At 51.8% G+C, this 57,671-nt stretch carries 41 protein-coding genes (2 of these 41 running past the window's edge); 21 read left to right on the top strand and 20 right to left on the bottom strand.

Going from position 1 to position 57,671, the window contains the following annotated elements:
- The 5 genes from DEV76_RS10495 to DEV76_RS10475 all read right to left on the bottom strand — a co-directional run.
- Positions 1 to 1,597 carry the 5' portion of a SusC/RagA family TonB-linked outer membrane protein gene (locus tag DEV76_RS10495; protein ID WP_232826924.1) on the bottom strand. The gene continues 1,427 nt to the left of window position 1, outside the view, so 1,597 of the gene's 3,024 nt are visible here — the first part of the coding sequence; it begins with the start codon at positions 1,595 to 1,597; its stop codon lies off the left edge, out of view.
- A 480-nt stretch (positions 1,598 to 2,077) separates the two neighbouring features.
- Positions 2,078 to 4,063: a tetratricopeptide repeat-containing sensor histidine kinase gene (locus DEV76_RS10490; RefSeq protein WP_109697858.1), complete on the bottom strand. Its 1,986-nt coding sequence runs from the start codon at positions 4,061 to 4,063 to the stop codon at positions 2,078 to 2,080.
- Between the two features lie 6 nt (positions 4,064 to 4,069).
- A complete protein-coding gene (locus DEV76_RS10485) occupies positions 4,070 to 6,082 on the bottom strand; it encodes an ATP-binding protein (RefSeq protein ID WP_109697857.1) in 2,013 nt (670 codons plus the stop codon).
- A 38-nt stretch (positions 6,083 to 6,120) separates the two neighbouring features.
- Positions 6,121 to 8,106: a tetratricopeptide repeat-containing sensor histidine kinase gene (locus DEV76_RS10480; protein WP_109697856.1), complete on the bottom strand. Its 1,986-nt coding sequence runs from the start codon at positions 8,104 to 8,106 to the stop codon at positions 6,121 to 6,123.
- 263 nt (positions 8,107 to 8,369) lie between these two features.
- The gene (locus tag DEV76_RS10475; protein ID WP_109697855.1) at positions 8,370 to 9,134 is read right to left on the bottom strand and encodes a DeoR/GlpR family DNA-binding transcription regulator; all 765 of its coding nucleotides are present in this window, start codon (positions 9,132 to 9,134) and stop codon (positions 8,370 to 8,372) included.
- A gap of 227 nt (positions 9,135 to 9,361) precedes the next feature.
- Here DEV76_RS10475 and DEV76_RS10470 point away from each other — a divergent pair, with 227 nt between their 5' ends.
- From DEV76_RS10470 to DEV76_RS10440, 7 genes are all read left to right on the top strand, one after another.
- Entirely contained in the window at positions 9,362 to 10,618 is a 1,257-nt protein-coding gene (locus DEV76_RS10470) for an MFS transporter (protein ID WP_109697854.1), read from the top strand.
- Position 10,619: 1 nt separating this feature from the next.
- Positions 10,620 to 11,627, top strand: coding sequence for an NAD(P)-dependent oxidoreductase (locus DEV76_RS10465; protein ID WP_109697853.1), 1,008 nt, complete (start codon positions 10,620 to 10,622; stop codon positions 11,625 to 11,627).
- Positions 11,620 to 13,065 carry an FGGY-family carbohydrate kinase gene (locus tag DEV76_RS10460; protein WP_109697852.1) on the top strand — a complete coding sequence of 482 codons (1,446 nt, stop codon included), beginning with the start codon at positions 11,620 to 11,622 and terminating at the stop codon, positions 13,063 to 13,065. The genes DEV76_RS10465 and DEV76_RS10460 overlap by 8 nt, the downstream gene beginning before the upstream one ends.
- A 25-nt stretch (positions 13,066 to 13,090) precedes the next feature.
- Complete coding sequence (locus DEV76_RS10455) at positions 13,091 to 14,506, top strand: FGGY-family carbohydrate kinase (RefSeq protein WP_109697851.1); 1,416 nt, start codon at positions 13,091 to 13,093, stop codon at positions 14,504 to 14,506.
- The gene (locus DEV76_RS10450) at positions 14,499 to 15,095 is read left to right on the top strand and encodes a histidine phosphatase family protein (RefSeq protein WP_109697850.1); all 597 of its coding nucleotides are present in this window, start codon (positions 14,499 to 14,501) and stop codon (positions 15,093 to 15,095) included. The genes DEV76_RS10455 and DEV76_RS10450 overlap by 8 nt, the downstream gene beginning before the upstream one ends.
- A 4-nt stretch (positions 15,096 to 15,099) precedes the next feature.
- The gene (locus tag DEV76_RS10445) at positions 15,100 to 16,023 is read left to right on the top strand and encodes a glycerophosphodiester phosphodiesterase family protein (RefSeq protein ID WP_109697849.1); all 924 of its coding nucleotides are present in this window, start codon (positions 15,100 to 15,102) and stop codon (positions 16,021 to 16,023) included.
- Between the two features lie 83 nt (positions 16,024 to 16,106).
- A complete protein-coding gene (locus tag DEV76_RS10440) occupies positions 16,107 to 16,469 on the top strand; it encodes a DUF1304 domain-containing protein (protein ID WP_109697848.1) in 363 nt (120 codons plus the stop codon).
- On the opposite strand, the gene DEV76_RS10435 is transcribed toward DEV76_RS10440, so the two are convergent.
- The 3 genes from DEV76_RS10435 to DEV76_RS10425 all read right to left on the bottom strand — a co-directional run bounded on the left by DEV76_RS10435 (position 16,449) and on the right by DEV76_RS10425 (position 21,279).
- A complete protein-coding gene (locus tag DEV76_RS10435; protein ID WP_232826923.1) occupies positions 16,449 to 17,726 on the bottom strand; it encodes a DUF5690 family protein in 1,278 nt (425 codons plus the stop codon). The genes DEV76_RS10440 and DEV76_RS10435 overlap by 21 nt on opposite strands.
- Positions 17,727 to 17,816: 90 nt before the next feature.
- Positions 17,817 to 20,153 carry a family 10 glycosylhydrolase gene (locus DEV76_RS10430; protein WP_198652022.1) on the bottom strand — a complete coding sequence of 779 codons (2,337 nt, stop codon included), beginning with the start codon at positions 20,151 to 20,153 and terminating at the stop codon, positions 17,817 to 17,819.
- Between the two features lie 457 nt (positions 20,154 to 20,610).
- Positions 20,611 to 21,279, bottom strand: coding sequence for a hypothetical protein (locus tag DEV76_RS10425; RefSeq protein WP_109697846.1), 669 nt, complete (start codon positions 21,277 to 21,279; stop codon positions 20,611 to 20,613).
- A 175-nt stretch (positions 21,280 to 21,454) separates the two neighbouring features.
- Here DEV76_RS10425 and DEV76_RS10420 point away from each other — a divergent pair, with 175 nt between their 5' ends.
- The 3 genes from DEV76_RS10420 to DEV76_RS10410 all read left to right on the top strand — a co-directional run bounded on the left by DEV76_RS10420 (position 21,455) and on the right by DEV76_RS10410 (position 23,695).
- Positions 21,455 to 21,808, top strand: coding sequence for a hypothetical protein (locus DEV76_RS10420; RefSeq protein WP_109697845.1), 354 nt, complete (start codon positions 21,455 to 21,457; stop codon positions 21,806 to 21,808).
- A gap of 11 nt (positions 21,809 to 21,819) precedes the next feature.
- Positions 21,820 to 22,227, top strand: coding sequence for a hypothetical protein (locus tag DEV76_RS10415; RefSeq protein ID WP_109697844.1), 408 nt, complete (start codon positions 21,820 to 21,822; stop codon positions 22,225 to 22,227).
- Positions 22,228 to 22,393: 166 nt separating this feature from the next.
- Positions 22,394 to 23,695, top strand: coding sequence for a DEAD/DEAH box helicase (locus DEV76_RS10410; protein WP_109697843.1), 1,302 nt, complete (start codon positions 22,394 to 22,396; stop codon positions 23,693 to 23,695).
- Between the two features lie 47 nt (positions 23,696 to 23,742).
- Here DEV76_RS10410 and DEV76_RS10405 read toward each other — a convergent pair whose 3' ends face one another.
- From DEV76_RS10405 to DEV76_RS10370, 8 genes are read right to left on the bottom strand one after another with little or no spacing between them, the layout of a single operon-like run.
- Positions 23,743 to 25,353: an IPT/TIG domain-containing protein gene (locus DEV76_RS10405; protein WP_198652021.1), complete on the bottom strand. Its 1,611-nt coding sequence runs from the start codon at positions 25,351 to 25,353 to the stop codon at positions 23,743 to 23,745.
- A gap of 10 nt (positions 25,354 to 25,363) precedes the next feature.
- Positions 25,364 to 26,068: a hypothetical protein gene (locus tag DEV76_RS10400; protein ID WP_157962822.1), complete on the bottom strand. Its 705-nt coding sequence runs from the start codon at positions 26,066 to 26,068 to the stop codon at positions 25,364 to 25,366.
- Positions 26,069 to 26,087: 19 nt separating this feature from the next.
- Complete coding sequence (locus DEV76_RS10395; RefSeq protein WP_109697840.1) at positions 26,088 to 27,584, bottom strand: RagB/SusD family nutrient uptake outer membrane protein; 1,497 nt, start codon at positions 27,582 to 27,584, stop codon at positions 26,088 to 26,090.
- A gap of 18 nt (positions 27,585 to 27,602) precedes the next feature.
- A complete protein-coding gene (locus DEV76_RS10390) occupies positions 27,603 to 30,836 on the bottom strand; it encodes a SusC/RagA family TonB-linked outer membrane protein (RefSeq protein ID WP_109697839.1) in 3,234 nt (1,077 codons plus the stop codon).
- A 32-nt stretch (positions 30,837 to 30,868) separates the two neighbouring features.
- Positions 30,869 to 31,930: a DUF5007 domain-containing protein gene (locus DEV76_RS10385; protein ID WP_109697838.1), complete on the bottom strand. Its 1,062-nt coding sequence runs from the start codon at positions 31,928 to 31,930 to the stop codon at positions 30,869 to 30,871.
- An 11-nt stretch (positions 31,931 to 31,941) separates the two neighbouring features.
- Entirely contained in the window at positions 31,942 to 33,564 is a 1,623-nt protein-coding gene (locus DEV76_RS10380; RefSeq protein WP_109697837.1) for a carbohydrate-binding protein, read from the bottom strand.
- An 11-nt stretch (positions 33,565 to 33,575) separates the two neighbouring features.
- Positions 33,576 to 35,060, bottom strand: a complete 1,485-nt coding sequence (locus tag DEV76_RS10375; protein ID WP_198652020.1) for a RagB/SusD family nutrient uptake outer membrane protein — start codon at positions 35,058 to 35,060, stop codon at positions 33,576 to 33,578.
- Between the two features lie 17 nt (positions 35,061 to 35,077).
- Positions 35,078 to 38,050 carry a SusC/RagA family TonB-linked outer membrane protein gene (locus tag DEV76_RS10370; protein WP_109697835.1) on the bottom strand — a complete coding sequence of 991 codons (2,973 nt, stop codon included), beginning with the start codon at positions 38,048 to 38,050 and terminating at the stop codon, positions 35,078 to 35,080.
- A gap of 1,773 nt (positions 38,051 to 39,823) precedes the next feature.
- Here DEV76_RS10370 and DEV76_RS10365 point away from each other — a divergent pair.
- The 9 genes from DEV76_RS10365 to DEV76_RS10325 all read left to right on the top strand — a co-directional run bounded on the left by DEV76_RS10365 (position 39,824) and on the right by DEV76_RS10325 (position 53,082).
- Positions 39,824 to 40,168 (top strand): YciI family protein, encoded by a 345-nt coding sequence (locus DEV76_RS10365; RefSeq protein ID WP_157962821.1) that lies wholly within the window; start codon positions 39,824 to 39,826, stop codon positions 40,166 to 40,168.
- Positions 40,169 to 40,178: 10 nt separating this feature from the next.
- Positions 40,179 to 41,393 (top strand): RNA polymerase sigma factor, encoded by a 1,215-nt coding sequence (locus DEV76_RS10360; RefSeq protein WP_157962820.1) that lies wholly within the window; start codon positions 40,179 to 40,181, stop codon positions 41,391 to 41,393.
- Positions 41,394 to 41,455: 62 nt separating this feature from the next.
- Positions 41,456 to 41,770: a DUF6660 family protein gene (locus tag DEV76_RS25910; protein WP_157962819.1), complete on the top strand. Its 315-nt coding sequence runs from the start codon at positions 41,456 to 41,458 to the stop codon at positions 41,768 to 41,770.
- Between the two features lie 87 nt (positions 41,771 to 41,857).
- Entirely contained in the window at positions 41,858 to 46,219 is a 4,362-nt protein-coding gene (locus DEV76_RS10350; protein WP_109697831.1) for a CusA/CzcA family heavy metal efflux RND transporter, read from the top strand.
- 7 nt (positions 46,220 to 46,226) lie between these two features.
- A complete protein-coding gene (locus tag DEV76_RS10345; RefSeq protein ID WP_109697830.1) occupies positions 46,227 to 47,390 on the top strand; it encodes an efflux RND transporter periplasmic adaptor subunit in 1,164 nt (387 codons plus the stop codon).
- Positions 47,391 to 47,708: 318 nt separating this feature from the next.
- Positions 47,709 to 48,512 carry an SDR family oxidoreductase gene (locus DEV76_RS10340; RefSeq protein WP_109697829.1) on the top strand — a complete coding sequence of 268 codons (804 nt, stop codon included), beginning with the start codon at positions 47,709 to 47,711 and terminating at the stop codon, positions 48,510 to 48,512.
- 122 nt (positions 48,513 to 48,634) lie between these two features.
- Positions 48,635 to 49,459 carry an SAM hydrolase/SAM-dependent halogenase family protein gene (locus DEV76_RS10335; RefSeq protein ID WP_109697828.1) on the top strand — a complete coding sequence of 275 codons (825 nt, stop codon included), beginning with the start codon at positions 48,635 to 48,637 and terminating at the stop codon, positions 49,457 to 49,459.
- The gene (locus tag DEV76_RS10330; RefSeq protein WP_109697827.1) at positions 49,456 to 49,755 is read left to right on the top strand and encodes a putative quinol monooxygenase; all 300 of its coding nucleotides are present in this window, start codon (positions 49,456 to 49,458) and stop codon (positions 49,753 to 49,755) included. Before DEV76_RS10335 ends, DEV76_RS10330 begins: the two co-directional genes overlap by 4 nt.
- Positions 49,756 to 49,851: 96 nt before the next feature.
- Complete coding sequence (locus DEV76_RS10325) at positions 49,852 to 53,082, top strand: glycosyltransferase family 117 protein (protein WP_109697826.1); 3,231 nt, start codon at positions 49,852 to 49,854, stop codon at positions 53,080 to 53,082.
- Positions 53,083 to 53,147: 65 nt separating this feature from the next.
- Here the strand turns inward: DEV76_RS10325 and DEV76_RS25905 are convergent, their stop codons facing one another.
- The 4 genes from DEV76_RS25905 to DEV76_RS10305 all read right to left on the bottom strand — a co-directional run bounded on the left by DEV76_RS25905 (position 53,148) and on the right by DEV76_RS10305 (position 55,811).
- Complete coding sequence (locus DEV76_RS25905; RefSeq protein ID WP_198652019.1) at positions 53,148 to 53,390, bottom strand: hypothetical protein; 243 nt, start codon at positions 53,388 to 53,390, stop codon at positions 53,148 to 53,150.
- A 329-nt stretch (positions 53,391 to 53,719) separates the two neighbouring features.
- Positions 53,720 to 54,265 carry a hypothetical protein gene (locus DEV76_RS10315; protein ID WP_109697824.1) on the bottom strand — a complete coding sequence of 182 codons (546 nt, stop codon included), beginning with the start codon at positions 54,263 to 54,265 and terminating at the stop codon, positions 53,720 to 53,722.
- 132 nt (positions 54,266 to 54,397) lie between these two features.
- Positions 54,398 to 54,907, bottom strand: coding sequence for a hypothetical protein (locus DEV76_RS10310; RefSeq protein WP_109697823.1), 510 nt, complete (start codon positions 54,905 to 54,907; stop codon positions 54,398 to 54,400).
- A gap of 61 nt (positions 54,908 to 54,968) precedes the next feature.
- Positions 54,969 to 55,811, bottom strand: coding sequence for a sugar phosphate isomerase/epimerase family protein (locus tag DEV76_RS10305; RefSeq protein ID WP_109697822.1), 843 nt, complete (start codon positions 55,809 to 55,811; stop codon positions 54,969 to 54,971).
- A gap of 155 nt (positions 55,812 to 55,966) precedes the next feature.
- Here DEV76_RS10305 and DEV76_RS10300 point away from each other — a divergent pair, with 155 nt between their 5' ends.
- Entirely contained in the window at positions 55,967 to 57,061 is a 1,095-nt protein-coding gene (locus tag DEV76_RS10300) for a vWA domain-containing protein (RefSeq protein ID WP_109697821.1), read from the top strand.
- 4 nt (positions 57,062 to 57,065) lie between these two features.
- Positions 57,066 to 57,671 carry the 5' portion of a MoxR family ATPase gene (locus DEV76_RS10295; protein ID WP_109697820.1) on the top strand. 897 nt of this gene lie beyond the right edge of the window, so 606 of the gene's 1,503 nt are visible here — the first part of the coding sequence; its start codon is at positions 57,066 to 57,068; its stop codon lies off the right edge, out of view.

The following is a 57,671-nucleotide window of genomic DNA, read 5'->3' as shown; positions in this document are numbered from 1 at the left end:
GGTTGGCGAAGTTGCTGGCATTGGCATTGGTTTGTTCGTAGTTACGCTTTTCATAACCGTATACAAACGTGGCGTTGATGCCATGGTCGCCGAACTCATTGCGGTAGCTGAAGATGTTATCCAGCGTCTGGTTATACTCGGAAGAGTTCATTTTGCTGCCGCTGCCGGTGAAGTTGGCGCCGTACAGGTTGAAGTTGAACTGCTGCTCCGTGATATAGTTGTTGCCGAAATTGATGCGGTAATTCAATCCTTTGATCCAGGGGATGGTAACATCTGCATACAACAGGCCGAAGAGGTTACGGCGCTTGTCGAAGTTTTTCTGTTCCGTTTCGAGGAGCGGGTTGAGGATAGAGCCATCGGGCAGGCGCACGGGCTTGCCGGTAGAATCGTAGGCCGGAAGGTAGGGAGTGAAACGCATGATATTGTTCAGCGTGGGCGACACGCCTGAATAATCGCTGATACCATAGCTTGCCTGCACACCTGCTTTCAGCCAGCTGGTAACCTTGTTCTCGAGGTTCACACGGAAGCTGTACCGCTTATAGTTATCGTTCACCACCACGTTTTCCTGGTTGGTGTAGCCGAGGGAGAAGAAGTAGGAAGTAGTTTCTGAGCGCCCGGCGATGCTGATATCGTGGTTCTGCATAAGGGGGTTGCTGTTGGTGAGCAGATCCCACCAGTTGGTAACCCTGCCGGCCTGGTAGCCTTTGGCAGATTCTGCGGAGAGCCTGCTCAGCACATCCCAGTTGGGATTGGGCGTGGTGAGATCGGTACCGGTACGGCTTTCGCTGATCCAGCGGTCGGCCACAAACTGCAGAAATCCGTCTTTATTCATGGGCAGCATATCCTTGTTGGATACCTGCGAGAGGGTGAGTGCACCATTGTAGGAGACAGTGGGCTTTTTGCCTGCACGGCCTGTTTTGGTGGTCATGAGCAGTACCCCGTTGGAAGCCTGGGAGCCGTAGATGGCTGTAGCACTGGCGTCTTTGAGTACATCTACCGAGGCAATATCTGCCGGATTGATATCGTTGAGGTTACCGCGGAAAATGATCCCGTCGAGCACAATGAGCGGGTTGGCGGTGCCGCTGATGGAAGTGCGGCCGCGGATGGTTACCGAAGGACTGGTACCTGCCCTGGTTACGGCGCCTACGTTCAGTCCGGGTACGGAACCCTGCAGCGACTGGAGGATATTGACGTTGGGGGATTCTTTGAAAGCTGCGAGGTTAGCGCGGGCGGTGGTGCCGGTCACGTCTTTTTTGCGGGCCGTGCCGTAGCCTATTACCACCACGTCGGTAACGAGCGTTTCCGCCTGCCGTTCCATGATGATCTGTAAAGGACTGCCGTTGTAAGTGATTTCCTGCGGTTTGAAGCCGATGTAACTCAGTTTCAGGACGGTTCCGGCAGCTACTGCGAGAGTGAACTCGCCTTTTTCATTGGTTTGTGTGGCTTTAGCGCCATCGCTGCTGCGAACTGAAACGCCTGCCAGCGGGGCGTTCCCTACATCCGTAACGCGGCCTGTTACTGACTGGGCGCTTGCTGCGGCATACATGCAGGTGGCCACCATGGCCAGCAGGCATCTTTTTAGCAAGCGGTCTAGCATCTTAACATTCATTTGATCAGTTATTAAAATGTGGAAGGAAAAATGGTAGAAATACAAGGCATATAGCTTTCCCGCACAGCTTTTTTAAAGCCATGCAAAGCAAAGATTCAATCGATTGTAATTGGGTTTTTAAAAAAAGTTACCTGTTGGTAACGGAAACTGACTGCGATTCAAAGTGGCTTTAATAATCAGACAATAGAAATGCTGCCGGGCTGCTGCGGCGGCAGGTAAAAGTGGTAGTACCTGTTGCTCGATTTTGAATGATAATTGTATCAGATCATACGTGTAACGCTTTTTCTAATCGTGGCTGTGGTGAATGACAAGGCTGGGTTCGTGGTCTGGTGCTGCGTTGTCAATCCCCATGTGTTAACAATAATATAAAAAATTATGAACCGGACAATGCAGGATGGTTTTCAAACCGGGGATATGCTAAAAAACGGTCAGACAAAAGCAAAATTCAACCAAGGCAGGCAGCATCAATTATCCCGTAATGAGTAAGTGTACCGGGAACACGAGGCTTACGGTGGTGCCTTCATCAGAAGTCTGTACATCCGTATATCCCTGAAATGCATCCACACGGGTTTTGATACTGTATAATCCTATCCCTGCGGCTTCTTTCTCCCTGCTCATACCATTCCCATCGTCTTCCACCATCAGGGTAAAGAGATCAGGCCGGCATTCGAGCTGAACGATTACGTGGGTTGCCGCGGCGTGTTTAATCACATTCCCCAGCAGCTCCTGCAGCATACGGTAGATCATCAGTTCATAAGGCCGATGGAAACGCACATGTTCGCCCAGTGAATAATAAGCGATCTTCAATGCATTATTACGGCCCATCTTTTCGCAATAAGCCCTGGCGGCGGCATCCAGTCCTTCTTCATACAGGAGCCTTGGCATGAGGTTGTGCGATGTATCCCGGATCTCTGCCACCGCATCGTTGAGCAATCCCAGCGTATCGCGGTAGGATGTGGAACCGGAAAGGTCCCTGTATTGCATTTCGAGGGAAGACAGGTACAGTTTCACACCCGACAAGGTAGCTCCCGCACCATCGTGCAGGCTCCGGGATATGCGGGCGCGTTCCTTCTCCTCCCCTTCCATGGTTGCCTTCGTCATAGCCAGTTCCGATTCCTTATGCAACAAATGCAGCTGCTGCTGTTGTAACTGCTGTTTCTGCCGGTAATGGAGGTACAATCCGCCGGTGAGGGCCATCAGCAGTATAAGTCCTGCTGCAAGGGCCGTTATCAGCAGGCCTGTTTTGCGGATCTCCAGGTCTTTCTTCGTGATCGACAGCTGCTGCTCTGCCAGCGATTTATCTTTTTCCAGCGTACGGTATTTCGTTTCCAGTTCATTTACTTTCGTGGCCACATCGGTTTTCTGGAGGCTGTCGCGGTACATCACATAAGCCGCCAGTGCTTCCAGCGATGCTGGTCTTTTACCCAGCTGTATGTAAATGTTCGTCAAAAGCAGGAAGTTCTCCATCAGTGCAGACACTTGCCCGGAACGCCGGGTATACACCAGTGCTTCGTTGCCATAATGTTCCGCCATGGAAAAATCGCCCGCAGTGTAATACACTTTGCCCAGTGCCATGTAGAGCGTGCTTTGGTGCAGGGGCACTATCTGTATTGTTTGGGATATTTTTTCCGCCGCTTTCAGGTAGGCAAGGGCGGAATCCTTCTTTGCAGGATTGGCGGAAAGTATTTCTCCGATCCCCACACGGCTGATGTACCGGTTGAGGGCATCGCCTTTAAGGTCGCTCAGCTGCATGGCTTCGTGATAGGCTGTCAGGGCATCCGGCAGGCGGTTGATATCCTCCATGAGATCGCCCCGGTTGATGATCATCCTGATCCAGTTACCGGTATCCTTGCGGAGGGCATACATCCGCCCGCTTTCCCGGTTGTAATACAAACCTTTCTCATGCTGACCCATGTTAAAGAACGCGAGGGATAGCCCGTTATAGGGATGGGCTTTTACCAGTGAATCCTCATAAGGCACCATTTTAATGGCTGCGAGGAAATGTTCCGCAGCGGAATCCGATTTCCCGGACTCAATATAATTATATCCAAAGCCTGTCAGCACCCGCGCGATGTTGGCACTGTCATTGATCTGCCGGTAAGCATCCAGCGCACGCCCAAAGGCCCTTCTGCTGGAATCATACAGGCCAGCGAAAAGACTCAGCTGCCCGATCATCTGGTTAGCCCGTGCAATGCCATACACATATCCGGCCTTCTGACTAAGCGCCAGTGCTTCGTGCGTAACTGCATAACCGGAATCGGGCAACACATCGAACAGGGCGATGGAGTATTTGATAAGCCGGTTTACCCGGGCCGTGTCACTCGCAGCTTCCGCAATCCTTTTACGGTGCGTTTCCTGCAATTCCCTGACAGACTGCGCATGCAGCGGTATTGCCTGCAGGAAGATAACTGCTGTCAGGCAGTAGCGGAATATGGTATGAAGCAGATTTGACATGGCTGATTAGTTGCTGCCGGCGGCCGGGCCGGTATGCGGTATGATGGGAAACTCCAGGTAGATGGATGTACCATCCGGTGAAGTATCTATTTCCATCGTTCCGCGGAATGCCGCTGCACGGGCTTTCAGGCTGTACAGTCCGATCCCTGTCCCTTCCTTCGGCTCACCTATCCCCTTTCCATTATCTTCCACCGTCATGGAAAATGCATCCGGACTAAAATTCAGCTGCACCATTACATGCGAAGCTTCCGCGTGTTTAATCACATTCCCCAGCAGCTCCTGCAGCATGCGGTAAGCCATCAGCTCAAAATGACTGTTGAATCGCATGGGCTCACCGTAAGACTGATATTCAAATTCCAAAGCATTATTGCGGCCCAGTTTATCACAATAAGCATGGGCAGCAGCATCCAGTCCGTCTTCAAACAACAGCTTCGGCATCAGGTTATGTGATGTATCCCGAATCTCGGTAACCGCTTCATTGAGCAGCCCCAGGGTATTGCGGTACGATGCTGAGCCGGTAAGTTCACTGTACTGCGTTTCCAGCGAGGATAAATACAATTTCACGCCAGACAGGATGGAGCCTGCACCATCGTGGAGGTTCCTTGCAATACGGGCCCGCTCTTTCTCTTCCCCTTCCATAGTGGCTTTCGCCATGGCCAGTTCGGATTCCTTTTGCATTAAGCGCATCTCCTGTAACTGCAGCTGCTGCTTCTGCCGGAAATGGATGAAAAGTCCGGCTGCGAGTGCCAACACCAATAGTAGTCCACCGGCCAGTCCGGTCATCATCATGCCTTTATTCCGGATCTCCAGATCTTTCTTTGTAATGGCCAGCTGCTGGTCTGCAAGCGACTTATCCTTTTCCAGCATGCGGTATTTCGTTTCCAGTTCATTTACTTTTCCGGTCACATCCGTTTTCTGGACACTATCGCGGTACATGATATAGTTGCCTAATGCTGACAGGGATTCATTCTTTAGTCCCAGTTTCATATTCACTTTGGTAAGCAGCAAAAAATGCTGCATCAGTGTCTGAACATGCCCTACTTCGCGAAGAGCAGGTTCTGCACGCAGCAGGTATTCCCGTGCAATGGAATACTGCCCCGCTTCGAAATGGGCCAAACCAAACGTTACCTGCATGGAACTGATGTATAGAGAAGGGATGTTCACAGACTTAGCAATTTCTTCTGCCTGCCGGAGGAATAACAGTGCAGAGTCTAAATGCGTTTTGTTATTGGCGAACAGTTCCCCTACGGCTACGCGGCTGTAGAAACGACCAAACTGAAACCGGGAAAGGTCACTGATGCGGATGGCTTCCCGGAATGAAACTGCTGCTTCTGCAGGGCGGCCAAGGCGGCCGTATTTATCCCCCATATTGATCAGCATTTTCACATGGTTCATGGAATCTTTCTTGTTCATGTATAATGAATCGGCCTGCTTGAGATACCCCAGGCTTTTTTCCAACTGCCCCATCTGGCTGAATGCAATGGAAAGCCCATTGTATCCGTCCGCCAGCCGGAAAGTATCCTTTGCCTTGCGATAGTAATCCAGTCCGTTCAGAAATGCATGCGCTGCGGAATCGATCCTGCCTGTCTGTAGCTCAACATTGCCGATGCCGGTCCATGAAATGCCGGCATAGGTATGGTTCCCGTCTTCAATCATGTATCCGAGCGCTATCCTGTAATACACCCGTGAGGAATCAAACTGCCCGAGATTGATGAAGCTGGTAGCCCGGGCGCAATTGATCATCCCCAGCTGACCATCGTATTTCAGTTTGTGGCTTATGGCAAGGGCTTTGTCCAGCACAATCATGGCCGTATCATCATCGACCTCCTGTAGATCAATGGCATAGTCTACCAGTAATTTCACGAGGGCCGTATCTTCCTTATGATGTTCGATCTTAGTGAGGTTTCTCCGGTGAATTTCCGGAAGCGTTTGCGCATTTGACAGGAGCGGCAGCAGGCACAATAGTGCGGCGGCAAGCCTCTTTAGTAATGTCAGGTTTTGGAATGGGCGTTTTTGCATGGTAATGAAGAGAGTAAAATGAAGTAACACAATATGTCTTAAGTCAATATGTTTGCCGGAACCGGAAACTCGAGGCTGACGGATGTACCATCCGGTGAGGAATCCACATCCATCGTTCCTTTGTAAGCAGCCACCCGTGAGCGGATGCCAAACATCCCGATACCGTCCGATATCTCCTGCGTACTGATCCCCTTCCCGTTGTCTTCCACCGTCATGGAAAAGGCGCCGGAGCGGAATGTTAGTTGTACCAGTACATGCGTGGCATCGGCATGCTTGATCACATTGCTGATCAGCTCCTGGAAGGTGCGGAAGGCCATGAGTTCGAAGTCATGGTTATACCGTACCGGGGAACCATACGACTGGAATTCGAGTTCAAAGCGTTCGTTTCTTTCCAGTTTGCTGCAATAGTCGCGGATGGCGGTATGAAGTCCGTCGAGGTGAAGGATTTTAGGCAGGAGGTTGTGGGATGTTTCCCTGATTTCCGTAACTGCTTCATTGAGCAGTCCTAATGTATCGCGGTAGGCATTGGAGCCAGCCAGTTCTCTGTATTGATTTTCGAGGGAAGAGAGATAGAGTTTAACGCCGGAGAGAATGGAACCAGCGCCATCATGGAGGTTACGGGCAATGCGGGCACGTTCTTTTTCTTCTGCTTCCATGGCTGCCTGTGCTTTTTCCAGTTCTGCTTCACGTGCCAGGGTAAGTATCTTCTGCGCGGCCAGTTGTTGTTTCTGCCGGGCATGCATCAGGTAAGCGCCGCCACCGGAAAGCAGCAACAATAATATACCGGTGAGTATATACAGCCCTGTGTTGCGGTTACGGATATCCAGCTGCTGGCGGGCGAGGTCAAGCTCCTTACGGGCCAGTTCCACATCCTTTTCCGCGGTACGGTATTTCGTTTCCATTTCGTTCACCGAAGCCGATACCTGTTTATCCTGCATACTGTCGCGGTATTCGGTATAGAGGTCGTAGGTTTTAAGGCTTTCCTCCTTCAATCCCAGCAGTATGTTCACTTTGGTGAACACGCGGTATTGCTTGATCATCATTTCGAGGTTGCCCAGCTGCCCTGAGATCTCCACGGCCTTGGCGAAGTAAGCCCGCGATGGGGCATATACTTTCTGCATGTAATACACCCGGCCCATGGTGGCATAGAGGATGCTCATGTATTGCTTGGCAACTGTGTTTTCCGCCACTACCTTTTCTGCCGCCCGCAGGTAGATGAGTGCAGAATCATATTTAAACTGCGTAGTGTAATAATCCCCCATGGCAAGCCGCCCGTAAAACCTCCCCAGCACAAACCCGGACTGGTCGCTGAGCGCTACTGCACGCAGATACATGGGTACTGATTCTTCATAACGGTACAGATAGTTCAGTTGCGTAGCCTGGTTGATCATGCTGCGGATGATGTTGGGCGTATCCCTGGCGGTGCGGAAAAGCTGCTCCGCTTTCCCGGAATATTCCAGACATTTCTCCCGTTGCCCCAGCTGGCTGAAAGCCGTACTCAGTCCGCTGTATGTTTGTGCGCGGCTATCAGGCTTGTTAGCTTTGGCGAATAAGTCCAGCGCCTGCATATATGCCTTTACGGCAGAATCCGGCGGACCGGTCTGCAGAAAGGTATTACCGATCCCTGTAGCGGCTTTAGCGGCATCTTCCAGGCTGTCTGTTGCCAGCAGTGATTCCAGCGCACTGGCATACAATTCCCTGCCGGGCAGGTAACCGCTGGTATCGAAGAGTAACTGCGCTTTATAATAGCGGCTCATACCTGTGCTCCAGGTATCGTTGGAAGCAATGCTTAACTGATGGACGGAATCCAGCAGTGCCATGGCAACACCGGGTGTTGAATCGGGAATGCTTTGAGCGGAACGAAGGAGAGCGCGTACAGGAGCAGTATCGCTTTTTATGAGTTGCTGATGTGCAGTAGCAGCACGGCGGGCGTTTTGCTGCCCGCATCCGGAAAAGCACACGATGGTTATTACAGCGGCCGGAATAAGCGGCCGCAGGCTGAATGAAGAGAGGATACGGAACATACCTGGTCCTTAATAAAATGACATAATACCTGCAGGCAGGGTGCATTTCAGTTTCATGACCAGGACAAGCCTGCCACATCGGGCACAGCAATATTGCCCCGGGAATGGATCCGGAATGCGCCCGACTGCTCTTAATAATACCAGGAATATGCTGCTAATATGCGCTGATGGCTGTTAACCGTTGGCAAAACTGTCCAATAAGTAAACTGCGCACAAACGAAAGTGCGTAAATATACTCAATTTCCGTATTTAATATTGGGAATTCAGGAAGCGAGGATCACTTTCACGCCACGGTCCTGCAGCATCTGCACCGTAGCGGAATCTACCTGGTTATCGGTAACGATGTAATCTACCTGCTCCAGGCTGCAGATGCGGCCTATGCCACGGCGGTCGAATTTAGAGCTGTCTGCCACTACAACAACTGTTTGCGCCAGTCCGATCATTTTCATATTCAGGCTTGCTTCTGCGAGGTTGGTGATGGAAAGTCCAAACTCCGGATCTATGCCGTCTACCCCTACAAACAATACCCCACAGGAAATATCGTTCAGTAATCTTTCCGCAAAGGAGCCTGCGGCGGCAGAGGAGCTTTGGTGGATGAGGCCTCCTATCTGCAGCACGTCTATATTCGGACGGTTACAGAGTTCGAGGGCTACTTTCAGTGCCGGGGTGATAACGGTGATATGTTTGGAGGGATGGAGGATGCGGGCGAGTTCGAATACGGTGGTACCGGAGCCGATAATAATGGAATCGTTGTGGCCGATGAGTTCCATAGCAGCACGGGCGATCTTCTTCTTTTCTTCCATGCGGATAAATTCCTTCTCATTGATCGGGCGCTCTATGGCGTAGGGGTTCTGGGTAGATCCGCCGCCTTTGGTGCGGAAGAGGAGCTTCTTTTCCTCCAGCAGCTTGAGGTCTTTCCGGATGGTGACGCCGGATACCTGGAGCATATCGCTCAGTTCCTGAATGTCTACTTTCCCTTTTTCCTGTAATTCCTGCAGAATCAGCTGGTGCCTTTCCGTGATGTTCATATGCGTGGCGGCTTTCTTAATGTTAAATTATCTTTCACCAAATGTACATTTTTTGGATTACAAACGGCAATAGCATCCTTTATATTAATGTTAACCATTGATTTGCAAGGCACATTAAGATACCCGACTAACTTTATTTCAATTAATATTTGTTTAATTAAGTTTAATTTCTACTTTTAGGAAGTTTCAATTCCATTACGTTTTATTTCCACGAACAACTGATAACAATGACCACTTTAGAAAAAGCAGGCATTCCACGCCAACTCATCTGGGGCTACCTCGGTGTAATGATCTTCATGATGGGAGACGGTATTGAGCAGGGCTGGCTAAGCCCATACCTGATCGATCACGGCATGACCATTCAGCAATCCGCCACCCTGTTTACCGTTTATGGCATCACCATCGCCATTTCCGCATGGTTCTCCGGCGTAATGGCCGAAGGATTTGGCGTGCGCCGCACCATGGCCCTCGGCTTATTATTGTATTGCCTCGGTACCGTAGGCTTTGTAGGCCTGGGCATGCCGGAGCTGAATGTACCCGTAATGCTGTTTACCTACGCCCTCCGCGGCTTCGGGTACCCGCTTTTCGCATATTCCTTCCTGGTATGGATTGCGTATAGCAGTCCACAGCAGCAGCTCGGCCGTGCAGTAGGCTGGTTCTGGTTCGTATTCACAGGCGGCCTCAATGTACTGGGTGCTTACTATTCCAGCTGGGCCATCACCAAGTTCGGGCATCTCAATACCCTGTGGACCTCCCTCTTCTGGGCACTCCTCGGTGCAGTACTCGCCCTCCTGCTCAACCGCAGCAAACCTGCGCGGCAGTCAGACGGTGGTTCCAAAGTACAGGAACTCATTAAAGGGCTTACCATCGTGAAAGAAGAGCCCAAAGTATTGCTTGGCGGTATCGTTCGCATTATCAATACCACCGCTCAATTCGCCTTCCCCGTTTTCCTGCCCATGTACATGGCAAGGCATGGATTCGATACCACGGAGTGGCTCACCATCTGGGGCACCATCTTCACCTCCAATATCATTTTCAACCTCATTTTCGGCTTCGTGGGCGACCATTTCGGCTGGCGCAACACCATCATGTGGTTTGGCGGCGTAGGCTGCGCACTCAGCACATTACTTTTCTATTACGCCCCGCAGATCTGGGAAGGCAGCTACTGGGCAGTGATGCTGGCAGGTATACTCTGGGGTGCACTGCTGGCGGGATATGTTCCCCTCACCGCACTTGTACCCTCGCTGGTGAAGAAAGACAAAGGCGCCGCCATGGCCATTCTTAACCTTGGGGCAGGACTTCCGGTGTTTGTAGGACCCGCCATTGTAGGGCTCTTTATCGGCAGTGCCGGTGAAGAAGGTGTGATCTGGATCCTGGCAGGACTATACATCATCAGTGCCATCATCACCCGTTTCATCACCCTTCCCAACAACGCAAAAACCATTCACTATACACAACCCGCAGAAGCAATTCAATCTATATAGCATGCGCATTTTAATCACAGCACCTTACCATCAGCAAGGCATTCAGGAAGTAGAGCAACTTTTCGGAGAAACCGTGTACCGTCCATGGAAACCTCATGGCCGCGCCTGGAACGAAAGTGAACTGATTCAACTGCTGGCAGAATCCAAAGCTGATGCGCTCATCACGGAACACGACCATGTTACTGCCAAAGTGATAGAAGCATTCCCGAAACTGCAGTTCATAGGCGTATGCCGCGGTACCCCCAGCAATGTGGCCGTTGCCAAAGCAACATCCCTCGGCATCCCGGTACTCTTTACCCCTGCACGTAACGCACAGGCGGTAGCAGAAATGTTCATCTCCAACGTAATCATGCTGCTGCGCAATACCATCCCGGGGATCGACTGGCTGAAAGGCCGCAACTGGCAGGCCGGTGCACACGATTCTTATCTGCACTTCAAAGGCAATGAACTGGCAGGCAGAACCGTGGGTATGGTGGGCTTTGGTGCTATCGGACAGCTCATTGCAGGCATGATCCGGAATTACCCCTGTAATATCCAGTTCTTCGACCCATACGTAACGGAATACGACCCTGCTTATACTAAACTCAGCCTTGAAGAACTCTTCGCTACCAGCGATGTGGTATCAATTCATCTGCCTGTTACCGAAGAAACGAAGAACATGATCAACAGCAGCGTATTGACATTGATGAAAAAAGACGCCATTTTTGTGAATACCGCCCGTGCGGCTGTGGTGAAAAGAGAAGATCTCCTCGCGGTACTGGAAACCAGGGCTATCCGCGGCGCCGTACTGGATGTGTTCGACAACGAACCGCCGGATGAGACCGATTACCGCATCATCGACCAGCCGCATGTAATTGCCACACCGCATATTGCAGGGGCAACGTTTGAAGTAGAAGATCATCACGTAGCCATCATGAACAAGGCCCTTACGCAGTGGTTCGCCAACGGAAACCGGCAGATACGCGAACTGGCTAACAGACAAATCCTTCCAACTCCCGTCAATGGTTAAACAAGACGCATACATCATAGCAGACATCGGCACAGGCAACGTGCGCGTAGCCATCGCCACTCCCGGTGGACAGGTACTCGGTGTATCCCGTGAAGACATCCGGTACGAAAAGGACCCGCTTTATCCAGACGCATTGCACTTTGATCCTGATGCCCTCTGGCAGCAGATTCTCCGCCTTGCAAAGCAGACCCTCGCTACAGCGCCCCATGCGGAGATTCGCGCTATTACCGCAACCAGTCAACGCGAAGGCATCGTACTCCTCGATGCAAAAGGCAAGGCCCTCACAGGCCTTCCCAACATCGACCACCGCGGCCGGGAATGGGAACCCATCCTCAGTGATAAAAGCCGCGTATATCAGCTCACCGGCCGCTACCCTACTTCACTGTTCTCCGCTTTCAAACTGGTGGGCATCCGTGAAAGGAAACCCGCCATCTGGGAGCAGACCGCTACTTTCCTCAGTATTTCAGACTGGGTGGAATACCAATTCTCCGGCATCGCCAAATACGAACACTCCCAGGCTTCAGAAACCCTCCTGTTCGATGTGGCACAACAGCAATGGAGCGATGAGCTCTGCGCAATGTTCGGCCTGCAGGCTTCCCTCCTGCCGTCGTTACGCACTTCCGCTTCCATATTGGGACCTGTAAGGCCCGAAGTGGCAGGCGATCTGGGAATAGCTCCTGCAGCCATCGTAATCGTTGGCGGCGGAGACACGCAGCTGGCCATAAAAAGCACGCGGCCGGCGGTAGATGACATGGTCATCGTTTCCGGCACCACCACTCCCATCGTTAAACTCACCGGGGAATATACCCTCGATACCGAAGAGCGCACCTGGACCAGCAGAGACATTGTGCAGGAACGCTTTGTATTTGAAGCAAATGCAGGCGTTACCGGCCTCAACTACCAGCGCCTGAAAGAAATCTTTTATCCCAACGAAGGATATGATGTGATCGAAAAGGAACTGGCAGACAACCGGCATACCTTCTGCATGGCCAGTCTGGGTTCCCTGCTGGCCGATGAAGAAGTATCCCTCACGAGGGGCGGCTTCATCTTCCCCGCACCCGTGTCTCACCTGCTTACGCGCGGCTCTTTTGTATGGGCCACGATGGTAGACATTGCCTGCTCTATCGTGAAGAACTACAAGATCCTCGCGGAAGTAGCAGGCCACCAGCCCGATTACATCTGGGGTTGCGGAGGCGGACTGCAAAGTCTCACCCTCCGGCAGCTGATCGCCAACCTCACCGGCAAAAAGGTACAGATGCGTACCGGTTTCCAGCAATCCTCCGCAGTAGGCGGTGCCCTCATCTGTAACGAGGCACTGGGTATAGACGGACAGATGGATGCCGCCATTGAAACTGTGCATCCGCAGGAAGAAGCGCATTATGCCGCTATTTATGCGGAATGGGAAAAAACGCGGGATTACTTCAGGAATATGAACTAATCCGCCACAATAACAGCAATCATTCATGGAACATACTTTTATCGGACTGGACGTGGGCACTCAGGGCGCCCGGGCCATTCTCACGGATGAACATGGCCATATGCTGGCATCGCATAGTGAGCACTTTCCGTTAAGCGGGGCCTCACGGGAGGAGCAATCGCCTGATGAATGGTGGGCTGCCTGTGAAAGACTGCTTACCAGGCTCCTGCAGCAGCCCGCTGCCGCGAAGCTCCGTGCTATAGGGGTAACCAGCACTTCCGGCACCATCATTCCTATTGATGCAAACGGTCAGCCCCTCCACCCAGCTATCATGTACAGCGACGGGCGGCAGGCAGAAGAAGGGAAGCGCTGTAAAGCCCTTGCGGAAAAATACCACCCGGAAGGCTACACGGCTTTCAACACCACGAGCGGCTTACCTAAAATGGTATGGTTCGCGGAACAGTTCCCGGAAAAGGCTGCACGGTTATATAAATTCATTCACGCTGCAGATTTCATTACCGGTAAACTGACAGGCAACTTCAACGTCACCGACTTTACCAATGTGTTAAAATCCGGGTACGACGTAGCAAACGAACGGTGGCCGGAATATATTTGGGGCCATTTACCACTTAAAAGCGAATGGCTGCAGCAGGTTATACCCTCGGGAGCACCCATCGGAGAAGTAACCGTAAAGCTGCCCGGAATGCCCGATAACGTAATTGTTACGGCAGGGATGACAGACGGCTGTGCTTCGCAGATTGCTTCCGGTGCGGTTACACCCGGCGCCTGGAACACTACCATCGGCACAACGCTCGTAGTGAAAGGGGTAACGGAAAAGCCTGTACACGACCCGCTTGGCAGGTTATACAACCACCGCCACCCGCAGGGGTACTGGATGCCGGGCGGCGCCAGCAATACCGGGGCAGACTGGATACCGAAGCATTTCGGAATCAACCTGGAAGAACTTAACCAGCAGGCCGCAGCACTCATTCCCACAGGGAAATTGTATTGGCCCCTGGAGCAGGCAGGTGAGCGTTTCCCGTTCATAGCACCGCAGGCAAAAGCATTTGCCGCAGCAGACCTGGAAGGCCCGGAGAAATTCGCGGCTGGTATGGAAGGTGTGGCTTACATCGAGAAGATGGCATATGAGATGATCGAATCGCTTTCCGGGGAAACCGTGAAAGCAGTTTACACAGCAGGTGGCGCCAGCAACAGCAGTCTCTGGCTCAGGATAAGGGCATCTGTACTGGGAGTGCCCGTTCATAAGATGCAGGAAGTAAGCGGTGCCGCAGGGGCGGCTATCCTTGCCGCCTCACAAACGCATTATAGCAGCATCATTGAAGCCGCAGCAGCCATGGCACACATCGAAAAAACCATTCTGCCGGAATCAGGCCTCACCGAAGCTTATAAAGAAGGTTACCAGTTATTCAGGGAAAAATTGAAAGACAAAGGATATGCTTAACGTTTACCTCCTCCGCCACGGACAAACCGCCTGGAACGCAGACAATAACCGCTATTGCGGACGTACCGATATTCCGCTTACCGCCAAAGGTATCTCGCAGGCAGAGGCTGTTCGCGATCAGTTGAAAGACATCGCTTTCGACGGGGTGTACTCCTCCCCGCTGGAACGTGCTTTCATGACGGCTAATATCGCATCGGGTGCTTATGTCAGCAAAGATGAAAGGTTGATTGAAGCCGACTTTGGCGCATGGGAACATAAAACCAAAGAGGAATTCATTGCAGAAGCGCCTGAACACTGGCACAGGTGGATGGAAGATCCCTACCGCTTCCGCGCTGGCGGTACCGGCGAAAACGGGAAAGAGATCGTGGAGCGGGTAGATGCCTTCTTCCTCGATATACACCGCAAACATCCCACAGGTAATATTCTCGTAGCCGCACACAATGGCGTCAACAGACTATACCTGTCTTATAAACTGGGCATGCCCCTTCGTAATTACCGGATGCTGGTACAGGAGAACGCTTCTGTCACCATGTTCACCCTCGATACGGATGGCGCCTTCACCTTACAACACCTCAATGCCAAATTCTGACAGCATGAAAAGAATCCTCTTCTGCAGCGCAATACTTTGCTGCGCATTCGGCTCCTTTGCCCAATCCGGCCTGCATGTGCTGAAGATAAAAAACGCGAAAGAGCTCCGCTCCTTCTTCAAATACACCGGCAACGATATTCCTTTCGTAAGCGGCCATCGCGGCGGCATCAACAAAGGCTTTCCGGAAAACAGTATTGAAGCACTGGAAAACACCCTTAAATACACACCTGCCACTTTCGAGATAGACCCGCGCCTGACGAAAGACAGCGTGATCGTTCTCATGCACGATGCCACCCTCAACCGCACCACAAATGGTACCGGTAAAGTAGGTGATTATACCCTTGCCGAACTGAAACAGCTCCGCCTGAAAGATGTAGAAGGTAACCTCACTGATTTCCGGATTCCCACACTGGAAGAGGCTATCAAATGGGCACGCGGCAAAACCGTGCTCATCCTCGATAAAAAGGATGTTCCTTTCCAGATGACGGCCGATATCATCCGTAGAAACAAAGCGGAAGGCCATGTAATGGTAACTGTTCATTCCGCTAAAGAAGCAAAATGGTATCACGAGCGCAATAAGGAGATCGTATTCGAAGCCTTCGTAAAAACACAGAAAGCGCTGGAAGAGTATGAACAGGAAAACATCCCCTGGTCGCATATCATGGCCTATGTTGGCCCGGATAATAAACCTGAGCTGAAGCCGCTGTATGCCAACCTTAACAAACGGGGCGTTATGTGCATGATATCTGCTGCCCCTACTTACGACAAGCTTCCGGATGCAGCAGAACGTGCCAAAGCTTACCGCGCGGTGATAGAAGGCGGCGCCAGTCTTATTGAGGCCGACCGTTCACTGGAAGCCGGAGAAGCCATTAAAACGCTCGTTCCCGCCAAAAGCCCGAAAAAGAAATTCTTTATCATAACGAAATAAAGGGGGGACCGGCTTTTTTATTCCCGGGACTGAACAATCCGGCATTAAATTGGGTAAATTGAAGGAAACAAGCACCACCCCCTATGGCAATCATCATTCTTATTCTGATTACCCTGATCGCAATCGAGCATTTGTACATTCTCTGGCTCGAAATGTTTGCCTGGACCACCAAGGCGCCCAAAGTATTTAAACAGATCCCCAAAGAAATGTTCGAACCTACCAAAGCGCTGGCGGCCAATCAGGGGCTGTATAATGGCTTTCTGGCAGCCGGCCTCATCTGGAGCGTATGGATCCACGATCCTGCCTGGCAGCAGCATGTGGCGGTATTCTTCCTGTTGTGTGTGGCCGTAGCAGGTATTTACGGAGCTGTCACCGCTACAAAACGCATCTTCTTCGTGCAGGCGCTTCCTGCATTAATTACCCTTTTACTGATTTGGGTGCTGTAACTGCGCAACGCTCTCACGGTACTTCTTCCGGAACCAGTACATGGCCAGTGCGGTACCCAGCAAACCAATCACTCCTGCTATCTTCACCAGTCCGGTATAGAAATCCAGCCAGTTGACTTCCAGCCGGAACACGGTTTTGGTGAGCATTACGGCTACGCTGCCAAGGTACCCGAAGGAGTCTGCGATATAGATGAGGAAACCTACGTTCCCCGTAAATCGGAACGCGGCAATGAAGCGGTCGAACAACAAACTGTTGAAAGGAATATACACCATGTAGAGGCCCAGTCCCGCTATGAGCATCCAGGCATACATACCCAGCTGTCCGGCGGAGAAGAGCATAGCCCCGCAAAGCGTGAGTGCAAAGCCTGCCAGCATGATCCACTGGGTAACAAAGAAAGCACGGAAATTATGCTGCAGCCAGCTCATGGCAGCGATCATAATGAGGATAACGATGGAAATTAGGCTTTCTGTACCTGCGAATACACCCGGCTGAAAGGGTTCTCCTGAAGAGCGCCACATATCTGCCATGAAACTGTCGCGCACTTCGCGCAGGATGGTAACAAGGATATAAACGATCACCAGCAGCGTAATCCCCGGCCAGAAGCGCTTTAATAACGCCCTGCGGTCTGCAGCAGGCATTGGCAACCTTTCCATCCGTTGTGCTTTATCATCTTCCCCCGGAGGCGGAATCTTCTCCAGCAGCAATACAAATACAATGAGTGCCGGCATAAAAATACAACCTACCACGAAGGGCATTCCGTATTCACTTATCCCCCATCCTTCCATTACCCATTGGGCCACACTCTTGGCAAGGCCCGATGCAAATATGAAGCTCACGGCCAGTGCGGCACTGATCATATCCGTTGTACGGCGCCCCTCGATGTAAGAAAATACCACACCCCACAACATCCCCAGCGGAAAACCATTCAGGAAAAGGCACCACCAGTTATAAGGCGGCGGCACAATGGCAAAGAGTGCCCATGCCATCCAGGCTGCTCCTGTAAGCCCCAGTATCAGCCAATGCCGGTTCTTCCGTTGTAATCCGGCAATAAAACGGATGCCGTAAAACTTACTGAGCATATAGCCAAATACCTGCGATACTACCAACACCGTTTTGTAATCCATACCCCAAAGCGTATGCCCCGCAAAAGCCCCTACGTTAAAGGCTTTCCGGAAAGAAAAGATGGCGGTATAAGCGCAGAAGGCGGTAATGGCAGCGAAGGCCGCAACGCCCAGTTCCCGACGGGTAAATTGCATGTACGGAATATACGGCGATTAAGTGGAAATGAAAACAGGGCCGCCTTATGGACAGCCCTGCTTTGTTCTACATTTCCGGATAGAGACACCTTATTGCCCCAGCTTCACCACTTTAATGACCTGGCGCACGTTAAACTGAATGATTTCGATGTAGTAAAGTCCCGGCTGGTAATTGCTTCCCAGCGTTACGGTGCTGTTAGGTGCAAGTCCCTGACGGGCTTCCACCTGCTGACCTGCACTGTTGTACACACGGATATTGATGGGTTGCTGCGATTTGCTTACCAGCACCAGCACAAACTGATGGAAGGAAGGATTCGGCAACACGGTAGCGGCAAGTCCATTACCATGCGTCCACGGTTTGTTGGACGGCACCAGTACATAACTGGTCTGAACGCTGGAACGTCCTGCAGTATCGGTTGCAGTAACCGTAATCGTATACACCCTTCCGTTGCCAAGCGGGTTACGCTGCGCGCGGAGCTTCACAGTGTTTTCATTCACCACTTCCCAATCCGGGCTGCCGGAATCAGGCTCGTTGCTGGTAATAGTCACCGTACGTTGCACAGGACTGCAATCCGTCACCGTATAATCCAGGCCTACGGTAATCATTTTATTGTTAGGCGTTTGCAGCAATGCAGGTGAAGGAGTGATTTCGCTCAACTGCGGCGGCAGGGTATCTTTCAGCTGAACGAACATCGAAGCAGTATCAGACTTCCCGCCAAGGTTGGTAGCGATAAAGTGTACCGGATCATTGTGCCTTACGAGGCTGCCCGGAACAGGATACTGCTCAATGGTTACCCCTTCAGGATTATCCACCATAACGGAATCGCGGTAATCGGGTATGGGGGCACTGCAGTCTGCATCTCCAAAGAGCCACTGGTTACCCGGGCCCTGAATAGTGGGCGCAAGGTTAGCTGCCAGCGCGGAGCGGCTGCTTTCATTGTGATAACGGTCGAGCGCCGTTACAGCATAATAGTAGGTAGTGCCGGGTAAAGCGGAAGTATCCGTATACCCGATGGAATCAACCGGCGTTATAGCCAGCAGCTGGTCTACCGAGTTGGTATCTATTTGTGGTGATGTGGAACGATAGATGGCGAACTGACGCGCGCGGTTCTGCTGATCCTGCGGATCTCCGTTATGCCACCAGAAGAGGCGCACATCATCACCTGTTTGTTCTGCAAATAATCCGAAAGGTGCAGCGGGAGCGATACTGTCGCGCCACTTCATAGCTGGCAGCAATGCAGGTTTCGCATACATAAACAGGCGCAGGGAGTCGCGGAAGCCTTTGCGGGTATTAACACGCATGCTGGTAGTGTTGTAAACAGACTGGCCATATACATTGGCATGACTGCGGTTCATCCTGATCTGGCGGGGTATCTGGGTGGAGTCTGTCCATCCTGCACCGGCAGCCGCATCACCCATTTTGTATCCGGCGAGGCCGATGTAAATATGGCGGCCTGCTGCCTGATTATTCCACCAGGGTACGATTACACCATAGTTGGCACCCGGTTGCCCGATCCACCAATATACCTGTGGCATGATGTAATCTACCCAGCCTTCCTGCAGCCAGCGTTTGGTATCTGCATAAAGGGTGGTGTAGTGTTCCAGTCCTGCAGTAGGTGACCCGATTTCAGGATTGGTGCTGTTGCGGTAAATACCCGAAGGACTCACACCGAATTTCACCCAGGGCTTGATGGTTTTAACGCTGTCATATACCCGTTGAATGAGGAGGTTCACGTTATCTCTCCGCCAGTCATTTTTCACGGTAAACCCACGCGGATAATCCGCAAAGGTGGCAGAGTCGTTATAAGGCGCGGTGCCTGCGGGTGCGTTAGGGGGATAGAAGTAATCATCGAAGTGGATACCGTCCACATCATAGCGGCGCAGGATATCGGTGATCACTGCGGAGATGTGATCACGAACGGGTGGCAGTCCGGGATCCAGTACGCGGAGGGTACCCTGGCTGAGGAGCCATTCCGGATGCGCTTTAGCTACGTGGGTAGCTGCGAAGCCGGGCAGGTTGTTGGAGTTACCTACGGCGCGGTAGGGATTGATCCAGGCGTGGAACTCCATGCCGCGCTTATGGCATTCTTCGATGGCGAAAGCCATGGGGTCCCAGAAGGTGGAAGGCGGGGCGCCCTGAGTACCGGTAAGGTCGGCAGACCAGGGTTCCAGTTCACTGGGGTACATGGCATCGCACTGACTGCGCACCTGTATGTACAGGGCATTGAGGCCTGTGGCACGGTGATGATCGGCAATGGCAATGAATGCAGCCCTTTGCTGGGCAGGTGTTTGTGTCTTATTGGGCCAGTCGATATTCAGGTAGGTAGCCACCCAGGCGCCGCGTAGTTCCCTTTTGGGAGGCGACTGCGCAAGGGTAACGGCCGGTAAAAGGCTGCAAAGCAGCAGGACGCGTAAAATTCCAGGCATAGCAGGGGTTTTGGTTGATGTAAAAGAATAGGTTTCCTTATAAGAGCAATTCATCAACCTCAACCGTTACTCCTTTCTAAAAAAAGTGGCGGTATTAAAACCGTCATTCAATTCACTTAATAATAAAGCCAAAACACGTTAATATAATATCAGAAACGCGCATTTAAGCACACATATGAACTTTATTCAATTAACTGATAATCAACTCACTGTACTATCATCTTTTAGTCAAAGTTCGGCTGGGGGTGGTTTGAACTGAGGGTTGACTGAAGGATGACCGAAGGATGACCGAAGGATGAGCGAAGGATGAATATTGGCAAAAAGGGCTGATTCTGGTAGGATATTAACTGCATGGATAAGCCTTGCGGAATGTAAAAGGCCGCTCCGGGAAGGGAACGGCCGCTGCGGCAAAAACCGGCAGTTATCGTGCTCAGTTCTTTTGATTTTTCACACGGCATCAGGGCAGCCGGGCAATCTTTCCTGCCAGGGCCGCATTCAGGATATGGCCATTTGTAACCTCCCATATGGCATCCTGGGCAACGGCAAGACTATGCACATCGGCCAGGGATTTGCTCTCCAGCGTCATTAAAAGCGCCTGAAGATCGTAGTTCCCGGATACAGGACCGAAACGGTAAGGACCTTCCGGCCCAGGTGTGGGGATAGACTCGTTCAGCCCGAACAGGTCGAGGTGATAAGCAACCACAGCTCCCGCAGGTACCGTAAGTACAACCGGCCGCGCCAGTAAAGCATCGTTGGAACGGTCGTACTTATTCAGGAATACCAGTCCGGCAGGCAGCGTCACTTTCACATCTGCTGCGGTATGATTGCGGAGGCTGAAGCGAAGGCGTACTAAGCAGCCATCGCCATAACGCTGAACCTGGTGTGCCGTTTCACAGGAGCAGTCCAGAGCGTCGTGCCCTTTCATGGTACGCTCTACAAGTGAGATACCTGCAGGCAGGCGGAATACCTTCCCTTCGATATGAAAAGGCCTGGTGGCCGTAGTAGTCTCTTTTACGGGAGCCTGCACTGCAGCGGGATGTTTCATCCGGCTGGAACGCTTGCCTGCAGCGGTTGCGAGCAGGATCAAGGGAACGATTGTAAGGAATAGCAGGGTTAACTTTTTCATGATGTTGTTTTTGTCGCCGCAAAGATAGCACCCCTCCCCATCCCGCTGGTACGGGAAACGGATCAAAAACTACGGGAAACGGATTCATGCTATACCACCTCAATATATTTTTCTTTCAATACATTTTGAAAGTTCAATATCATCATATACCTTTGATCTGTCAAACAACAAAACTATGAATACGCTGGCTTACCTCGTTTATGGCTGCATCACAGGTTTTGTCACCATTTGGGTGGGCTGGATCTTTTACCGCAACGGGCGTGCCTTCATCCTCCACCTTTTGCAGAATAATGTATCATTAACGGATGCCATCAACCGCCTCCTGCTCACCGGGTACTACCTCCTTAACCTGGGGTATGCTGCAGTAATGATCAGTACCTGGGAACGGGTGGAGAACTGGACGGGGCTGCTGACGAGCGTAACGGTGATGACGGGCCGCATCATCCTCACACTGGCATTCATTCATTACTGCAACATGGCGGCCATTTACTACATCGGCAAAAAACAACAAACAATACCTCATTCCTAAATCCACTTACCATGACGACCAATTATCACTTCCTCGCCTATCTCGTATACCTGCCGGCGGTTATATTCCTCACCTGGTTTGTAGCGCGCACGCTTTTCAAAAACAGTAAAGTGTTTATGCTGGATATTTTCAACGGCAAGGCAGAGATCGCCCTGTCTACCAACAAACTGTTCGAAACAGGCTTCTACCTCCTGAATCTGGGATGTGCTTTTTACATCATGACCATCGGGCGGGAAGTGGCTACACAGCAAACGATGCTGGAAGTACTGAGCACCAAACTGGGCGGCTTCTGCATCTACCTGGGCGTTATGCTGTTCTTCAACCTGTACCTCTTTTTCCGCGGCCGCCGTATCAGCAAACAACGGGCACAGCATACGCAGGTACTGGCTGCCATGCAGCAAATACCGCCCGCACCCTGACCCGTCCTTTCATCCCTATACCCTGCCGGAAGCGCTGCCATAGCAGCTTCCGGCTTTATCATGCTGGCAAAACCGTATTTGTGGCGGATTTAATGATGAATCGTGCCCGCAGTGCCGGATTTATGCTTATCTTTACTTTTTACCTATATTAAAAAGCATATATACATTGTATTTTCACGAATTTGATTTTGACGATGATCTGTTGGATGGTATAGATGCGATGGGCTACAAAACCGCTACACCGGTTCAGGAACAAGTTATCCCCGTCATTTTATCCGGCCGGGACCTGATCGCCTCGGCACAGACCGGCACCGGTAAAACGGCCGCTTTTCTGCTTCCCACCATTCAGAATCTTCTCACACATACGCACGACGACCATCAGATCAATTCCATGATCATCGTTCCTACCCGGGAACTGGCCGTTCAGATCGCACAGGCACTCGAAGGCATGTCTTACTACACCAACATCAGCTCTATTGCGGTGTATGGCGGTGGCGACGGTGCATCTTTCGCCATTGAGAAGAAAGCACTTTCCACCGGGGCCGATGTGGTTATCTGCACCCCCGGCCGCATGATCGCCCACCTCAACATGGGCTATGTTAAACTGAAGGGCCTGAAATATCTCATCCTCGATGAGGCCGACCGCATGCTCGACATGGGTTTCCACGACGATATCGAGAAGATCATTTCCTTCCTCCCGAAAGACAGGCAGACCCTCCTTTTCTCCGCTACCATGCCGGATAAAATGCGCAAGCTCGCCCTGAAAATCCTCCAGGATCCCATCCAGGTGAATATTGCCATTTCCAAACCGCCGGAACGCATCAAGCAGGAAGCATTTGTGGTTCATGAAGAGCAGAAAGTGCCCCTCGTTAAACACATCCTCACCAGCCGCCCGAAGGAAAGCGTAATTGTTTTCTGCTCCCGCAAGCAGAATGTAAAAACACTGGCAGCAGTGCTCCGCCGCGCTAAATTCGCTGTGGAGGAAATACATTCCGACCTCGAGCAGGACCACCGCGAGCAGGCCCTTCTGAATTTCAAGAACAAACGCTCCAACGTACTCGTGGCTACAGACATCCTGAGCCGCGGTATCGATATCGAAGATATTGACCTGGTGATCAACTACGACGTACCGAACGACGGGGAGGATTACATCCACCGCATCGGGCGTACGGCACGTGCCGCTACAGACGGTACCGCGTATACATTCATCAGTCCCAAGGAACAGGGCCGTTTCTCCCGCATCGAAGAGCTCCTGGGCCACGCGGTTGTAAAAGCCACTGTGCCCCCCGAGCTGGGACCCGTTCCCGAATACACCCCCAGATCCCGCAAATCAGGCGGTGGAGGTGGCGGAGGTGGTCACCGTGGCGGCGGACCTCCAAGAGGCGGAGGAGGAGGCAGAAAAGGCCCTTCCCGTAACGGAAATAACAAACGCAGTAATAATCGCCCCGCGCAACAAAAAAAGCCATAAGATCAGATCTTATGGCTTTTTGCTTTATTGTCCCCTACAGACGTGCTTTATTCAAAAACTAACTTCACGATCCTGTTGGCAGGGCGGCCGTCGAACATATCGAAATTCCCCACCATCATTACCGCTTTCTGACCCTGTACAGGCAGTATCTCCGTCACCGAACCATTGTCTGACGCGGTGGCATACCGCAGGCCGCCAATGGTATTGTATGTGGGATGCACCGTACCATCCGCATTCAGCACAATGAAGTTATTGCGCGTGAGGTTCCCGAACTTCCGGAAAGTACCTGTGAGAATGATGGCACCATTTGGCAGCAGGCCGATCTGGTCGATCTTGTTACCATCAGGCCCCGCACCCACGCTAAACCCGGGATCTACCGCACCATTAGGCATAATCCTCACCACTCTGTTGGCCGACACCCCGTTAAAGCGGTTGAAGCCCCCTGCCACGATGATCTTCCCGTCGGGCTGAATGTAGAAATCATAAATCAGCAGATCGGCACCGGAACCGGGATTGAAGGATGCATCCAGTGTACCATCCGCATTCAGGCGGGCGATACGTGGTGCAGGCTGTCCCTGGTAAGTGGTGAAGTTACCCGCAATGAGAATTTTACCATCCGGCAGTACTTCCGATTTGTAGATACGCCCGTTCACGGTATTGAGGCCACGATGCTCCTGGAGGTCGTAGTTCCAGGATGTATCCAGCACCCCGTCGGGATGCAGGCGGATCATATGCTGTACAAAAGTGGAATCCAGATGCATGGAATCCAGCCCGATGCTGGAGGTAAGGTTGTAATTGGGCTTCACATAGTAACGGAAATCCCCTACCAGCAGGATCTTCTCGTCGGGCAGTACGTGCATGTTGTACACGGTACCACGAACGCCCCCAGCCAGTGAAGAGCCTACTGCCATGTTTTGCGAAGGCAGTTCGATCAGCGCAGAGTCATTTGTTCCGTTAAAGTTAAGCCGTGCAATACTGTACACGTTCTGCGTACGGGCATAGCGGTTGAAGTATCCTGCCACCAGGAACTTCTGCTCGTTCTGCAGGTAAACGGCGGCATTCACATCGCCCTGCGGGCCGGTTTGCCATCCGTACTCGAAATCGTTATCGAGCTTACCGTCAGACAATACGCGGGCCATACGGTTAACACCGCCGGTCTTATTGGCATTGTCGTAGTTATTGAAACGGCCGGCAATGAGCCACTTCCCGTCATTAGCTGCAATGATGGTGTTGATCATGGCGTTGGCACCCCGCAGGCTGGGAAACACGGTATCCATCTGCAGCGGACCGAACACATTGTAGAACGGGCCGTAATAGAATTCATCACCTACTTTGGCATTGATGTTACCGGAGCTGGCGAATGCAGGAACACGCACCTTAACGGCGGAGTCCGTCACTTCCAGTATCTCGGCTTTTTCGCCGTTGAAGGAGATTTCCAGTTTGTCTTTATGCTTGAGGAACCCTGTTCCGCGTACGAGAACTTCATCGTTCACAAAGCCTTTGGCAGGGCGTACAGCGTTTTCCGCGAAGATGATGGAAGCCAGTACCGGATCCCCATATGGGTTCCGCCCGTCGCTGTTCACCGTTTCCCTTGTGCAGGCTGCCATACCGGCGATCATCACCAGCGACAGCATTCCCAGATATATCTTGTGTGTCATGAGTGTTAGGTTATTCATTGGTCCTTAAATAATCAAGCGCCACGCGTCTGAATTCACCGCCGCGGAAGCCGAGCACATGCAGGTAAGTAAGCGCATGTATCACGCCATTACGGGGCTGTATGTCGCTGGAAGCTACACGTACGTTACTGTTATTACGGAAATCCCTGGGGTCGAAGGTTACATCGGTCAGGTAGAGAATCCTGGGACCGATGGCTTCCACACCGCGGTAATTCGTGTATTCGAGGCCGATGTTCAGGATGTATCCGTTCAGCATGATATAGTTGATGCCGGGGAATGCACGGATATTATCACGCGCCATCCGGGGGAACGATCCTGCGAGGCGTTTGCCGCGAAGGATGTACATGCTGATAAACTGTTTCCATACTTCGGCACCGAGGTCTTCCATTTTCACCGAATCTTCCTGGTTCATGAAGCGCTGGGCGTTGAGATCGTCCATCGCAGCTTTAATGGCGTCGTCAGTAAAGGCGAAGAAAGTAATGGTATCATTGGTAAACATGTCTTTCATGCCTGCCAGGTCAATGATATGTTTTACACTGTCGAAGTACAGTGTTTTCTCGGTCAGGTAATCGTATATAGTGCCGTTATAGATCGGGTTGGCAAGGCCTCCGTCTTTATAGTATTCATCCTTTTTGCAGGAAGAGAACAGCATGCATCCGGCAGCCAGGAACAACATGCAGGCGAATATTTTTTTCATACTCATCATGTTTGTCGGGTTATTGTGCCCAATAGGCGGTTTGGGTGATCTTTGGGTTCTTGCGCATGGCGGAGATGGGTGTGGGCCATGTCCAGGCGCCACGGTCAAATTCATCCTGCGTAAGTACATTCTCACATTGGGAGATATCGGTTACACGGCCGGTGCGAACGAGGTCGTACCAGCGATGCCCTTCACCCCAGAGTTCTTTTACCCTTTCAAGGAATATCGCATCCTTCAATGGCTGGCCACCGGCGCCCAGGTAATCGGAAGCCTGTGCACGGAGCCTGATCTCATTAAGCAGGGTACGTGCGCCATCATCATCACCAATATTGGCAAGTGCTTCTGCACGCAGCAGCAGCAGGCCGGCATACCGGAAGATGATCATGTTGGCATCGAAGCGGCGTGCTACGGGGTCAGACACACTGGAGAATTTCAGGAACATCTGCGACTGGGGATTCACCGTATTATACGGATCATCGAACCAAAGGGTGAACCGGTTGTCGGATTCCCCGGGAGGGTACATGATATCCATGTATTCCCGCTTAATGGTGATCTCACTGCCCAGGCCGCCGTACAGGTTGGTAGCGGTGCCAAGGATGGGCTGGTGAAGTACCCACTGGGCAAGGAAGTTACCGGTTACGTTGCCATAGTTCACATCCATGGAAATTTCCCAGATCCCTTCTTCGGAACGGCCCTTGAAGATGTCGTGCATGGTTTCTTCCGTATAGGGCAGCAGTTTATATACCCCAAGGTCCATCACTTCCTTACAAGCGTTAGCAGCATTCCGGTTCAGCTCTTCGGCGCGGGCTTTATCGAACCCGGCCTGCCACATGTACATGTGCGCGATGAGGGTAAGCGCGGCCCCTTTGGTTGCACGTACGGCCCGGTAAGTAGGGTCGTTGTAAGCAACGGGGAGCACCTGAGCGGCTTTGCGAAGGTCTATGATACAGGAATCCAGAATCTGCACCTGGTTCATTTTCGGCTTCATGTCTATCTCATAGGGTGAGAACTGGAAAGGCACGTTACCATAGTTCTGCACAAGGCAATAGTAAATAAAGCTCCTGACGAACCGTGCTTCCGCTACCAGCTGCTCTTTTTGCACATCGCCTATCTGGTCGGATGTCATTCCGTTGATCCTTACCACCGCCAGGTTAGCCGATGCAATAGACCGGTACCAGGTTTCCCACGATTCACGGGGCACATTGGTACCGTCGGTACCACTTACCAGTGAGCTGCGGAGCAGGTTCTGGGAAATGGCCCTGAAGTTGGTCTTATTCCAGAAATCATAGTTCCCGGGGCGGAAGTCCGCAAAGTTGTACTGTATACATTTGGTATACTGGTCACGCATCTGGGAATAGGCTGCGTTCACACCCATCTGGGCGTCATCGGCGTTTCTCCAGTAATCTGCCCCCGTGAAACGGTCGTTGGGCTTAACGTCCAGGAAACCCTTACAGGCGCTCAGTCCGGCTCCCGCAACAATTCCTGCTATACACCATATTTTAAACCACCTTTTCATAATCAGTTTTTTTCTTCGTTAGAACTCGGCTGTAAAACCCGCGGTATAACTCCGCGCGGAAGGATAGCCATTGATGTTGTCGCGGCCCAGCTGGCTCACGTTTTCCGGGTTCGGGCCGGAATAGTTGGAGAAGATGGCTACGTTGAATGCAGTGGCATATGCACGCAGCGAACGGAGCTTGGCTTTCTTCATGAATGCAAAATCGCGGAAGGTATAACCCAGCGTGATCTGGTTGATCTTGAAGTAAGACCCGTCTTCTTCCCAAAGCGTCTGGTCTGCTCGGAATGGCTGGATCTGTCCGTTCCTCCATACATAGTAAATGTTGGGATACTTGGCTTTATCGCCCGGGTTCTTCCAGTAATCGATTTTGTCGAGGTCATAGATGTTCACAGAACCTCCCAGCTCTCCGCTGTATTCGATATTCGCCGGTTGTGTGAGCTTCATGAGGCGGGCAGTCATGGCCGTGTTCATGATGGTACGCTTGGCGAGGTACGATGCGTAAATGTTCAGGGAGAAGTTCTTGTAGCTCCAGGTATTGGAGAGACCGCCAACGATCAGCGGCTCAGGGTTACCGGAAATCATATTGTCGTCACGGTCATCGAGGAAGTAATCCCCGTTCACGTCACGCCACTGCGGATCGCCTGCCTGGAAGTAAGTAGTACCATTACCACGGCCGGTTTTGTAACGCACACCACGGATGGGGTCTACCGGCACTTCACTATTGTACTGGTAAATACCTTCTGTCTGGTAGATGTAGTTGCTCATGGGGTTGCGGCCCACTTTGCGCGCGAGGTCAATGTAGAAGGGACCGCCATCGTTGTAGCGCGACATCTGAATGCCTGCGGGCAGCTCTGTGATCACACTCCGTGCAATAGCTCCGTTTACAGACACGTTCCACTGGAAACCACCCGCTTTTGCGGATGTAAAAGGCCGTGCTGATATCACCATCTCATGACCATAGTTCACGATGGCGCCACCGTTCACCTGGATCCTGTTATAAGCGCTTACGTCAGACAGGAACTGATCCTGCAGGATGTTGTAAGACTTTTTGAAGTAAGTGTCGTAAGTAACGCTGAGTTTGCCTTTGAGCACGCTCGCATCAAACCCGAAGTTGTACTGGAAAGCCTTTTCCGACTGCAGGTACGGGTTGGGCATAATACCCCAGTCAGGCCCGATGGCGGGGTTGTTGTTATAGTCGGAGTAAATGCTGTAGTAGCCCAGGGAGTTCACACGGGTAGAAGCCGGGCGGCTGTTGATACCGTAAGAAGCACGGATAGAACCGTAATCGATGAAGTTCAAATCCTGGAAGATGGATTCCTTGGTAAAGTTATACCGCACACCGATAGACGGGTTAATGGAATAACGGCTCTGGGTACCGGAGTTGGAGTTACCATCTGCACGGTATGAGAGGTCAAGGTTATACTTGGTCCGGAAGTTATAGGAGATCACACCGGCATAAGACAGTGCGTGGAAGGTGGCGCTTTCATGCGTACCGTTCACGTTATGCCCTGTGGCGTTATTCCACGGGTTACCGGGATAAAAGCGGGGGCTGTAGCCACGGGGGCCCCAGTAGAAATCACTCGGACCATTCCGCATATCACGGATATGATCTTCCCGCTCCTTGATATTGGCTTCGGTAAACACACTCACCAGCAGGTTGTGCGCTTTCTCACTGTTTTCGGGATTGGTGGTGAAGTTGTAGACAAGACCGTTACGTGTGTTCAGCTCTCCCCTGCGGGAAACGAAACCATAGATCATTGTCTGGTTATTGTTACTGAAGGCCTGGTTGAAACGGTCGCGGGTATCGGTGTAGTAGTCGTAAGACGTGGCTGAGGTAAGCCGTAGTCCTTTGAGTACTTCATATTCCACGCTGAGGTATGAGCGGATGTTCACGGTGTTGTTATCATCTACGTTCTCGAGATAAGCTCTCAGTTCTGGGAACTCCAGGAAGTGCGAGGGGCCGGGCAGCAGGGAGCTGGAGAAGGCGTTACCCGCACCGTTACCGGTGAGACCGCCACCATTACCACGCTGCTTCTGACCCAATGCACCAAAGAGCTGGCCACTGATACGCAGCCTGTCGTTGGGCTGCAGGTTCAGCTGCATGTTGGCCGTGTATTTATTGAAACCGGTGTTCTTGATAATACCCTGGTTCATCTGGTAAGCGAGGTTGGCTTTATAGTTCATCTTCGCATTACCGCCACTGATCTGCAGGTTATTGTTGGAGTTGATGGTTTTCTGGTAAAACAGCCCCTGCCAGTCGGTACTGTTATTGTAAAAACCGTTCAGACTGTCTGTGATGAACTGGGCAGTAGCCAGCTGAATCTTGGCAAGGAAGTCGTATTCACTGTAATTGAGGATGGTGAAGGTACGGAAGTCCCTTTCGAGGTTACCACCCCATACTGGCCGCAGTTTAGGCGGGGTATTGAGGAAGATGCTGTTGTTGAAGTTGATGATGGGAACGGCAGAGTTACCACGGCGGGTGGTGATCACGATTACACCGTTGGCGCCACGGGAGCCGTACAGAGATGCGGCCTGCGCATCTTTGAACACTTCGATGGACTCGATATCTTCCGGGGGCAGCAATGCCAGCGGGCCAGTAGCGGCACCGGGCTGGAGCATAGACTGGTCGATGCCGCCATCATAGTCGATGGGTACGTTATCGATCACGAGCAGCGGGTTGGAGCTGGAGAGGAAAGCCTCATCGCCACTACCGGTAACGTTCAGCTGGGAGATACCGCGGATATTGATGGAACCGCCGAAGCCGGGGGCGCCACTGATATTCTGGATATTCATCCCTGCCACCTTACCCTGCAGCAGTTGCTCCAGGTTGGCTACAGGTACATCCTGGATATCCTTCTTATCGATCATGGATACGGCGCCGGTTACAGAACCCTTGCTGCGGGTGGTATACCCTACAATCACGGACTCCTTCAGGTATTTCTCGGCGGGAGCCATGGTGAGGTTGATCTCTGCTTTGTTGGCTTTTACGGTTTTATCTTCATAACCGATAAAACGGAAAAGCAGGGACCTGTCAGATTCTATGCTTACAGAATAGTTACCATTTTGATCTGTAATGGCGATTGCCTTTTTGAGGGTGGCGTCGAGGATGCTGACACCGGGGATGCCGGAATGCGACTGCGCATCCGTCACCTTACCCTTGATGGTGATCTTTTGCTGCGCCAGGGCGATGCTGCCTGCGAAGAGCAGGAAGACCGTACACAGCGCCATCGCTTTTAGATATATATTTCGCATATCAGTTTCTTTTTTACTTGGTGTTTACGATATCAGTCGTCTTCGAATTTGGGCGTTTGCCTGAATTTAACGGCCACGGTCCATTCTCCGGGCTCCAGTATGGCGAACCTAACCGCCACAAAGCCCAGCTCCTGCCGGCCGAAATTCACCCGCTTATAATCGAAATACAGCGATGCCATATCCAGCCCGCCGGATACATCGGTCAACACCGGGAAAGGATTGGGAATATCATAGGTAACGATGGTACTGTCTCTGTCAAACCGCTGGTTGAATCCGAACTTCACCCGTATATCGGCCATGGGGCTGTAATAATACAGGCTGTCCCACCGCTGCATATCGAATACGGTAAGCGGGATCACGGTAGAATCGCGGTTAAAGAAGCGGAACGATACGGTGTTCTTCGCATTGCCGGTTTTCACGAAGTAAACGTCCACACTGTCTTTCGTAAGCACCCGCTGCTGATAGTCGCGGAGGTTCCTCACGTCATGCGCTTTCACAACGCCGCCGCTGTTCAGTGGTTTCTGTATGCCGGTGATATCATCGTAGATGTAAGGATCGTATGGCTTTGGACGGCGCAGGTCCAGCGTAAGGTTGGTAAACAGGCGCTCCCCTCCTTTGTTTTTCACACGCACATCGAAGTAATACATATCATAAGGCACTTTGAAAGAGTCCACATTCCAGAAAATGATTTCGCCGGAATTGGGACGGATATCGAGGATAGGGCGCTTCTGCACGAAGGTCTTCGCTTCTATCTCCGCGATGGTTTTCTCCGTTCCGTTGTACCATGTTTTCCATTGCCGGGTATCCACCAGGTCGCGCAGGAAAGGCGCGGGTTGCTTATCGCCTTTTCGCACATTCTCGATAGTGAATTCGAGCGGCTGGGTGGAATAATCGGCGTTAAACACGTTGATGAATACATTGGTTTTACCGAGGTTGGCTATAAACGTTTCCGTTGTATAGTTCATATTGTTGCTGAGGTGATCCTTTTCCTCAGGCAGCAGGTTCTTATAACAGCCGGTGGCGCCCAGCAGCAGGGTAAAAAGTGAAGCGGCGGTAAAAAGGCGCTTCCATTCCCGTGAGTTAATCGTTTGCATTCGGACTGTTTTTATTGGGCGATGAATTTGAATTTGTACACGTTGAACCCGGCATTGTCATTCACATATTTCAGGATATGACGGCCTGCCGTAAGATGTACCACAGGGCCTTCCAGGTCTTTATAGGTGGCGTAAGCCCCTGTGGCTACCACGTTCACGTTGCCGGTGATGTTAACACCATCCATTTCCATGTGCAGCTTACCGGCAGTACCGGTGCCACTGGTGCGGAACACGATCTTGTAATCGCCGGTTTGTTTCACATCCACGGAATAAGTAAGCCACTCCCCTTTCACACCATGACTGATGGCGTAGGTGCCGGTTGCCTCGTTCACTTTTTCACAGTCGGGCCCTTCAAACACGCGGTGCTCCGCTTTTCCGTTGGCTTTGTTGCCTGCATCGCTGTCGAAATAAGACTCATTGGACCTGCCATAGTCGAACTCAGTAGCGAAGATCTCGCCGGGGATGCTGTGGGGCTGGATATTGTAAGGCACACGGTCGTTCGGAAGGAAGGCGAAACGGCCTGCGTTATAACCACCTGTTTCGAGGAAGTGACGGAGGGTGTACTCACCTTCTACCAGCTGAACATTGGGAACTTCCACTGTTCTCCAGGTCTGATAACCGCCGGTTTTAGGAACCACGATGCTTCCGGATATGTTCACATCGTCCAGTTCAATACGAAGGCGGCCATGGTCGTTTGGAGAAGCCACCATGCAGGCGATACGGTAAGAGCCGGTGTAATTGATCTTCACCGTGAACTTCACCCATTCGTTGATATTGGTATGCCCGGTGTTGTACAAACCTTCGCTGCAGTTGTCCAGGTCCACACCTTCATCTTTACGGAAAGGCGAGGTACCTCTCTGCGCCACGTCGTTATCCTGGTACGCAAGCCCCAGCCCGCCACGGTCGTAGTATCCGATTTCGATATGCCCGGGAAGGCCCAGTGGCTGTTCGAAATAAGGACGGCGCACAGGCGGGTATGCCATAGGCGTAAAGGAGGAAAACCCGAAGATATGTTTGGCTTCAAGCATGTGCGCGATCCCCGTAGTGGTTTTGAGATTAGCAGATTCCGTTGTAGCCAGTACCCAGTTTTTCATGATACGGCTGTTGTTCTTATCGGAATACTGGATCACGGACGAGCCGCCCCCTTCGATGCCGGAAGCGGTGGTTATAATGGCCTTTCCGTTCATTTCATAACCATAGGGGGTTGTCAGGTTCATACCATCGGCATAACGCAGCGTATCGAGGGTATAATTGCCTTCCAGCATATAACGGGAAAGCAGGGTATCCCAGATACCAAGGCGCACACTGTCTACCGTCCAGTTACCCAGCTCACCACGCTTCTCACGGGTGAAGTTGAGATCGTACATGGCAGCCTGAATGGAAAAATCCTGTGGCACGAAGAAGGTGAGCTTACCGGATTTCAGCTTATCGGCCAAACCGGTTTTATCGAGCAGGTAAATGAGTGTATCGTAAAGACCGCCTTTATTGGCGTTCCTGATGAAGTCGTAGGTAGACATGTTCACTTCCGTTACCGGGCGCATGTCGCGGAATTCAACGTTCTTCTTTTCGCAGGAGAACGTTGTGGCCAGCAGCGCGCCGGCAATAACGGGAATACTGAAGGAAAACTTTTTCATATATCCGGTTTTTACTTCCAGTAATTAAATTGGGTGAGTTTGGGATTGAGGCTGAGGGCAGCGCGGGATATAGGCCAGTAGATGGCGCCGTTCTGGATATCAGCTTCGGAGAGACCGGTATATTCGGTCACTTTCCCGAAGGTCACCAGGTCGTACCACAGCCATCCTTCGCCCATCAGCTCACGGCGGCGCTCCTGGAATATCTCCTCGAGCATCTGCTCTTTGGTGAGGGTATTCACCAGCGGCGTAATGTTACGCCCGCCGCGGAGGTCGTTCAGAATGGTCAGGGCCGGACCGGGATTATCGAGCCTCACCTGGCATTCCGCTTCCAGCAGCAGCAGCTCCTCATAACGGAAGATCACGATGGCGGAGTTGAAGAACCGCAGTGTGGGGTTCTTTACCGCATCGTTCAGCATTTTCATCTTGTAGAACATCGGCTGCATGGAGCCCATGTCGGTAAAGAAGTTGCTGATGCGCAGGTCGGATGCCTGCGGGAAGATGTTGAGGATACTGTCTTTGGTCACGTATATCTCTGCTTCCTTCTTCGCTACGTCAGGTGCGCGGAGCGTCCAGTTTTCAATCTGGCCGGTGGTGGAGATCTCGGCGTGGTCGAAGTTCATATCCATCTGCAGGATATTCTCATTCCTTCTGCCACGGAAAGTACCGCCATTGCTCACCAGGTCGGTGATGGATACACGGGCATAGCCGGTTTTGGACTGGTTGTTACGCAGGATGGTAAGGGCATCCAGTGCGCCCTGATAATCTTTCTGCCAGGCACGGATATGTGCCATCAGCGTAAGGCCTGCGCCTTTGGTAGCGAGGATGCTGCGCCAGTGGCTAACACCCTGCCCGCGGTAGTTACCGGGCTGCTCGGGGCTCACACCGTCAAACTGCCAGGGCAGCTTGTTAATTGCAGTATTCGCTTCGTTATACGCGAAATTCAGTACTTCATCCTGTGCTGTACGGGGCACTGTTGCAAAGTCGCCCTGAGTAGGTTCCGTAATCAACGGAACATCGCCCCAGATACGGGCCATGTAGAAGTAAGTAAACGCGCGGATGAAACGTACCTGTGCAAGGTCCAGCTCCATTTCCGTGGAGGAATATCGCTCATCGAGCGCCGGGATGCCCGGCAGTTTGGCGATGGCGATATTACACTGAGCGATGGTGGCGTAGAACTTACGCCAGTCGCGCCAGGTATCCATGGTAGCGTAGTTGGATGTAAGCAGGCTTTTACGAACGGCCTGCAGGTCGCCACGCTTGGTAATGGTAAAATGTCCTGCTCGGAGCTCACCGTGTGCCCAGAAGGAGTTTTCGTTACACATGGCTGCGCGGAGCAGCCCGTAACAGGCGAAGCTGCCGGCCCACGCATCGTTCTTCGAGGCCCACATATTCTCCTCTGTTACCGCACGGGTGCTTTCGATGTCCAGCATGTTTTTGCAGGACGACCAACCGGCGGCCATCAGTAATAGCAGGCCGCCTATCCATATTTTTCGCATGAGATTGCTTTTTTGCATTAGAACTGTAAGTTGAAGCCAAGCGTAAAGCTCTTAGGCTGCGCCCAGTTGTAGCCGCCCTGATCGTATCCCAGATAGCTGAAAGCTTCAGGATCTCCACCACGGTACTTCGTCCAGGTAAAGAGGTTGTTACCGGTTGCGTATACACGCAGCTGGTCGAGACCACGCTTCTTCAGAAATGCCGACTGGAAATTATAGGTAAAGGTGACAGAGCGCAGGCGCACGAAAGATGCATCTTCGAGAAACAGCGTCTGGTTTACCTGGTAAGGACTTACCGGGCTCCAGGGGTTGTAGCGGGGAATGCGGTCGAGGTCGCCTTCCGGCTCTGCCCAGAAAAATACTTCCTTCACCGCACCGATATCATCAGCCCCTTCGCGGTTCGCGAAATCAAAACGCGCAGCCAGGTTTTCGTTGATCAGTTTACGGCCAAATGCATAGCTCATGAGGAAGTTTAGTTCCATATTGCGGTACTTCACGGTATTAGCCCATCCGCCCTGAATCTTAGGGTTGTGGGAGCCTTCCATGATGCGGTCGTTATCGTCGATCGTGTTATCTCCGTTACGGTCGATCCATACCGGGTCGCCACCTTTCATGGGTATGCCCTGATAGTTCATACCCGCGGGCACAGCGGCATCCGTAGCATAAATACCTTCGTTCTGCAATACCCAGAAACGGTCTACCGGCATGCCTACTTCAAACTTCCTGTTGTTCAGCACAACGCTCTGTTGCCCGCCGGGCAGCGCCAGGAGCTTGTTCTGATTGAAAGAAGCATTGAGGGCCGATGACCATGCATAAGTTTTGTTTTTCAGGATGGTAGCTTCCAGTGTCAGTTCCACACCGGAGTTGCGGATATCCATCCCGTTCTGCCACATACCGGAATAACCATATTCCTGTGTAACGGGTGTTTTCAGCAGCAGGTCGCGGTCAGTGCGGGCGTATACATCCACAGATGCCCTGATCCTGTCGTTAAGGAATCCGAAATCAATACCGCCATTCAGCTGATCGGTATATGCCCAACCGATACCGGGAGCCACATAACCGAGTTCATAAGCAGCGTTGAGTACGGGGAATGCGTTGTAGGTAGACAGGTTAGGCGTACCCTCCCAGCCGATCTCCACATTGTATACCGGGCCGCCACTATAATAGTCGAGCGAGAAGAGTTTCCCCATTCTGCCGGCGCTACCGCGTAAACGCAGTGTGCTCAGCGTTTTGGAATCTTTCAGGAAATCTTCCCTGGAAATATCCCACGATGCAGTGGCAGTGGGGAACATTTTCCAGCGGTTGTCTTCCGTGATGTAAGAACTTCCATCCTGACGGAGGTACAGCGATACATGGTATTTGTCTGCATAGCTGTAACCGATATTGCCATAGAAGCTGGCCAGCGCTGCACGGATACGGTCTTTGAAGTTGGCTGTCAGCCTGAGGTTGTGCGATCCGTTATTAGGATCACCGGGGCTGCTGGGCTGATAGATTTTGATGTAATCACTCTTACCGCGGTAAGCCTTACCGTACATATAGCGCCAGCGGTCCCACTGGTTGTACTGTCCGGCAGTAACGGTGAGGTGGTGCTTATTGAAGTAGCGTGCAAACTCCAGTGAGTTATCAAACGTCATGCGGGTTTGCAATCCGTCGAAGTTGGAAGCGAAGTTGTTGCCGTCGTTAATGGTACGGGGCATGAAGAGGTCGCGGAAATTCTGGCCGTAATCGATGGAGAAACGGGAGTTGAATTTCAGCCAGGGCGCAAAGGTATACGTGAGGTTGTTCAGCACCCGCACATTGGTATTGCGGTTGCGGTCCACCCCCTGTTCCAGGTACCCGTAATACTCATCCAGCAACGATTTGTTGGGGGATGGCGGCCTGTCAAGGTTAAGGATATAATCCTGATCACCCATCCGGTCGCGGAGCGACTGGTTACGCTTGCGGTTGATCATGCCTGCGCTGAGGTAGGTGCTCCAGTCGAGGCTTTTCACCGGGGTGATGTTGATACCAAAGTTCACGTTGTAACGGCGTGCGAGGGTATTGTCCTGCCCTTGCTGGGTCGACTGTCCAACCCCGAAGCGGAAGCTGGCAAGGCGGGTACCACCGCTTACGCCCGCGTGCAGGCCGGTCATCCAGCCATTGCGGTAGTAAGATTCATCCCAGTCGGCCGCGCCGTAATACTGGGCGTTGGTGGAATCTGCCAGGTAAGCCGGGAAGCTGCGGTATTGTTCGGCCGTGGCGTATTTATCGTAGAATGGCATGCGGAAGTCGCGTTCCCAGCGGCCGTTTATTACTTTCTGCGAGGGTTTGAGGGACATGCCTGCATACCCGTTTACTTCCACGCGGAGCTCACCCATACGGGGGCCGCGGGTAGATATTTCGATGACACCGGCGGAAGCGGCGGGACCGTATTTAGCGGAGGCGCCGGCATCTTTGAGCACCTGGATGGTGCGGATGTCGTTTACATCAATAAACGCGAGGGGATCGATTTCGGTACCGATGCGGTTGAAATCGAAGCGCTGGATGTCGTAAGCAAAAGCATGATCATATTGAATGGGCATGCCATCGATCACGTACAGGGGCTGCGCGGCGAAAACATCACCATTCTTCAGGAGCAGGCCGGAAGCGCCACGGATAAAGAGGGCGTTGCGTTTACCGGGTTCTGCACTGGGGATGCGGACATCCACACCGGTAGCACGGCCGGCCAGTATGGAGTTAACACTGAAGTAAGGGAGTTTGCGTGCCTGATCGAGATCGGGAGATGAGGTGGCGCCTTGCTGATGGAGCATCATGGCAGTGTTCCGGATGTAACCGGCACTGTCGAGAGCGGAAACGGGGAGATGCCGCATACGCTCGGCGGCTTCGGGACTGGCAGACTTTGTACTGTCTGCTTTACCGAAGACCTTTTTCTGAGCGGCGGCGCCGGTTCCCATCAACAGCAGCGCGAGCAGGAAGGCCTGTCTCTTGCGGGAGCATGGGTAGAAATATGTCATAGTGGAGCAATTGGTTTTTATACGTGAAATAAGATGCCCTGCCCGCTACTGCGCAAGCAATGGCGGGAAGTGGCATAGCATGGCCAGGGCAGGCCGGAGTTAAGGCCTTATGGACAGTATGCCGTCAAAACTGTCTGCTGATATAAAAACGTGTGAAACCCTTTATGCTAAACCGATTTTCCATCCGGTTCTTTTTCGCCCTGCAGTGATTTAGTGATTCGTGTATTCTAGTGGTTACTGCAACATACCATTAGCGGGGCCGTTGGAAAATCAGGTATAAGGGATGTCAGCCGGGGCTGTGAAATACAGAATTGGTTGAATGGTAATACATGTTAAAACGTGGTTTGTGTTATGAAGGGATTATCATCCATTCCTGCGGAAAATACGATCGACGATATACAAGTTGGATAGAAAGATACATCGGCAGATAATTCCCGTCAAGCATAGAGGGTGTTTTGCATACAAATTAAACGTCAAATGTTAAAGTTTCTTAAAAGTCTATCAAAATCATATGGTATTTGATCCTAATGACAGTTTAAATGTATTAAATAGTCTTTATTTCCCATTCTTTTCCCACATTATTTTAATGTTAACGAAAGTTTTTTAAAATGGATGAAAGGATAGATAAATTCATTTCACCTATTCAGGCTTCAACAATCGATTACAGCGATTTAAGAAATCGATTTCAATTGATAAAGAATGCAAAAAGGCACATGTTTAGCAAGCTGAACCACTGTATAGGCAACGATTTCTAGAAATGAAGCATTACATAATGGGAAATGAAAGCTACAAGACAACTATAGTCTTAGTATTCAGGCGGGGAATAAACGTCTGAAAGCCTCCATGGTACTGATAAATTCGTACAGCTTTGAGATAATCCCGTATCAGGAAAAAACACCTAAACAGGCAGTAAATCTGCTTCGCTGACACATGCTACACGCCTTTATTGGCCAGATTTAGCGCAGGAACGATCCTCCGGCTAACCAACATTTCCAATTACCGCAGCACATTTATCCGACAAACTATCCAGGTTTATGGCAACGCCGTACCGTATACACTGCAAGCCTGACCGCCAGCTCCCTTTCCCTGAAAAACACCTTCCACTCCGGTTTTGATGGGTTATAACCCATTTTTCAAACCACCTTACATCCTTACAAACTGCCCGGTTTATACGGCAATTAGCTTATCATCCAACACTCCAAAAAGACTACAGCCACATATACCCCCACAGCATCTTCGTAAAAAAGATCTTCACCAGCCAATCCTCCCATCCAAAGGCAACATTTCTCCATAGCAAAGGTCAACTTCCGGCATAGATAAGCCGCCCTTAAGCCGCCTTTAAGCCGCCCATATCCCGCCCATAAGCCGCCCCTATATAGAGGCGGCTTATCTACGGCTTAACTACGGGTTATACGCAAATTACCTGCGACTTATCCTCCTGCCCAACCACCATTATCCCGTCTCTTACCCCGGATTTCTCCTGAAGTAACCCATGAATTAAATTGCCTGCTGGGTATAGAAAAAGCCCCCCAATTGAAGGGTTACTGAAGGGTTAAAGAAGGGTTACTGTATATCAAAAGCATATAAATGGCACCCAAACCCAATGCCATGGCGGACCAGGTAGTGAAATACCAGGGAAACATATACATTACAGCATGGCTGCCTTTACCCTGCCGTTAGGGTTCATTATCCCGGAAGCAGTGAAAAAATAATTGCGGGAGATTGTCCGGATTATTGGCGCGGGAGGCACTATATTGAAAAACAATGCAACCCATGAAAAAATTTATGTTCCTCATCCGGGAAGACCTGGCCCGGCTCGCCCAGATGGATGAAGCCGAATTACAGGCCGATATCGCGGCTATGACCGCCTGGGCCGAAGAACTTGCCGCCGGCGGAAACCTCCTCTCTGGTGAACCCCTGGAGCCGGATACCCGCTATATCACTAAAAATCACATCGCTTCCGACGGACCGTTTGCCGAAGCCCGTGAGTCTGTAAGCGGGTATTTCCTTATCCAGGCTGCCGATCTGGAAGAAGCTGCCCGTATCGCTGCTACCTGCCCATCGCTGCAGGACGATAAAATAGCCATAGAAGTCCGACCTTTGATGATCTATGCCTGATGCGCCTGAAATGCAATTGACAAGCCTCCTGCAGCGGATATACCGCAAAAGCTTTGGGAAAATGACCAGCCACCTGCTGTTGATGGATGGCTCGCTTTGCCTCGCTGATGCGGAAGACATGGTGCAGGAGGCATTCACTTCCGCCGCTGCTTCCTGGAAGAACGGTATCCCCGATCATCCGGAAGCATGGCTGTATGCCACTGTGCGCAACATGAGCCGGAGGAGGCATACCCGCAAAAGCACCGTCATCCCCCTTACCCACCTGCCCTCCGCCCCGGCGCCTGAAGGTCCGCCGGTAGACGGCGACCTTGAGCTGCTGCGGCTCCTCTTCGCCTGCATGCACGCCCGCTTCCCGCCCAAAGTGCAGCTGATTACGGCTTTACGGTATGTTTTCGGATTGCAGGTACAGCAAATCGGGGAACTGCTGGGAATGGAGGCCGACAGTGTGTCTAAAGTCCTGTACCGCCAGCGGCAGCAACTGAAGGCGGGAGATATCGCTTTCCGCTCGGGCTTTGTATGGTGGAGTGCAGAAAAGGTGCAGCTTACACTGAAAGTGCTCTACATCGTGTTCACCGAAGGCTGGAAGATGCTGGATGAAACTCTGTGTGAAGATGCGTTGAGCCTTACCCGCGAAACCATCCGCCGCGCGCGCATCCGTATCCCTGATGCCAAAGCATTGTACGCTCTTATGCTCTTCCAGCTTTCGCGCTGGGATGCACGTACCGGCGATATGGGCGAACTGCTTGAACTCGAACTGCAGGACCGCCGCCGCTGGAATCATGACATGATCCGCGTGGCAACCGATTACCTCAAACAATCTGCCGCCTCTCCCGGCGAAAGCCCTTATCACTTCGAAGCATCTATCGCTTACTTCCACGCCACCGCAAATTCCTTTGCAGAAACGCCCTGGCTGCAGATAGCAGGCCTTTACAAACAGCTGGGTACCATTGCCCCGTCGCCCTTTGTAACACTGAACCATGCCATTGCGCTGCATTTCGCGGGCCAAACACGTGCGGCTTTGGAAATGCTGGAATTGCTCCGCAGCGATCCTTTCATGCAGCACCATCACCTCTTGCATGCAGGGCTGGCAAGGATATACGCCGATGGTGGCGATGTGCCTGCCGCCTTATTGCACTACCGCAAAGCCCTTCATGGAAAGCCTACTGCCGCAGAAGCAGCCTTTATCCGCAAAAAGATCGCAGCGTACCTTAACAGCGGCTCCTGAAATGCAACCACCTTGTAAAAATTCCTGTCCGCCCTTTAGCCTTTTTCAATAGCTTTGCCGGTATGAAAGCGTTGTGCTTATTCCTCAGTTTCTGGATACTCCTCTGTGCAGGTACGCCCTGTTCAGACGGTGCTCCGCATGACCATGAGGAAACTTCCCAAACCGCGGTTCACCTGCCGGTTACGGAACATGCCAACTGCTTTGATCTCTGTTCACCTTTCTGCGCATGCTATTGCTGCGCCGTCAGCGTTTCTCTCCCACACACTACTTTGTATTTTTCCCGCACCGCAGCCCTCCCGGTAGTTCCGGAAGTGTTTGTTTGTCCGCCCGTGCGCGATTACCCCAACGCTCCCTGGCAGCCGCCAAGGGTTTCCTGAAACAGATACGCTCCATTTGATTCAGTCTAACGTGTAAGGCCATACGCATCCGTATGCCCGTGTGCGCCTGTAAACCCAATTGCAACAATGCTTAATAAGATTATCCGGTTTTCAATTCAGAACAAATTGATCATCGGGCTATTGACCCTCGCCATGGCCGCCTGGGGCATCTATGCGCTTTCCCGCCTGCCGGTGGATGCCGTCCCGGACATCACCAACAACCAGGTGCAGGTAATTACGCAAAGTCCATCGCTGGCCCCGCAGGAAGTGGAAAAACTCATCACTTACCCGCTGGAACAAACCATGGCCACCATTCCGGAACTAAAAGAGATCCGCTCCATTTCAAGGTTCGGGCTTTCTGTAGTTACCGTCGTTTTCCATGATAACGTGGATATTTACTGGGCCCGCCAGCAGATCAACGAGAAGCTGGGAGAAGCCGTAGCCCGCATTCCCGCAGGCATCGGCACTCCGGAGATGTCGCCCATCTCCACCGGTTTGGGTGAAATTTATCAATACACCATTGATCCAAAACCCGGTTTCGAATCCAAATACGATGCCGCTGCACTCCGTACCATTCAGGACTGGATCGTGCGCCAGCAGCTACTTGGCACGCCCGGCATAGCAGAAGTGAACAGCTTCGGCGGGTTCCTCAAACAATATGAAATAGCCCTCGATCCCGACAAGCTCGCCAGCTACCGGGTAGGTATAAACGATGTATTCACCGCACTGGAAAAAAACAACCAAAACACCGGCGGCGCTTACATCGATAAAAAGCCCAACGCATATTTTATCCGCAGCGAAGGGCTCATACAATCGCTCGACGATATCGCCAAAATACCAGTTACTCAAACCACACAGGGCTTCCCCGTCCTCATCCGCGACCTTGCTGAAGTACGCTTCGGTACGGCTATCCGTTATGGCGCTTTAGTGCATAACACTGATAAAAAAAGCGGCGAGGCCGTAGGCGGTATTGTGATGATGCTGAAAGGACAAAACGCCAGCATCGTGGTGAAAGACGTGGAGAAACGTATTGAACAGATCCGCGGGTCGCTGCCGGAAGGTGTTGAAATCAGGGAATATCTCAACAGGAGCCACCTGGTAGACAGGGCTCTTTCCACTGTAAGCCGCAACCTCATCGAAGGGGCCCTCATCGTGATCTTCGTGCTGGTACTTTTCCTCGGCAACCTGCGTGCAGGGCTTATCGTAGCCTCGGTGATCCCGCTGGCCATGCTGTTCGCCATCATCTGTATGCATCTCTTCGGTGTTTCCGGCAACCTGATGAGCCTTGGCGCCATTGACTTCGGGCTGATCGTAGACGGTGCGGTGATTATTGTGGAAGCCACGCTTCATCATCTCGGGCTCAGTAAAGTGCGCAGGCTCAACCAGCAGCAGATGGATGAGGAAGTATTCACTTCCGCCAGCAAGATCCGTAATGCGGCTGCCTTCGGGGAAATCATCATCCTCATCGTTTACCTCCCCATCCTTGCACTGGTAGGTATTGAAGGAAAAATGTTCCGTCCCATGGCCCAAACAGTGAGCTTCGCTATCCTCGGCGCCTTCATTCTTTCGCTCACCTATGTGCCGATGATGAGCGCCCTGTTCCTCAATAAAAACATCTCTCATAAACACACCATTTCCGACAGGATGATGGATGCTCTCCAGCGCGTATATAATCCGATTATACGTGGCGCCCTGCGCCATAAGTTAATGGTTACACTCATCGCTATCGTATTGTTTGTGGCCAGTCTCATCACCTTCTCACGCCTCGGTGGAGAGTTCATCCCCACGCTGGAAGAAGGGGACCTCGCCATTGAAATGCGGCTCAGCACAGGCCGGTCATTACAGGAATCAATTGACAAGATCAACCTGGCGTCTCAATTGCTGCTGAAGGAATACCCGGAAGTGTTGGAAGTGATCGGTAAAATCGGCTCGGCAGAGATCCCTACCGATCCCATGCCCATGGAAGCGATCGATGTGATGTTGATCATGAAAGATAAATCCGAATGGACTTCCGCCGCTAACCGCGAAGACCTTGTGGAAAAGATGCAGCATACCCTCGATGCCATTCCCGGTGTGAACTTCGGGTTCTCACAACCCATCCAGCTGCGGTTTAACGAGCTGATCTCCGGTGTAAGGCAGGATGTGGGGATCAAGATTTTCGGGGAAGATCTGGCCACGCTTACCCGCCTCAATGAACAGGTAGGCGCCATTGTATCGCAGACTGCCGGCGCGGAAGATCTGTATCTCGAGAAAATAACCGGCTTACCACAGATAGTGGTATCCCTCAACCGCGACCAGCTTGCCAAGTTCGGCATCGACGTTGCCACGGCCAACCAGGCTATCAACGCGGCATTCGCGGGGCAGTCGGCCGGACTGGTATACGAAGGCGAAAAGCGGTACGATATGGTGGTACGGTTCAACCAGGCCAGCAGGGAGAGTATCGACGATGTAAGGAACGTATTCGTCAGTGCATCAGACGGGCGGCAGGTACCGCTTACACAACTGGCAGACATTACTTTTAAGCCCGGTCCAAACCAGATACAGCGCGAATCCGCCAAGCGGAGAATCATCACCGGGTTCAATGTACGCGGGCGCGACATTGCCAGTGTGGTTAAAGACGTGCAGGAGAAGATAAATGCCGAAGTGAAGCTGCCCCCGGGGTACTTCATCACTTACGGCGGACAGTTCGAGAACCTGCAGGAAGCACAGGCACGTTTATCAATAGCGGTGCCCCTTGCACTGGGGCTCATCTTCCTGTTGCTGTTCTTCACTTTCCATAGTGTAAAACATGCAGTGCTTATATTCACGGCCATTCCCATGTCGGCCATCGGCGGTGTACTGGCGCTGGTGTTGCGGGGCATGCCATTCAGCATCTCTGCAGGCGTAGGCTTTATCGCACTGTTTGGTGTAGCCGTGCTGAACGGGATCGTGCTCATTGCAGAGTTTACACGATTGCGGAAAGAAGGGATGGACGATCTGGAGGAAGTAGTACTACAGGGCACCCGTATCCGTTTGCGGCCGGTGCTGATGACGGCTTCCGTGGCATCGTTGGGCTTTTTGCCCATGGCGCTTTCCGGCACTGCCGGTGCGGAAGTACAGAAACCGCTTGCAACCGTGGTGATTGGGGGGCTGGCATCTTCCACCCTGCTCACCCTCATCGTACTGCCCATTATCTATATTTATTTTGAACGCATCAAACGTAAGCCCATGGCTATAAAAACATTACTGTGGCTACCCTTGCTGGCATTCGCATGGCCGGCAGGCGCATCCGCACAGGAACCCGGTCTTCCGTTAGAAGCCTGTATCCGGCAAGCCCTTACGCAAAACCGCGGCCTGCAGGCATCGCGTGCAGATATCAATGCCGGGAAGCAGCTGAAGACTACCGCACTCGATATCCCCAAAACCAGTGTTACACTGCAAAGGGGGCAATACAACAGTTATGTGCGGAATGATAACAACATCAATGTATCGCAACAGATACCCTTCCCCACCCTGTTGGGAGCACAGGCAAAGCTGGCAGGAGCCGATGTAAGGAGCAGCGAGCTGCAGCTGGCATCTGATGAAAACAACCTCGTATACCAGGTGAAAGCAGCCTGGTACCAGCTGCAATACCTCCATGCCCTGCAAACAAGGCTGGAAGAACAGGATACCGTTTACGTACGATTTGCGCATGCGGCAGCCGTTAAGCTCAAAACCGGGGAAAGCAACCTGCTGGAGAAAACCACTGCCGAAAACCAGCGCCAGCTGCTCTTATCGCAACTGCAACAGGTGAAAGCCGATATCAGGATATACGAAACCCGGCTGCAGACCCTCATGCACAGCGAAACTCCCGTGAAAGTAGCCATACATCCCCTGGAAGCACTGAACGCCGGGGCCGACAGTTCCGCCGTTGCACAAAACCCCGGCCTGCAATGGTTCAGGGAGCAAACCGTAGTGGCGAAAAAAAGGAAACAGGTAGAAAAACATAAGATGCTGCCAGACCTTACCGTGGGCTTCTTCACCCAAACGCTCATTGGCACGCCCATGAACGCAACAGGTGCCGCTATGGCTACTAAGTCTGACCGCTTCAACGGCTTCGAGGCGGGCATCGCCATCCCTTTATGGTTTAAACCTCAGGCTGCGAAAATTAAAGCAGCAGGACTGCACCAGCAGGCGGCCGCATTCCGGTATGAGCAGCAGCAGCAGAATTATAATGGTATGTTCCGTGAAAGTATGGGAGAAGCCCGCAAGTTCGAAGAATCGCTCCGGTACTACAATGCTTCCCTGTTGCCGCAAACACAATTAATGACCGTGCAGGCCGGTAAAGCCTATGCCAGCGGGGAAATCGGGTATGTGGAATACCTGCAAACCCTGCGTACCGCCATGGAAACACAAACCACCCACCTCGAAACCCTGAATAATTACAACCAGCGCGTATTGCATCTGCAATACCTCGCCGGTAACAAATAACGCCAACATGAAACGATACCTTTTAATATTGACCGTTTTCTTCGCCGCCGCCTGCGGCAGTGCTGATAAGAAAGCAGCCGAAAAGGCACCTGAAAAAGAAGGGCAGGGTCATGAACATGAAGAAGACATAGTGGAGATCACCGATGCACAGGCTAAAACCATCGGGCTTACCCTGGAAACCCTCCAGCCCCGTAAGCTCAGCGGCAGCATAAAAGTAAACGGTATGCTGGATGTACCTCCCCAGCAGATGCTCAGCGTATCCACGCCCTATGGCGGTATCCTGCGCAATACCGGCCTGCTGGAAGGCTCATGGGTCCGGAAAGGACAGGTGATCGCCGAAATGGAGCACCCCGATTACATCCAGCTCCAGCAGGATTACCTCGAAACAAAAACCCAGCTGGGCTTCCTCGACCAGGAATATGTCCGCCAGGAGGAACTGAGCCGTGAGGAAGTAACCGCAAAGAAGACATTCCAGAAAACGGATGCAGAGCGGAAAACCCTGAAGGTCAGGCTCGAAGGGTTGCGCCAGAAGCTGACCCTCCTTCATATACATTTCGCGGAGCTGGATAAGGGCAACATCGTAAGGGCCATCCCCATCGTGGCGCCCATCAGTGGCTATGTAACCAAAGTGAACGCCAACATCGGGAAATATGTGCCTGCAAACGAGCCCATGTTCGAGATCGTGGATACCGAACACCTGCATGCAGAGCTGACGGTGTTTGAGAAAGACATTCCCCGGCTGAAGATCGGCCGGAAGGTGCGCTTCCTGCTGAGTAACGAAACAAAAGAACGTACTGCCACTGTGCATCTCATAGGCCGGGAAATAGACCGGGACAGAACCATACGCGTGCATTGCCACCTCGACCGGGAAGACCGGGAGATGATGCCCGGTACTTTCCTCAAAGCCTGGGTGGAAACGGGCGCAGCGGAGGTTGCCTCACTGCCTGCGGAAGCCGTGGTGATGGAAGGCGAACGGCAGTATGTGTTTGTGGCGGAGAAGGCTAAAAACCACTTTAAGCGGTTGGCGGTAATGGCAGGTGTAACGGAAGACGGGTATACGGAAGTATCGCTGCCGGCCGGGGTGGATGCAGGAGCACAATTTGTGGTAAAAGGGGCTACCGACCTCATGTCGAAGATGACGAACGGGGAAGAAAGTGGTCATAGTCACTGATAAATCCGCGTAAGCGAAAAAAATTTTCAAAAAAAGGGGTGGTTCTTTCTCCGGGGGGAACCACCTCACATTTAATTGCGCACCTCCACTAACGCGCTGAGATTTGCATATACGCTCCTGACCCCGGAGTGATGCATGAATATGACGCCCAAAAGGGCCATGCGCTTGCTTCAAGTAAAAGTTGAAGTACTGATAGCCGCTGCTGGTCAGCGTTTTATACTAAATAATCGTGAAAAACCTACGCCCACGCAGATTTTTATTTATTCACTGTGTCTAACATTTTTTTTCTGTTGTGGCTCTGCCCATTATTTTTGCACCATGCAAAGCTTCCAGCACCAATCCGTAGTCATCACCGGCGCCACATCCGGTATAGGCAAGGCATTAGCCCTGGCATTCGTCCGTGCAGGCGCAAACGTATCAGTTTGCGGCCGTAAGGAGGAAACGCTTCTCGCCCTCCGGGCAGAGGTACCTTCGCTGAATGTGTTCAGGGCCGATGTGAGCCGTGAGGAGGATTGCAAAGCTTTTATAGGGAGTGTGCTGGAAAAGTTCGGGAAGATCGATATCCTCATCAATAACGCAGGCATCAGTATGCGCGCCCTTTTCAGGGATGCGGAACCCGATGTCCTGAAAACACTGATGGATATTAATTTCTGGGGCACTGTGTATTGCACCAAGTACGCCCTCCCTTCCATTCTGGAACAGAAAGGGACTGTGGTGGGTGTGAGCAGTATTGCCGGCTACCGTGGCCTGCCGGGCAGAACGGGTTATTCGGCCTCCAAATTCGCCATGCAGGGCTTCCTGGAGGCGCTGAGGACTGAAAATCTGCATACAGGCGTCAACGTGATGTGGATATGCCCCGGTTTCACTGCTTCCAATATAAGGAACACCGCGCTGGATAAGAGCGGGCGCTCCCAGCAGGAAACCCCGCTCGACGAAGGGAGCCTTATGAGTGCCGATACCGTGGCTGCACACACGCTGAGGGCCATCGCTAAACGAAAACGGACGCTGGTATTGACTTCGCAGGGCAAGCTAACCGTTTTCCTCAGTAAACTACTCCCCGGACTAACGGACAAACTGGTGTTCAACCACTTCCGGAAAGAACCCGGTTCGCCCCTCTCCTGACGAGTCTGGCCCCGCTTTTGCACCGTTTTATTTAATTCCTTTTTTTTCATCATTGCACTGAAATAAAGCCTTACTTTGCAGGAATCAAACCCCTGTAGATAAGAGCTTCGTTTGAACTCATTATGCCCATCGTTACGCTGACATCAGACATTGGATTGCAGGATTACCTGACAGGCGCCATAAAGGGCCTGCTACTGCAGCATTGTCCGACTGCCCAGGTCGTGGACATCTCGCACCACATCTCACCATTCAACCTCCCGCAGGCCACCTACATCTGCCGCAGCGCTTTCCGTTACTTCCCGGCAGATACCGTACACCTCGTGCTCAATAACCTATTCGACCGTAAAACGGATCACATCCTGCTGGCCCGCCACCAGGGGCAGTACATCTGCTGTGCCGATAACGGGCTCATCACTATGATCACAGGCGGCATGCCCGAAGAAGTACACCGCATCTCCCTGGAATCCGCAGAAATACGGAACACCCTCGGCATCGTAGGCGTAATGGCCCGTATGCTGGCACGGCTTTTCGGCGGGGAAACACCTGCCCAGTTCGGCTCACCGGCGCCTGAAATTGTCGTGAAGAATAACCTGCAACCCCTCACCGGGGAAGATTATATCGAAGGACAAATCCTCCATATCGATAACTTCGAGAACGTAATCGTCAACATCACCCGCGAACAGTTCCACGCCCAGCGTAACAGCCGCCGCTTTGCCATCTTCTTCCGCCGCGATGAGATGATCACCCAGCTCAGCGAAACTTATGCAGATGTGGCAGAAGGCCAGAAGCTCGCACTGTTTAACGCCGCCGGCTACCTCGAGATAGCCGTGAACAAAGGGAACGCCGCCGGGCTCTTTGGCCTCCAGGGCTTTAAAAGAGACCAGCTCCAGCAGGGGGCTTATCAACAGCTGTCGTTCTACCAGACCGTCAGAATCCTCTTCGAATGATGATCAGAATCGTACAACTTACTTTCGCCGATGCCCACTGCACGGCCTTTGAATCCCTGTTCGGGACCCTCCGGGACGATATCCGCCACTTCCCCGGCTGCTCGCACCTGGAACTCTGGAAAGACCGGTCGCGCCCCGGAGTATATTGCACCTACAGTACCTGGACCGGCCCCGATGCACTTGATGCCTACCGCCACTCTGATCTGTTTGCCAAAACATGGGCTACCATAAAGCCCTGGTTCTCAGCTAAACCGGAAGCCTGGAGCCTGGATCGTATTGCATCCGCAAACTTGTAGATTTGTTAAAGTATTTATAAAAAGTTAAAACTGTTCCGCCAATTAGCTTAATTGGTTAGATTTTCTATTTTTGTCGGAATTATCTAAAATCGACTTATGAATTTTAACAGGATTAATAACATTACAGGCTGGGTCGTGTGCATCATCGCCTGTATTGTTTATTTAATGACCATGGAAGCCACGGGTAGCCTGTGGGATTGCGGCGAGTTTATTTCCGCGGCCTATAAAGTACAGGTTCCCCACCCTCCCGGCGCCCCCTTGTTCGTGCTCATCGGCAGGATCTTTACCCTGCCCTTTGCTCCCGGCAGCGCAGGACTGGGTATCAACATCATGAGTGCGCTTTCCAGCGGCTTCACCATCCTGTTCCTCTTCTGGACCATCACGCACTTCGCCCGCCGTATCTATACCCAGAACGGTGGTATCCTCACACAGGCCCAGCTCATCGTAGTAATGGGTGCCGGTGCAGTAGGTGCCCTGGCTTATACTTTCTCCGACTCTTTCTGGTTCTCCGCTGTGGAAGGTGAAGTATACGCCATGTCTTCCCTCTTCACCGCCGTGGTTTTCTGGGCCATGCTGAAATGGGAACATGCGGCAGATTCCGAATCCGGCGACCGCTGGATCGTTCTGATCGCTTACCTGATGGGCCTCTCTATCGGTGTCCACCTCCTCAACCTCCTGACCATCCCCGCCATGGTGCTTATCTGGTACTTCCGGAAAAGCAAAAACATCAGCACCAGCGGCGCTTTCTGGGCTTTTGTAATCGGCTGCCTTATCACCGGTGCCGTTCAGAAGTTCGTTATCCAGGATACCATTAAAGTAGCCGGTATGATGGACGTTTACTTCGTAAACTCCCTCAGCCTGCCCTTCTTCTCCGGTTTCACTTTCTACTTCGTAGGCATCCTCGCCCTCCTTGTAGTAGGTTACTTCAAACCAAAGGTGGGTCTGTATGCTCCCCTCATCCTCGTTGCCACTGTACTGGTTATCCCCGCTTTCCCTGAAGGCGGCAGCGGCGCAGCCAAAGCAGGACGGGTGATCTTCGCCTTAGTGGTACTTGGCCTTCCTTACATCATCCAGCTGTTTGGAAAGAAGTTCGACTACGCCAGGCTCAGACATCCCATTCAGCTCGTCAACTCCTGTATCTTCTTCCTCCTAATGGGGTACTCCACCTACATCACCACCATGATCCGCTCCTCGGCCAACCCGACTGTGGACATGTACAATGTAGACAATCCCGTATCCCTCGTTGGCTACCTCGGCCGCGAACAGTATGGCGATTTCCCCCTGATCTATGGCCAGGTGTTCACCGCCCGCCCGGAGTCTTATAAAGAAACCAATAACATCTACGCCCGCGCCGGTAACAAATACATCGTAGCCGGTAAAAAGCAGGTACCTGTATACAAGCCTGAAGACATGATGCTGTTCCCCCGCGTGTGGGACGCTTCCAATGACCAGGGCCATGCCGATTACTACAAAGCATTCCTCGGCCTCAGAGATGGTGAAAAACCCTCTTTCGCTGACAACATCACCTTCTTCCTCAAATACCAGGTAAGCTTCATGTACCTGCGCTATTTTGGCTGGAACTTCGTAGGTAAACAGAACGATACCCAGGGCTTCGGTAACCCGCGTGATGGTAACACCGTATCCGGTATTCCGTTTATCGACAACCTCATGCTGGGCGATCAGTCTGAAATGCCCGACAGCCTGAAAAACAATAAAGCCCACAATACGTTCTTCTTCCTGCCTTTCCTGCTGGGTGTACTTGGATTCCTTTTCCATTATTCACGCCACAAGAAAGACGCACTGATCGCAGGGTTGCTGTTCTTCTTCACCGGTCTGGCCATCGTACTCTACCTCAACCAGGCAGGTAACCAGCCACGTGAGCGTGATTATGCCTACGTAGGCTCCTTCTACGCTTTCGCCATCTGGATCGGCCTCGGTGTAATGAGCATCTACTCCTTCTTCGAAAAACGGAAGGTGCCTGCCGCAGCAGTACTGGCGGTAGTGATCAGTCTCCTTGCCGCACCCGTGCTGATGGCACAGCAAGGCTGGGATGATCACGACCGTTCCAAAAAAGTAATTGCACGCGACGTAGCAAAAGACTACCTCGAATCCTGCGCTCCCAACGCCATCCTCTTTACCGTGGGTGATAACGATACTTACCCGCTGTGGTACGCACAGGAAGTGGAAGGCATCCGTCCGGATATCAGGGTAATTAACCTGAGCCTCCTCGGAGTAGACTGGTACATTGAACAACAACGCAATGCTACCAACCAGAGCCCTGCCATCCCCATGACCCTTACATCTGAACAATACCGTGGCGAAAACCGCAACTACGTAATGTTCTTCGACAATGGTAAAGTACCGCAGGACCGCTTCTACAACCTGAAAGAAGTGATCGGCTTCCTCGGAGACGACAGCGATGCTGCCAAAGTACCCCTGAACACCGGTGAGAAAGTGAACTACCTGCCCACGCAGAAACTGTTCATCCCGGTAGATAAGGCCACCGTACTGAAAAACGGTACTGTAGATGTAGCCGACAGCGCACGTATCGAAGCACAGATTCCGTTCATGATCAGCAAACAAATGATCTTCAAGAACGACCTCGCCGTATACGACATCATCGCTACCAACGAATGGAAACGCCCCATCTACTTCACTTCTCCCGTAGATCTTGGCTTTAATGATTTCCTTTCTGTGGAAGGTCTTACCTACCGCCTGTCGCCCACCCGCCGCCAGACTACCGACGAGATGCTGCCCGGCCTGAACGATCAGGTGAATACCAACCGCGCTTACAGCACCATTATGGAGAAATTCCAGTATGGCAGTGTAAATGTACCCGGTGTGTACTTCGACGAGCCTAACCGCCGTATGCTCCAGACCGTTCGTAACGCCCATACCAAAGTGGCCGTAGCGCTCGTGAAGGAAGGCAAGAAAGATAAAGCCCTCAACATCCTCGGCCGTCAGGATACGATGTTCCTCCCCGGTAATATGCCCTACGCGATGACCTCGCCCGGTAACATGCACAACCTCTGGAGCATGGAGATCGTATACGCTTACTACCTCGCCGGCGACAAGAAGAAAGCACAGGAAATCACCGGTCAGATCGTGAAAGACCTGGATCAGCAAATGCGCTACTACCGCGCCCTCCCTGCTTCCAAATTCACGAACGACCTGCAGGATGATGCCCGTCGTGCTGAACAGTTCAAAGCGATGCTGGTACAATGGCAGCAGGACTTCGGTAATGACAGTGCCCGCCAGGTAGAAGGTGGCCAGCAGTTCGGGAATGCTCCCGCCCCTGCTCCACAGGATTCTCCTAAAAAGCAATAAGCTATACTACCATAGAAAAAGCCGGTTGACGATATGTCAACCGGCTTTTTTTTATTTCATCCGCTTTACTGCTTCCTTTGTGGATTGAAGCGCAAGCCTATAACCGGTATAATCAATATCAACACCAACGCAGTCACGCCAAACATAAGCCAGTTAAAAGCACCCAGCGACCAGTAAGACGGGAGATAATCTTTATACAACCATGGTGCAATCCAATAGTACAAAATGTATTCCTGCGTACTCAATAATACCAGGATAGCCAGCATCAGCATACCCCATCCAAAGCGGAGATGTTTCTTAGTAAGCATTATATACAGCATCATATGGGGAACTAATAACATCCATAACCATTCAAGCGTTAGTATTAACGACGGGAAATTGACAGCAAGTATCAGAAGTGGTACAAAAAGTATTAATACCGCTGCCCAGGCCACCCAGGCAATAATAGTAAGACTCCTGGCGCGGAGGTAACTAAACTGTGCATAGCTGGTAAGCATAAAAAAAAGCCGCATAAGCGAAAGCACAGGCTGGCAACAATAGTTTGAGGCAATTAATGAAGGAATAAGGCAGGTACATGCGTATGGGGAATTTATAAAAGAAGGATAAAGAAGTCTGTCATCAGCCACAGATGTATGTTTCAGCTATCTGCTTCATCTTCGGATGGAGGTTCAGTAACACGGCGCTTAAAATTGAAGGCCATCAGAAATGTAAGCACCAATAATGCTAAAGTTAATATCACAAATGCCACGGGGTGATAAGCGGGGTCGGTAGTCACACAGGTTCTTTGTCCATAATCCGGATCAAAGATGGGAGCTGCAATCTTTCCCAGTATCTCAGCCCGGTAATCCAGGCAAAACAATATGGCGGTCGTCAATAATCCTGCCCACACTTTTCTATGCCAGCCAGCCAATACAATACTTAGTATCATGACGCCGCCTATTAATTCATACTCGAAAAATATAAAATCGTAATCCGTGCGGAATCCCCTTGATAAAGTTATTGTATACAATAGCAGATGCAGCAATACGGCGATAAGCGACATCAGGTAAAGGGAATAAAGTCCCCTGGGGCGATTCTTCCGGATATCCTTGTCAAAGATGACTACCAGCATCCAGATAGCAAAAACCCAGGCAAGTGCCGCAATCATGGCACGGGGATCTAAAAAAGTGAATAAAAATTCCATGGGGTAAGGGATATATCAACTGCGGGCAAATACCCGGCATACTAAATTTAACTTAATTACGGTATGATTCTGTAAGGGGTAACCGGTTTTAATTTATGCTGAATACCTCATCTTCACCTATCAGGGCGCGCGCTACGCCTCTTTCCTACCTTTCATCGCATACCAGTATGTAATTCCTATTAGGATCAATGAAAGTATAAATACCATTCCCCATGTAAAATCCACCGTAGTTACAGACCATGCTACAGGCCAGTAATCCTGGTTGATAATGGGCATTATCCATCTATCTAATATCTCATCAAACCAGATTGTTGCGATCATCATGAGCCAGACAATAAAGCTCCCCCAGAGTTTTGCGTATTTCCGTGACAGCAGTAGTACCAGGATCACTAATAAGCACAGTACCATGTAAAGGATTGGATACAAAATAACCTTCCCCTGGCCTTTCTCCGCAAGAAAATATGCAATAAGCTGTATTACGCCAGATACAAATCCAAAGTAAGTCAGAAATTGAAGACCACGGGCATGGGCTTCGCGATTATTGTGAAAGAAAAGGGCAACTATCCACCACAGCAATAAAGTAATGGCTGAAACAGGAACTAATAGCAGAATCAGGTAGAAAACGATCAATATAAGGTACATAGATAAGGGGAATAAAAAACGCCGGACATAATGCCCGGCGTCTTCAAAATAGTAAAAATCCTTATAACTTCTCGATCATACCACGAACGTTCTTCACGCCCTCGGCGATCTCAGGCCAGTTACGATCCCAGTGGTATTCGTATTCTGCGCTGAAAACTCCTTTAAAGTTCTGCTTCTTCAGCTCAGCCAGTACGCCTTCGATGTTGCATACGCCGGTACCCCAGGGTACATCGTGGCCTTTGGGCCCTTTCTCATGCAGATCTTTGATATGCAGGCTGAAAACCTTGCCATTCAACTTCTGCAGGCACTCTACCGGATCGAGACCGGAACGTACCCAGTGACCGATATCGGCACAGGCGCCCAGGTACTTGCTACGGCCTTCGATGGCTGCCAGCACAGTGTCGGGGTGCCAGTAGTGGCTGGGCCTTGGGTGGTCGTGGATGGCCACTTTAATCTTGTACTCGTCTGCCAGGCGGCTCACAGCATCCAGATCCTTCACACGGGGCTCCGAAGTGATGATCTGGATCTTCATCGCTTTCGCAAATTCGAACAGCTCTTTCCATTCTGCCTCTCCGTTTGGCGATACCACACCAAACGCAACGAGGGTCTTCTTTTTCTTCTTCAGTAAGTCTTTCACCTGCTGCTGCTTAGCTGCATCCATCCGCCAGTCCATTTTCCCTTCAATACCGCCGCCAATGGTCTGGCCGGGATAGCACTCCACGAACTGCAGTCCGCAGGAATCCAGCCGGTCGAGGGCTTCGGATAAAGTGAAACGATTGAAGGAATACGCCTGCGCACCGAGTTTCCAGCCCAGCTTAGCTTCCTTTTTCTGTGCCAGGGCGGGCTGTGCAAACAGCAAAGCCGCCATACCGAGCGACAGCAGTGACTTTCGAATTGAGATCATAGACGTGTATTTTAAATTGACCGTTGTAATAGTGTCCAAAATACACGACCCTGTCGATATTTACAAGCACAGCGGGATAAACGGCAGTATTTTGCCCGCCTGATCGTTCCGTGACAAACGAATCTGTATCCCCTTTTTCCGTAATTTAGTACGCTATGAAAGGGTTTATATTCACCCGGTTTAACCCGTCAGACAACAGCGGGCCATCGTTCGAAAAGCTGCTGGATGTTTTCACCCAGCTGCTGACTTACACCAGTGGCGATGTATCAGAAGCCCTCCAATGGCTAACCGAACTGGACAAGGAATACCAGCTTACCAGCGAGGAATATGGCATAGGGGATCTGATTCAGGATCTGAAAGACAAAGGTTACCTCCGGGACAACGAGGCAGAAGGCACTATCTCCATCACCGCTAAAACGGAACAAACCATCCGGAAGCGGGCGCTGGAGGAAATATTCGGGAAGCTGAAGAAATCCCGCATCGGGGACCATAATATCCGTAAATCGGGGCAGGGCGATGAGCAGAACGCTGAAACGAGGCCCTATGCCTTCGGGGATGCCCTGGAGCAGATCGATATGACGGCCTCCATCCGCAACGCGCAGATCAACCATGGCATCGATGTATTTTCCATGCAGCAGGACGATCTGGAGATCCGGGAAACGGATTTCAAGACGCAAACGTCTACCGCCCTCATGATAGACATCTCACATTCCATGATCCTTTATGGCGAAGACCGTATCACGCCCGCCAAGAAAGTGGCCATGGCCCTGAGCGAACTCATTACCACCCGCTACCCCAAGGATACCCTCGATATCATCGTTTTCGGCAACGACGCCTGGCAGATAGAGATCAAAGACCTCCCTTATCTCCAGGTGGGCCCTTTCCACACCAATACCGTGGCAGGACTGGAGCTGGCGATGGACATCCTCCGCCGCAGGCGCAATCCCAACAAGCAGATCTTTATGATCACCGACGGGAAGCCCACCTGCCTCAAACAGGGTAAGCAATATTATAAAAACAGCTTCGGGCTGGACAGGAAGATCCTGAACAGGACCCTCAACCTCGCCGCCCAATGCAAGAAGCTGAAAATCCCCATCACCACATTCATGGTAGCCACCGATCCCTGGCTGCAGCAATTCGTAAACGAATTCACGGAAACCAACAACGGTAAAGCATTTTTTTCCGGTACCGACCATCTGGGGCAGTTCCTGTTCCACGATTTCGAAAACGGAAAAAGGAAAAAGTTATAAAGACATGGAAAAAATCAAGACGCTCGGCGAGCTGAAGAAAAGCGGACACGTGATGAAGTCCGTCAAAGAAGAGATCAGACAAAACCTTATCGCCAGACTCAAAAGAAAGGAAAGCACCTTTCCCGGTATAATCGGGTACGACGATACCGTGATACCCGACACGGAAAGAGCCCTGCTTTCCCGGCACAATATCCTCTTCCTCGGCCTCCGTGGCCAGGCAAAGACAAGGATGGCCCGCCAGATGATAGACCTGCTGGATGAATTCGTTCCCATTGTAGCAGGTTCCGAAGTCAACGACCATCCCTACCAGCCCCTCTCCCGCTACGCCCGCGATCTGGTAGCAGAAATGGGAGATAAAACACCCATAGAATGGCTCCCCCGCGAAGCCCGCTATGGCGAAAAGCTCGCCACGCCGGATGTATCCGTTGCCGACCTTATCGGCGACGTAGACCCCATTAAGGCGGCCAATGAGAAGCTGAGCTATGCAGATGAAAGGGTGATCCACTTCGGCATCATCCCCCGCTCTAACCGCGGCATATTCGTCATTAATGAGCTGCCCGACCTGCAGGCCCGTATACAGGTAGCCCTGTTCAACATCCTCCAGGAAGGC

This window comes from Chitinophaga deserti (assembly GCF_003149455.1).
In the GTDB taxonomy this organism is placed as follows: Bacteria; Bacteroidota; Bacteroidia; order Chitinophagales; family Chitinophagaceae; genus Chitinophaga; species Chitinophaga deserti.
Note: the sequence above shows the minus strand (reverse complement) of the source record. Positions and strands in the feature narration are given on the sequence as shown.

What these genes read in the sequence shown, in the direction of transcription:
- DEV76_RS10490 (WP_109697858.1), bottom strand. Translation starts at nt 4,063, where the DNA reads ATGTCAAATCTGCTTCATACCATATTCCGCTACTGCCTGACAGCAGTT.
- DEV76_RS10485 (WP_109697857.1), bottom strand. Translation starts at nt 6,082, where the DNA reads ATGCAAAAACGCCCATTCCAAAACCTGACATTACTAAAGAGGCTTGCC.
- DEV76_RS10480 (WP_109697856.1), bottom strand. Translation starts at nt 8,106, where the DNA reads ATGTTCCGTATCCTCTCTTCATTCAGCCTGCGGCCGCTTATTCCGGCC.
- DEV76_RS10475 (WP_109697855.1), bottom strand. Translation starts at nt 9,134, where the DNA reads ATGAACATCACGGAAAGGCACCAGCTGATTCTGCAGGAATTACAGGAA.
- DEV76_RS10470 (WP_109697854.1), top strand. Translation starts at nt 9,362, where the DNA reads ATGACCACTTTAGAAAAAGCAGGCATTCCACGCCAACTCATCTGGGGC.
- DEV76_RS10465 (WP_109697853.1), top strand. Translation starts at nt 10,620, where the DNA reads ATGCGCATTTTAATCACAGCACCTTACCATCAGCAAGGCATTCAGGAA.
- DEV76_RS10460 (WP_109697852.1), top strand. Translation starts at nt 11,620, where the DNA reads ATGGTTAAACAAGACGCATACATCATAGCAGACATCGGCACAGGCAAC.
- DEV76_RS10455 (WP_109697851.1), top strand. Translation starts at nt 13,091, where the DNA reads ATGGAACATACTTTTATCGGACTGGACGTGGGCACTCAGGGCGCCCGG.
- DEV76_RS10450 (WP_109697850.1), top strand. Translation starts at nt 14,499, where the DNA reads ATGCTTAACGTTTACCTCCTCCGCCACGGACAAACCGCCTGGAACGCA.
- DEV76_RS10445 (WP_109697849.1), top strand. Translation starts at nt 15,100, where the DNA reads ATGAAAAGAATCCTCTTCTGCAGCGCAATACTTTGCTGCGCATTCGGC.
- DEV76_RS10440 (WP_109697848.1), top strand. Translation starts at nt 16,107, where the DNA reads ATGGCAATCATCATTCTTATTCTGATTACCCTGATCGCAATCGAGCAT.
- DEV76_RS10435 (WP_232826923.1), bottom strand. Translation starts at nt 17,726, where the DNA reads ATGCAATTTACCCGTCGGGAACTGGGCGTTGCGGCCTTCGCTGCCATT.
- DEV76_RS10430 (WP_198652022.1), bottom strand. Translation starts at nt 20,153, where the DNA reads ATGCCTGGAATTTTACGCGTCCTGCTGCTTTGCAGCCTTTTACCGGCC.
- DEV76_RS10425 (WP_109697846.1), bottom strand. Translation starts at nt 21,279, where the DNA reads ATGAAAAAGTTAACCCTGCTATTCCTTACAATCGTTCCCTTGATCCTG.
- DEV76_RS10420 (WP_109697845.1), top strand. Translation starts at nt 21,455, where the DNA reads ATGAATACGCTGGCTTACCTCGTTTATGGCTGCATCACAGGTTTTGTC.
- DEV76_RS10415 (WP_109697844.1), top strand. Translation starts at nt 21,820, where the DNA reads ATGACGACCAATTATCACTTCCTCGCCTATCTCGTATACCTGCCGGCG.
- DEV76_RS10405 (WP_198652021.1), bottom strand. Translation starts at nt 25,353, where the DNA reads ATGACACACAAGATATATCTGGGAATGCTGTCGCTGGTGATGATCGCC.
- DEV76_RS10400 (WP_157962822.1), bottom strand. Translation starts at nt 26,068, where the DNA reads ATGAAAAAAATATTCGCCTGCATGTTGTTCCTGGCTGCCGGATGCATG.
- DEV76_RS10395 (WP_109697840.1), bottom strand. Translation starts at nt 27,584, where the DNA reads ATGAAAAGGTGGTTTAAAATATGGTGTATAGCAGGAATTGTTGCGGGA.
- DEV76_RS10390 (WP_109697839.1), bottom strand. Translation starts at nt 30,836, where the DNA reads ATGCGAAATATATATCTAAAAGCGATGGCGCTGTGTACGGTCTTCCTG.
- DEV76_RS10385 (WP_109697838.1), bottom strand. Translation starts at nt 31,930, where the DNA reads ATGCAAACGATTAACTCACGGGAATGGAAGCGCCTTTTTACCGCCGCT.
- DEV76_RS10380 (WP_109697837.1), bottom strand. Translation starts at nt 33,564, where the DNA reads ATGAAAAAGTTTTCCTTCAGTATTCCCGTTATTGCCGGCGCGCTGCTG.
- DEV76_RS10375 (WP_198652020.1), bottom strand. Translation starts at nt 35,060, where the DNA reads ATGCGAAAAATATGGATAGGCGGCCTGCTATTACTGATGGCCGCCGGT.
- DEV76_RS10370 (WP_109697835.1), bottom strand. Translation starts at nt 38,050, where the DNA reads ATGACATATTTCTACCCATGCTCCCGCAAGAGACAGGCCTTCCTGCTC.
- DEV76_RS10365 (WP_157962821.1), top strand. Translation starts at nt 39,824, where the DNA reads ATGAAAAAATTTATGTTCCTCATCCGGGAAGACCTGGCCCGGCTCGCC.
- DEV76_RS10360 (WP_157962820.1), top strand. Translation starts at nt 40,179, where the DNA reads ATGCAATTGACAAGCCTCCTGCAGCGGATATACCGCAAAAGCTTTGGG.
- DEV76_RS25910 (WP_157962819.1), top strand. Translation starts at nt 41,456, where the DNA reads ATGAAAGCGTTGTGCTTATTCCTCAGTTTCTGGATACTCCTCTGTGCA.
- DEV76_RS10350 (WP_109697831.1), top strand. Translation starts at nt 41,858, where the DNA reads ATGCTTAATAAGATTATCCGGTTTTCAATTCAGAACAAATTGATCATC.
- DEV76_RS10345 (WP_109697830.1), top strand. Translation starts at nt 46,227, where the DNA reads ATGAAACGATACCTTTTAATATTGACCGTTTTCTTCGCCGCCGCCTGC.
- DEV76_RS10340 (WP_109697829.1), top strand. Translation starts at nt 47,709, where the DNA reads ATGCAAAGCTTCCAGCACCAATCCGTAGTCATCACCGGCGCCACATCC.
- DEV76_RS10335 (WP_109697828.1), top strand. Translation starts at nt 48,635, where the DNA reads ATGCCCATCGTTACGCTGACATCAGACATTGGATTGCAGGATTACCTG.
- DEV76_RS10330 (WP_109697827.1), top strand. Translation starts at nt 49,456, where the DNA reads ATGATGATCAGAATCGTACAACTTACTTTCGCCGATGCCCACTGCACG.
- DEV76_RS10325 (WP_109697826.1), top strand. Translation starts at nt 49,852, where the DNA reads ATGAATTTTAACAGGATTAATAACATTACAGGCTGGGTCGTGTGCATC.
- DEV76_RS25905 (WP_198652019.1), bottom strand. Translation starts at nt 53,390, where the DNA reads ATGCTTACTAAGAAACATCTCCGCTTTGGATGGGGTATGCTGATGCTG.
- DEV76_RS10315 (WP_109697824.1), bottom strand. Translation starts at nt 54,265, where the DNA reads ATGGAATTTTTATTCACTTTTTTAGATCCCCGTGCCATGATTGCGGCA.
- DEV76_RS10310 (WP_109697823.1), bottom strand. Translation starts at nt 54,907, where the DNA reads ATGTACCTTATATTGATCGTTTTCTACCTGATTCTGCTATTAGTTCCT.
- DEV76_RS10305 (WP_109697822.1), bottom strand. Translation starts at nt 55,811, where the DNA reads ATGATCTCAATTCGAAAGTCACTGCTGTCGCTCGGTATGGCGGCTTTG.
- DEV76_RS10300 (WP_109697821.1), top strand. Translation starts at nt 55,967, where the DNA reads ATGAAAGGGTTTATATTCACCCGGTTTAACCCGTCAGACAACAGCGGG.